Source organism: Microbacterium sp. BH-3-3-3, assembly GCF_007679045.1.
Classification (GTDB): Bacteria; Actinomycetota; Actinomycetes; order Actinomycetales; family Microbacteriaceae; genus Microbacterium; species Microbacterium algihabitans.
Window position 1 is genome coordinate 181,520 of sequence record NZ_VEFS01000001.1, and the last position, 57,096, is coordinate 238,615.

At 70.0% G+C, this 57,096-nt stretch carries 54 protein-coding genes; 9 read left to right on the top strand and 45 right to left on the bottom strand.

Translation table 11 applies throughout. From position 1 onward, the window contains the following. Positions 1-360: 360 nt before the first annotated feature. The 13 genes from FS769_RS00930 to argC all read right to left on the bottom strand — a co-directional run bounded on the left by FS769_RS00930 (position 361) and on the right by argC (position 14,050). Complete coding sequence (locus FS769_RS00930) at positions 361-1,263, bottom strand: ParA family protein (RefSeq protein ID WP_230704418.1); 903 nt, start codon at positions 1,261-1,263, stop codon at positions 361-363. 299 nt (positions 1,264-1,562) lie between these two features. Then, positions 1,563-2,354 (bottom strand): DUF4184 family protein, encoded by a 792-nt coding sequence (locus tag FS769_RS00935; RefSeq protein WP_144828173.1) that lies wholly within the window; start codon positions 2,352-2,354, stop codon positions 1,563-1,565. A 1-nt stretch (position 2,355) separates the two neighbouring features. Further along, a complete protein-coding gene (tyrS, locus tag FS769_RS00940; protein WP_144828176.1) occupies positions 2,356-3,669 on the bottom strand; it encodes a tyrosine--tRNA ligase in 1,314 nt (437 codons plus the stop codon). A gap of 53 nt (positions 3,670-3,722) precedes the next feature. Continuing rightward, entirely contained in the window at positions 3,723-4,673 is a 951-nt protein-coding gene (locus tag FS769_RS00945; RefSeq protein ID WP_144828179.1) for a DUF2510 domain-containing protein, read from the bottom strand. Positions 4,674-4,735: 62 nt separating this feature from the next. After that, positions 4,736-5,500: a hypothetical protein gene (locus tag FS769_RS00950; protein WP_144828182.1), complete on the bottom strand. Its 765-nt coding sequence runs from the start codon at positions 5,498-5,500 to the stop codon at positions 4,736-4,738. Next, on the bottom strand, positions 5,497-6,144 hold the full coding sequence (locus FS769_RS00955; protein WP_144828185.1) for a SatD family protein: 648 nt from the start codon (positions 6,142-6,144) through the stop codon (positions 5,497-5,499). Before FS769_RS00955 ends, FS769_RS00950 begins: the two co-directional genes overlap by 4 nt. Before the next feature lie 51 nt (positions 6,145-6,195). After that, complete coding sequence (gene argH, locus FS769_RS00960; protein ID WP_144828188.1) at positions 6,196-7,626, bottom strand: argininosuccinate lyase; 1,431 nt, start codon at positions 7,624-7,626, stop codon at positions 6,196-6,198. 9 nt (positions 7,627-7,635) lie between these two features. Continuing rightward, positions 7,636-8,808 (bottom strand): heparan-alpha-glucosaminide N-acetyltransferase domain-containing protein, encoded by a 1,173-nt coding sequence (locus tag FS769_RS00965; RefSeq protein ID WP_144828191.1) that lies wholly within the window; start codon positions 8,806-8,808, stop codon positions 7,636-7,638. Then, entirely contained in the window at positions 8,787-9,710 is a 924-nt protein-coding gene (gene argF, locus FS769_RS00970) for an ornithine carbamoyltransferase (RefSeq protein WP_144828194.1), read from the bottom strand. Before argF ends, FS769_RS00965 begins: the two co-directional genes overlap by 22 nt. Further along, positions 9,707-10,951: an acetylornithine transaminase gene (locus FS769_RS00975; protein WP_144828198.1), complete on the bottom strand. Its 1,245-nt coding sequence runs from the start codon at positions 10,949-10,951 to the stop codon at positions 9,707-9,709. The genes argF and FS769_RS00975 overlap by 4 nt, the downstream gene beginning before the upstream one ends. Beyond that, positions 10,948-11,850 carry an acetylglutamate kinase gene (argB, locus tag FS769_RS00980; protein WP_144828202.1) on the bottom strand — a complete coding sequence of 301 codons (903 nt, stop codon included), beginning with the start codon at positions 11,848-11,850 and terminating at the stop codon, positions 10,948-10,950. Before argB ends, FS769_RS00975 begins: the two co-directional genes overlap by 4 nt. Further along, positions 11,847-13,004, bottom strand: coding sequence for a bifunctional glutamate N-acetyltransferase/amino-acid acetyltransferase ArgJ (gene argJ, locus FS769_RS00985; RefSeq protein ID WP_144828205.1), 1,158 nt, complete (start codon positions 13,002-13,004; stop codon positions 11,847-11,849). Before argJ ends, argB begins: the two co-directional genes overlap by 4 nt. Continuing rightward, positions 13,001-14,050 (bottom strand): N-acetyl-gamma-glutamyl-phosphate reductase, encoded by a 1,050-nt coding sequence (gene argC, locus FS769_RS00990; protein WP_144828208.1) that lies wholly within the window; start codon positions 14,048-14,050, stop codon positions 13,001-13,003. Before argC ends, argJ begins: the two co-directional genes overlap by 4 nt. 584 nt (positions 14,051-14,634) lie before the next feature. Here argC and FS769_RS00995 point away from each other — a divergent pair. Genes FS769_RS00995 through FS769_RS01005 form a run of 3 tightly spaced genes read left to right on the top strand, consistent with a single transcriptional unit; the run spans position 14,635 to position 18,519 of the window. Continuing rightward, a complete protein-coding gene (locus tag FS769_RS00995) occupies positions 14,635-16,608 on the top strand; it encodes an LPXTG cell wall anchor domain-containing protein (protein ID WP_144828212.1) in 1,974 nt (657 codons plus the stop codon). 1 nt (position 16,609) lies between these two features. Then, complete coding sequence (locus tag FS769_RS01000) at positions 16,610-17,440, top strand: DUF5819 family protein (RefSeq protein WP_144828215.1); 831 nt, start codon at positions 16,610-16,612, stop codon at positions 17,438-17,440. Continuing rightward, positions 17,437-18,519 (top strand): HTTM domain-containing protein, encoded by a 1,083-nt coding sequence (locus FS769_RS01005; RefSeq protein ID WP_186325371.1) that lies wholly within the window; start codon positions 17,437-17,439, stop codon positions 18,517-18,519. Before FS769_RS01000 ends, FS769_RS01005 begins: the two co-directional genes overlap by 4 nt. A 29-nt stretch (positions 18,520-18,548) precedes the next feature. Here the strand turns inward: FS769_RS01005 and pheT are convergent, their stop codons facing one another. The 10 genes from pheT to infC all read right to left on the bottom strand — a co-directional run bounded on the left by pheT (position 18,549) and on the right by infC (position 27,928). Continuing rightward, positions 18,549-21,077, bottom strand: a complete 2,529-nt coding sequence (pheT, locus tag FS769_RS01010) for a phenylalanine--tRNA ligase subunit beta (RefSeq protein ID WP_144828222.1) — start codon at positions 21,075-21,077, stop codon at positions 18,549-18,551. Next, positions 21,077-22,117, bottom strand: a complete 1,041-nt coding sequence (gene pheS / locus FS769_RS01015) for a phenylalanine--tRNA ligase subunit alpha (RefSeq protein WP_144828224.1) — start codon at positions 22,115-22,117, stop codon at positions 21,077-21,079. The genes pheT and pheS overlap by 1 nt, the downstream gene beginning before the upstream one ends. A 70-nt stretch (positions 22,118-22,187) precedes the next feature. Then, complete coding sequence (locus tag FS769_RS01020) at positions 22,188-23,105, bottom strand: amino acid ABC transporter permease (RefSeq protein ID WP_144828228.1); 918 nt, start codon at positions 23,103-23,105, stop codon at positions 22,188-22,190. Next, complete coding sequence (locus FS769_RS01025; protein WP_144828231.1) at positions 23,102-23,752, bottom strand: amino acid ABC transporter permease; 651 nt, start codon at positions 23,750-23,752, stop codon at positions 23,102-23,104. The genes FS769_RS01020 and FS769_RS01025 overlap by 4 nt, the downstream gene beginning before the upstream one ends. A gap of 82 nt (positions 23,753-23,834) precedes the next feature. Further along, the gene (locus tag FS769_RS01030) at positions 23,835-24,758 is read right to left on the bottom strand and encodes a glutamate ABC transporter substrate-binding protein (protein WP_144828234.1); all 924 of its coding nucleotides are present in this window, start codon (positions 24,756-24,758) and stop codon (positions 23,835-23,837) included. A 133-nt stretch (positions 24,759-24,891) separates the two neighbouring features. Next, on the bottom strand, positions 24,892-25,653 hold the full coding sequence (locus FS769_RS01035; RefSeq protein ID WP_144828237.1) for an amino acid ABC transporter ATP-binding protein: 762 nt from the start codon (positions 25,651-25,653) through the stop codon (positions 24,892-24,894). A gap of 74 nt (positions 25,654-25,727) precedes the next feature. Continuing rightward, on the bottom strand, positions 25,728-26,525 hold the full coding sequence (locus FS769_RS01040; RefSeq protein WP_144828240.1) for an RNA methyltransferase: 798 nt from the start codon (positions 26,523-26,525) through the stop codon (positions 25,728-25,730). Positions 26,526-26,628: 103 nt separating this feature from the next. Further along, positions 26,629-27,012 (bottom strand): 50S ribosomal protein L20, encoded by a 384-nt coding sequence (gene rplT, locus FS769_RS01045; RefSeq protein WP_144828243.1) that lies wholly within the window; start codon positions 27,010-27,012, stop codon positions 26,629-26,631. Between the two features lie 29 nt (positions 27,013-27,041). Beyond that, a complete protein-coding gene (gene rpmI / locus FS769_RS01050; protein WP_013583375.1) occupies positions 27,042-27,236 on the bottom strand; it encodes a 50S ribosomal protein L35 in 195 nt (64 codons plus the stop codon). 47 nt (positions 27,237-27,283) lie between these two features. After that, positions 27,284-27,928 (bottom strand): translation initiation factor IF-3, encoded by a 645-nt coding sequence (gene infC, locus FS769_RS01055; protein WP_144782047.1) that lies wholly within the window; start codon positions 27,926-27,928, stop codon positions 27,284-27,286. A 248-nt stretch (positions 27,929-28,176) separates the two neighbouring features. Between infC and FS769_RS01060 the strand changes: the two genes are divergently transcribed. Next, on the top strand, positions 28,177-28,581 hold the full coding sequence (locus FS769_RS01060) for a DUF1844 domain-containing protein (protein WP_144831722.1): 405 nt from the start codon (positions 28,177-28,179) through the stop codon (positions 28,579-28,581). A gap of 196 nt (positions 28,582-28,777) precedes the next feature. Here the strand turns inward: FS769_RS01060 and FS769_RS01065 are convergent, their stop codons facing one another. From FS769_RS01065 to FS769_RS01090, 6 genes are read right to left on the bottom strand one after another with little or no spacing between them, the layout of a single operon-like run. Further along, a complete protein-coding gene (locus FS769_RS01065; protein ID WP_144828246.1) occupies positions 28,778-29,578 on the bottom strand; it encodes an SseB family protein in 801 nt (266 codons plus the stop codon). Then, positions 29,562-30,308, bottom strand: a complete 747-nt coding sequence (gene priA, locus FS769_RS01070; protein WP_144828249.1) for a bifunctional 1-(5-phosphoribosyl)-5-((5-phosphoribosylamino)methylideneamino)imidazole-4-carboxamide isomerase/phosphoribosylanthranilate isomerase PriA — start codon at positions 30,306-30,308, stop codon at positions 29,562-29,564. Before priA ends, FS769_RS01065 begins: the two co-directional genes overlap by 17 nt. Before the next feature lie 46 nt (positions 30,309-30,354). Next, positions 30,355-31,005, bottom strand: a complete 651-nt coding sequence (hisH, locus tag FS769_RS01075; RefSeq protein WP_144828252.1) for an imidazole glycerol phosphate synthase subunit HisH — start codon at positions 31,003-31,005, stop codon at positions 30,355-30,357. After that, positions 31,002-31,616, bottom strand: coding sequence for an imidazoleglycerol-phosphate dehydratase HisB (gene hisB, locus FS769_RS01080; RefSeq protein WP_144828255.1), 615 nt, complete (start codon positions 31,614-31,616; stop codon positions 31,002-31,004). Before hisB ends, hisH begins: the two co-directional genes overlap by 4 nt. Further along, positions 31,613-32,707, bottom strand: a complete 1,095-nt coding sequence (locus tag FS769_RS01085; RefSeq protein WP_144828258.1) for a histidinol-phosphate transaminase — start codon at positions 32,705-32,707, stop codon at positions 31,613-31,615. Before FS769_RS01085 ends, hisB begins: the two co-directional genes overlap by 4 nt. Positions 32,708-32,765: 58 nt before the next feature. Further along, entirely contained in the window at positions 32,766-33,116 is a 351-nt protein-coding gene (locus FS769_RS01090) for a LysM peptidoglycan-binding domain-containing protein (RefSeq protein WP_144828260.1), read from the bottom strand. 256 nt (positions 33,117-33,372) lie between these two features. Between FS769_RS01090 and lexA the strand changes: the two genes are divergently transcribed. Both lexA and FS769_RS01100 read left to right on the top strand, forming a co-directional pair. After that, positions 33,373-34,062: a transcriptional repressor LexA gene (gene lexA, locus FS769_RS01095; protein WP_144828263.1), complete on the top strand. Its 690-nt coding sequence runs from the start codon at positions 33,373-33,375 to the stop codon at positions 34,060-34,062. Positions 34,063-34,210: 148 nt separating this feature from the next. Beyond that, positions 34,211-36,097 carry a prolyl oligopeptidase family serine peptidase gene (locus FS769_RS01100; RefSeq protein ID WP_144828266.1) on the top strand — a complete coding sequence of 629 codons (1,887 nt, stop codon included), beginning with the start codon at positions 34,211-34,213 and terminating at the stop codon, positions 36,095-36,097. A gap of 35 nt (positions 36,098-36,132) precedes the next feature. Here the strand turns inward: FS769_RS01100 and zapE are convergent, their stop codons facing one another. Together zapE and hflX are read right to left on the bottom strand one after the other, a co-directional pair. After that, positions 36,133-37,125 carry a cell division protein ZapE gene (gene zapE / locus FS769_RS01105; RefSeq protein WP_260979663.1) on the bottom strand — a complete coding sequence of 331 codons (993 nt, stop codon included), beginning with the start codon at positions 37,123-37,125 and terminating at the stop codon, positions 36,133-36,135. A gap of 119 nt (positions 37,126-37,244) precedes the next feature. Beyond that, positions 37,245-38,762, bottom strand: coding sequence for a GTPase HflX (gene hflX / locus FS769_RS01110; protein ID WP_144828270.1), 1,518 nt, complete (start codon positions 38,760-38,762; stop codon positions 37,245-37,247). An 86-nt stretch (positions 38,763-38,848) separates the two neighbouring features. Here hflX and FS769_RS01115 point away from each other — a divergent pair, with 86 nt between their 5' ends. Then, a complete protein-coding gene (locus tag FS769_RS01115; RefSeq protein WP_144828273.1) occupies positions 38,849-39,493 on the top strand; it encodes a class I SAM-dependent methyltransferase in 645 nt (214 codons plus the stop codon). A 46-nt stretch (positions 39,494-39,539) separates the two neighbouring features. Here the strand turns inward: FS769_RS01115 and dapF are convergent, their stop codons facing one another. Next, positions 39,540-40,394 carry a diaminopimelate epimerase gene (gene dapF, locus FS769_RS01120; protein ID WP_144828276.1) on the bottom strand — a complete coding sequence of 285 codons (855 nt, stop codon included), beginning with the start codon at positions 40,392-40,394 and terminating at the stop codon, positions 39,540-39,542. Positions 40,395-40,459: 65 nt separating this feature from the next. Between dapF and FS769_RS01125 the strand changes: the two genes are divergently transcribed. Further along, positions 40,460-41,122, top strand: a complete 663-nt coding sequence (locus FS769_RS01125) for a pentapeptide repeat-containing protein (RefSeq protein WP_144828279.1) — start codon at positions 40,460-40,462, stop codon at positions 41,120-41,122. A 12-nt stretch (positions 41,123-41,134) separates the two neighbouring features. On the opposite strand, the gene FS769_RS01130 is transcribed toward FS769_RS01125, so the two are convergent. From FS769_RS01130 to miaB, 3 genes are read right to left on the bottom strand one after another with little or no spacing between them, the layout of a single operon-like run. Continuing rightward, entirely contained in the window at positions 41,135-41,584 is a 450-nt protein-coding gene (locus tag FS769_RS01130) for a GNAT family acetyltransferase (RefSeq protein ID WP_144828282.1), read from the bottom strand. Then, complete coding sequence (gene miaA, locus FS769_RS01135; protein WP_144828285.1) at positions 41,581-42,510, bottom strand: tRNA (adenosine(37)-N6)-dimethylallyltransferase MiaA; 930 nt, start codon at positions 42,508-42,510, stop codon at positions 41,581-41,583. The genes FS769_RS01130 and miaA overlap by 4 nt, the downstream gene beginning before the upstream one ends. Then, positions 42,507-44,054, bottom strand: a complete 1,548-nt coding sequence (gene miaB / locus FS769_RS01140; RefSeq protein ID WP_144828288.1) for a tRNA (N6-isopentenyl adenosine(37)-C2)-methylthiotransferase MiaB — start codon at positions 44,052-44,054, stop codon at positions 42,507-42,509. Before miaB ends, miaA begins: the two co-directional genes overlap by 4 nt. A 264-nt stretch (positions 44,055-44,318) precedes the next feature. Here miaB and FS769_RS01145 point away from each other — a divergent pair, with 264 nt between their 5' ends. After that, a complete protein-coding gene (locus FS769_RS01145) occupies positions 44,319-46,841 on the top strand; it encodes a LuxR C-terminal-related transcriptional regulator (protein ID WP_186325373.1) in 2,523 nt (840 codons plus the stop codon). 174 nt (positions 46,842-47,015) lie between these two features. On the opposite strand, the gene FS769_RS01150 is transcribed toward FS769_RS01145, so the two are convergent. The 10 genes from FS769_RS01150 to dapA form a co-directional block, all read right to left on the bottom strand. Beyond that, entirely contained in the window at positions 47,016-47,603 is a 588-nt protein-coding gene (locus tag FS769_RS01150) for a regulatory protein RecX (RefSeq protein WP_260979664.1), read from the bottom strand. Between the two features lie 197 nt (positions 47,604-47,800). Continuing rightward, entirely contained in the window at positions 47,801-48,850 is a 1,050-nt protein-coding gene (recA, locus tag FS769_RS01155; RefSeq protein ID WP_144828297.1) for a recombinase RecA, read from the bottom strand. A gap of 269 nt (positions 48,851-49,119) precedes the next feature. Continuing rightward, positions 49,120-49,344 (bottom strand): DUF3046 domain-containing protein, encoded by a 225-nt coding sequence (locus FS769_RS01160; protein ID WP_144828300.1) that lies wholly within the window; start codon positions 49,342-49,344, stop codon positions 49,120-49,122. A 13-nt stretch (positions 49,345-49,357) separates the two neighbouring features. Beyond that, entirely contained in the window at positions 49,358-49,666 is a 309-nt protein-coding gene (locus tag FS769_RS01165) for a helix-turn-helix domain-containing protein (RefSeq protein WP_055957830.1), read from the bottom strand. Positions 49,667-49,836: 170 nt separating this feature from the next. Then, complete coding sequence (locus FS769_RS01170; RefSeq protein ID WP_144828303.1) at positions 49,837-50,364, bottom strand: CinA family protein; 528 nt, start codon at positions 50,362-50,364, stop codon at positions 49,837-49,839. Further along, positions 50,361-50,948, bottom strand: a complete 588-nt coding sequence (pgsA, locus tag FS769_RS01175; RefSeq protein ID WP_144828306.1) for a CDP-diacylglycerol--glycerol-3-phosphate 3-phosphatidyltransferase — start codon at positions 50,946-50,948, stop codon at positions 50,361-50,363. Before pgsA ends, FS769_RS01170 begins: the two co-directional genes overlap by 4 nt. Then, positions 50,948-53,686 carry a DNA translocase FtsK gene (locus FS769_RS01180; RefSeq protein ID WP_144828309.1) on the bottom strand — a complete coding sequence of 913 codons (2,739 nt, stop codon included), beginning with the start codon at positions 53,684-53,686 and terminating at the stop codon, positions 50,948-50,950. Before FS769_RS01180 ends, pgsA begins: the two co-directional genes overlap by 1 nt. A gap of 50 nt (positions 53,687-53,736) precedes the next feature. Beyond that, on the bottom strand, positions 53,737-54,228 hold the full coding sequence (locus FS769_RS01185) for a GNAT family N-acetyltransferase (RefSeq protein ID WP_144828312.1): 492 nt from the start codon (positions 54,226-54,228) through the stop codon (positions 53,737-53,739). A gap of 95 nt (positions 54,229-54,323) precedes the next feature. Beyond that, the gene (locus FS769_RS01190; protein ID WP_144828315.1) at positions 54,324-56,000 is read right to left on the bottom strand and encodes a ribonuclease J; all 1,677 of its coding nucleotides are present in this window, start codon (positions 55,998-56,000) and stop codon (positions 54,324-54,326) included. A gap of 76 nt (positions 56,001-56,076) precedes the next feature. After that, a complete protein-coding gene (gene dapA, locus FS769_RS01195; RefSeq protein ID WP_058232286.1) occupies positions 56,077-57,054 on the bottom strand; it encodes a 4-hydroxy-tetrahydrodipicolinate synthase in 978 nt (325 codons plus the stop codon). Positions 57,055-57,096 lie beyond the last annotated feature (42 nt).

The window sequence follows — 57,096 nt, forward strand, 5'->3', positions numbered from 1 at the left end:
GGGACCTCCGTTGCGAGGGGGCTGAGGCTGTCGAAGCCACCGGTCTGCGGGGTACCCGGCCCTTCGACAGGCTCAGGGACCTCCGTTGCGAGGGGGCTGAGCCCGTCCAAGCCACCGGGCGCGCGGGTCCCGGGCCCTTCGACAAGCTCAGGGACCTCCGTTGCGAGGGGGCTGAGGCTGTCGAAGCCACCGGTCTGCGGGGTACCCGGCCCTTCGACAGGCTCAGGGGCCTCCGTTGCGAGGGGGCTGAGCTCGTCGAAGCCACCGGGCGCGCGGATACCGGGCCTTTCGACACGCTCAGGGACCTCCGTTGCGAGGTGGCTGAGCCTGTCGAAGCCACCGGAGGGGGCGGCGGTGTCGTCAGGCGACGGCGCCACGGGCGACCAGCTCCCGCGCCAACCGCAGGTAGGCCTGGGCGGCGGCGTGCTCGGGCGCGAACTCCGTGATCGGCATGCCCGAGACCGAGGCATCCGGGAACTTCACCGTACGACCGATGACCGTCTCGAGAACGTCGTCGCCGAACGCCTCGACCACGCGCTCCAGCACCTCGCGCGAGTGCAGCGTGCGGGGGTCGTACATCGTCGCGAGCACGCCGTCGAGCTCGATCGCGGGGTTGAGGCGGTCGCGCACCTTGTCGATCGTCTCGACGAGCAGCGCGACACCGCGCAGGGCGAAGAACTCGCACTCGAGCGGGATCAGCACGCCGTGCGCCGCCGTGAGGGCGTTGACGGTGAGCAGACCGAGCGAGGGCTGGCAGTCGATGAGGATCACGTCGTAATCGGACGCGACCTTGCGCAGCACGCGCGCGAGGATCGTCTCGCGGGCGACCTCGTTGACCAGGTGCACCTCGGCCGCCGACAGGTCGATGTTCGCGGGGAGGATGTCGAGGCCTTCGACCCGGGTCTCGACGATCACCTCGCGCGGATCGCGCTTCGTGTCGAGCAGCAGGTCGTAGATCGTCTCCACGTCGTGCGTCTGAATGCCGAGGCCCGCCGACAGCGCGCCCTGCGGGTCGAAGTCGATGGCCAGCACTCGGCGGCCGTAACCCGCGAGCGAGGCCGCGAGGTTGATCGTGGTCGTCGTCTTGCCGACGCCGCCCTTCTGGTTGCAGAGGGCGATGATGCGGGCGGGGCCGTGACTGTCGAGCGGCTTCGGGGTGGGGAACCCCTGGTAGGGGCGACCGGTGGGTCCGAGGATGACCTCGTCTGCGCCCGTCTTCTTGCCCTTTGTGCTCGCCGACACCGAGTCTCCCGCCTTCGTCATAACGTTCCCGAGTCTAGCCGCCGCCCGTCGCCGCGCCCGTGTGACCCGCGGGCGCCGCCGAGGTCGCGCACCCCGGTGGCTTCGACAGGCTCAGCCACCTCCCGACCGAGGTCGCCGAGCCTCGCGACGAGGTCCCTGAGCCTGTCGAAGGGACCGGCCCCCGCCGCACACCGCTCTCCCGGTGGCTTCGACAGGCTCAGCCCCCTCCGCCACCCAGGTCCCTGAGCCTGTCGAAGGGACCGGACCCCGCGCCCGCCCGGTGGCTTCGACAGGCTCAGCCCCCTCCCGACAGCGCAGCGCTAGGCCGCGCGCACGACCGACCGCGCGCGTCGCGTCTGCACGAACAGCGCCAGAGCGAGCGTCAGCGCAGCCCACGCGGCGGCGACCTTCGTCAGCACGCCGTAGATGAGATGCGTGGTGGTGTACTCCTCGTCGAACCCGCCGTTCAGACCGAGTGCGACGACGGATGCCACGACCAACGCGACCGGGAGCGAGAGCCACCAGGCCCAGCGGGCGGCATCCGGAAGCACCCTCCGCAGGGGCTCGGGCGCGTGCCGCGACAGCCACACGAGCGCGAAGATCCCCAGCACGGCCAGCCCGAAGACCCCCGACCCGTACTGCAGCCACTTCGTCACCGAGAAGGGACCCCAGCGGTCGGCGAGGGCGGGGACGAGCTGTTCGCCCGTCCGCCCTTCGTGCGTGAACAGGTCCCACGCGATGTGCGAGGCGACTCCCAGCGCGAGCGAGAGCACGAGCCACACGATGCCGACGACTCCCCCGCCGACGCTCTCGCGCAGGGCCGCGCGGGCGCCGGCATCCCACTGCGCCGGCAACCGCTCCGCCACCGGTCGCGGCAGCAGCTCGCGCGTCGCCGGACGCAGCACGCACCGCCACACCAGCAGCAGCACGAAGGCGACGACGACCGTGAGCGGCAGCCAGGCGAAGTCGTGCGTCAGGCCGTAGTCGGGCCACATCCCTCGCACGAACAGCGGCAGGTCGGGGGTCATCGCCCCGATCGCGATCGCCGCCGGAACCAGCCGTGTGCGCAGGAACGGAAGCGCGACGACGGCGTGGCTTGGCGTGAACGGCATGTCAGCTGAGGAAGAGTCCCGCGAGCGTCTTCTTGCCGCGGCGCAGCACCGACACCCCGCCGGGGAGGGTCCCCTGCACGACCGTGTCGTCGCCCGCGACCTTCTCGCCGTCGAGCGAGACGCCGCCCTGCGCGATCGCGCGGCGCGCGTCGCTCAGGCTCGACGAGAGGCCGGTGGCGGTGAGCGCCTCGGCGACCGGTGTACCGGCGGCGACCGTCGCGTGCGGCAGCTCGCTCAGGGCGCTGCGGAGCACATCGGCGTCGAGCGCGGTCAGATCGCCCTGGCCGAACAGCGCCTCGGTCGCGGCGATCACGCTTTCCGTGATCTCCGCCCCGTGCACCGTCGTCAGCACCTCGCGGGCGAGACGCTTCTGCGCCGCGCGGCGGAAGGGCTCCGCGTCGACGAGCGCCGCGTACTCCTCGATCTCGGCGCGCGTGAGGAAGGTGAACACCTTCAGGCGCTCGATGACGTCGCGATCGTCGGTGTTGAGCCAGAACTGGTACATCGTCCACGGGCTGCACATCTCGGCATCCAGCCAGATGGCATTGCCCTCGCTCTTGCCGAACTTCGTGCCGTCGCTGTTGGTGATCAGCGGCGTGCCGATCGCGTGCACCGAAACGCCCTCGACCTTGCGCACCAGATCGGTGCCGCTGGTGAGGTTGCCCCACTGGTCGCTGCCGCCGGTCTGCAGCACGCAGCCGTACGAGCGGTGCAGCTCGAGGTAGTCCAGGCCCTGCAGGATCTGGTAGCTGAACTCGGTGTAGCTGATGCCGGCCTCGGAGTTGAGGCGCGCGCTGACCGCGTCCTTCTTCAGCATGGTGCCGACGCGGAAGTGCTTGCCGATCTCGCGCAGGAAGTCGATCGCGCTGAGCGGTGCCGTCCAGTCGAGGTTGTTGACGATGCGCGCGGCGTTCTCGCCCTTGAAGCTCAAGAAGCGCTCGACCTGCGCGCGCAGGATCGCGACCCACTCGGCGACCGTCTCGCGCGTGTTGAGCGTGCGCTCGGCCGTGGGCCGCGGGTCGCCGACCAGGCCGGTGGAGCCGCCGACGAGACCGAGCGGGCGGTGTCCGGCCAGCTGCAGGCGGCGCATCAGCAGCAACTGCACGAGGTTGCCGAGGTGCAGGCTCGGGGCGGTCGGGTCGAACCCGCAGTAATAGACGATCGGGTCCCCCGACAGCAGTTCGCGCAGTTCGGCCTGGTCGGTCGAGACGTGGACCAGGCCGCGCCACAGCAGCTCGTCCCAGACGTTGTCGAACGTCGGGTCGTTGGCGGGTGCGAGGGCGCTCAGCGGCGCCGCATCGGTGGAGGTGGACACCGGTTCAGGGTACCAGCGGGGCGGGACGGCTCCGGATGCCGCGACCCGGGCGGTCAGGCGGGCCGGGCCCCGTCTGCGGTGGGTACGCCGGCGGGCGGGTCGGTCGGCAGCAGGAGCAGGCGGGTCTGGGTCCGGGCCATCGCGAGCACCACCGCGGTCAGGCCCGCGAACAGCATCGCGCCGATGACGAGGACCCACCCGATGGCGGTCCGCACGGTCTCGCCGCCGGCGACGGCGAGCACCACGATCCCCGCGACAAGCACGAAGACGGCGAGAGCGGCGATCGCGAACGCGACGATTCGCAGCGTCAGCAGCGCCTGCGCCGCGTGGAAGGTCGGTCGCACCCCGAACCGCGAGGTGACGTAGTCGGCCCATCGCGTGCCGGTCCACCACCTGCCGGCCTGGCGGCTGATCGGGTACCACCCGGCGCCGGGCCCGTCCGCCTCGCCGGGCAGCGGTCGCACGACCGCGGGCGCCTCGGGGGTGCCGGTCGGAGCGGGGATGCGCCGCACGAGGGTCGTCTGAATCGCCATCGCGAACCACAGTCCCGACAGCACGAGCCACAGCACGGGCATGATCGACACCCCGCCGAACGCGATGCCCGAAACCGTCTGCATCGCGGCGAGGGCGAGGAAGATCGTCCCCGCCACCCAGGGGAGCGTCGGCTGCTCGATGGTGGCCCAGTCGATCCCCGGCCGTCCGTCGCGCACACGCGAGCCCGTCCAGACGCGCCCGTCCCACCAGCGCAGCTCTCCCGCTCGGGTCGGGTACCACCCGGGCTGCGCAACGGCCTGCTCCTGCGGGGCCGCGGCGGTCTGCGCGGTCGCGGCCTGGGCCGCCACGGGATGGGCGTCCGCAGGCTGGGCCGCCGTCGATGGCGGCGCCGCGGGCTGAGCACCCGACGCCGGGACCGGCGCCTCGTGCGCGGTCCACTGCGCTCCGTCCCACCAGCGGACCCGCCCTGGCGTGCCCGCGTCGTACCAGCCCGGTCGTGCGTTGCTCATCTCGACTCCCCCGTGTCTCTGTCGACCGTACTCGGCGCCCGCCGGGCCCCGTGCGGGGCTCGTCAGCCGGCGCGCACGCCCCACCACACGAGGAACGCCGCAGCCAGCGCCGTGACCCAGCTGACGAGGCTCCCGATGAGGAAGTACTCGGCGCGGTCGCCGTCGTCTCGATCGCGCGAGATCTCGGGGAAGCGCACGATGCCCTTCGCCGCGAGCACCGCGGCCAGCAGCGTGTAGGCGCCGGTGAGGGTGAGCACGAACACGAGGATGCGCTCGAGGGGGCCGATCAGGCGACCGCCCTTGAGCCCCGGCGCGGGGGCGACGGGGGCCGCCGCGTCGACTCCGACGGGGGCGGTTCCGGATGCCACGGGCCGGGTGTTCAGTTCGACCCGGCCGCCCATCTCGGAGCGCAGGGCGATCCGCACCACGGCGTTGCCCGACTCGAGCAGGAACACCAGGCACCCGATCACCAGCACGACGACGTCGATCGACACGGCGTTGCCGGGGCTGTACGTCGCCCACGCCGCTCCCAACAGACCCGGTCGCGCGCGCCCGGGGGCGATCACGACGCACGCCGCGGCGGCGAGCGCGAGCAACGCGACGGGCCAGAGTCCCGCGCGCGCCGGTCCGTCTTCGGGCACGACCCAGGTCCAGATCGAGGCGACCGCCACCGCGAGCAGACCGGCGATGACCGCGTCGAGCGCCGCCGAGACGAGCACGAGCGCCACGGCCGCCGCGGCGAAGGCGATCCATCGTCGCGAGCGGACCATCTGCCGCAGCAGATCGACCGCGCCGACCGCGACCAGCAGCAGGCCCGCGGCGATCACGCCGACCTCCGCGCGGTCAGCGCGAGGAAGCCCTCGACCAGCGCGGTCGACCCGGCGGCGGCGAGCGCCTGCGACACGGCCGACTGGCTGACGTCTTCGGCGGAGGCGAGCTCGCGCTGCGATCTGCCGAGGCACCGGCCGTAGGTGAGCCGGCGGGTGCGCTCGCTCATGGTCGAGACCTGCTGGTCGCGGCTCAGGGCGTAGGCCGCGGCCAGCGCGATGGTCTCGGACATGGTCGCATCCTCCCCTTCGGCCCCCACGATCCACGTGCGCGCGTGCGGCGCGGCGCGTTGCTGCAGGCGTTCGACGTGTTCGATCGCCTCGCGCGCCGCCCACCAGGCAGGACCCTCGGGAACCATGCGCTCTGCGAGGGCGATGGGACGCACCTCTCCGACGCCGATGCCGAAGCGGCAGTCGATCTCATCGGGGAGGGCGAGGCGCACGAGCAGCAGCGAGGCGAGCGCGTCGGACAGGGTCGGGTACTCCCCCTGCAGCTCGTCGCCGACGACTGCCGTCAGGGGGCTCGACGCCACCGGCAGATCGTGCTGGACTCTGTCGACCGTCTCGGCGATCGTGCGCTGCGCCCCCGCGCGGTCGCGCAGGCGGCGCGAGGCGACGATGTCGGCGATGACGGTGACGGTCATAAGATAAGTCTCTCACTTATTCTTCGCAAACGATAAGCAAAAGACTGATATTCAGTCGATGATCGGTCGCGCGGCCGCCTGGGCCCGCGACACGAGCTCTTCGCGCTGCTCGCCCACGCGCGCGGGGGCGGTGCCGCCGACCCCGGTCCGGCTCGAGACGGAGCCCTCGATGGTGAGAACCTCGCGCACCTGCGGCGTGAGCTGCGGCGACACCGAGGCGAGCAGGGCGTCGTCGGCGTCTTCGAGGCCGATGCCGTGCTGCTCGCACGCCCGCACGAGTGCGCCCGAGATCTCGTGCGCGTCGCGGAAGGCCACGCCCTGGCGCACGAGCCACTCGGCCACGTCGGTCGCGAGCGAGAAGCCCTGGGGCGCGAGCTCGGCCATGCGGTCGGTGTGGAAGACGAGGGTCGCGATCATGCCCGAGAACGCCGGCAGCACGAGCTCGAGCGTGCGGACCGAATCGAACACCGGCTCTTTGTCCTCTTGCAGATCGCGGTTGTACGCGAGGGGCAGGCCCTTCAGCGTCGCCAGCAGACCCGACAGGTTGCCGATCAGGCGGCCGGCCTTGCCGCGCGCGAGCTCGGCGATGTCGGGGTTCTTCTTCTGCGGCATGATGCTCGACCCGGTCGAGTACGAGTCGTCGAGGGTGACGAAGCCGAACTCGCGCGTGTTCCAGAGGATGACGTCTTCGGCCAGGCGCGACAGGTCGACGCCGATCATCGCGGTGATGAACGCGAACTCGGCCACGACGTCGCGCGAGGCGGTGCCGTCGAGCGAGTTCTCGGCCGGACGGGCGAGACCCAGGCGGTCGGCCACGAGCTGCGGGTCGAGCCCGAGCGTCGCTCCGGCGAGCGCCCCGCCGCCGTACGGCGACACCGACGCGCGCACCGACCAGTCGCGCAGGCGCTCGATGCCGCGCACGAAGGCCCAACCGTAGGCCTGCAGGTGGTGCGCGAGCAGCACGGGCTGCGCGTGCTGCAGGTGCGTGCGCCCCGGCATGATGGCGCTCTCGTGCGCTTCGGCCTGAGCGACCAGGGCGTCGATCAGACGCAGCAGTTCGCGGGTGAGGGTGCGCGAGTGATCGAGCAGGTACAACCGCACGAGGGTGGCGATCTGGTCGTTGCGGCTGCGACCGGCACGGAGCTTGCCGCCCACCGCCGCACCCACGGTCTCGATGAGCACGCGCTCGAGGGCGCCGTGCACGTCTTCGTCGCCGGGGGCGGCCACCAGCGAGCCGTCCATCACGCGAGCGGCGAGGGAGTCGAGACCGTCGTGCATCGCCGCGGCCTCATCGGCCGTGAGGTAACCGGCGGCTTCGAGGGCGGCGGCGTGGGCGTGCGAACCCTGGATGTCGTAGAGCGCGAGGTCCCAGTCGAAGTGGGTGGAGCGGCTCAGCGCCGCCAGCTCGGGAGACGGCCCGCCCGAGAAACGGGCGCCCCACAGGGCACCCTCGTTCGTCGACTGACCGGTCTCGCTGCTCATCCCCCCAGCCTACCGAGGGCCACCGACACCGCCGGAGACGTCGGCCCCCTCGGACGCCGCGGACGACGGTCGGCCCGGGGTCGTGGCATCCGCCCCCACCACGACGCGCACGAGGGCGTCGATGAACATCTCGAGCGGCCCGCGGCCCACCAGCAGCGCCCACGCGGTGCACCCGATGATGAGACCGATCGTCAGGGGGAAGAACAGACCCGACTCGCGCACCCCGACGATCTCGGACGTGTCGCCGAACAGCTCGAGCGACACCAATGCCCACACCAGCAGCTGCACGACGTAGGCGGTCAGCGGCATCGAGCCCACGGCGCGCAGCGGCACGGCCACCCACCGCAGCGGGGTGCGGCACAGCAGCAGGCAGATCCCGATCGTGGCGAGGGCGAACCCGCCTGAGCCGATGACCTCCCACAGCCCCGACGAGTGATCTCCCGCCGTCAGCACGGTCCGCGCGTAGCGATCGGTCACGACCGGCGCGGTCAGCAGCGCCCCGCCATAGCCGACGATGATGAGCGAGCCGCCCGCGAGCACGAGCGAGGCCTGCTCCGACAGCTGACGCAGGTCGAGCCGGCCCACACCCATCCCCGCGAGCACGAACGCGATCCACACCGGGAACGGATAGTGCCAGCCCACGGCAGCCGACAGGTCGTCTCCCGCCGGCCCCGACCAGATCGGCGCCGCATCCAGCACCGGCTGGATCCACGGCATGACCAGGGCGATGCCCGCCGCGACGAGGAACAGCGATCGCGCGCGCAGCCCGAGGAAGGGCAGCGCCAGCACGAACAGCAACGCGTACGCGGGGAGGATGACGTAGACCGGCACGCCGGTGAACACCAGCATCATGCCGATGACCCACAGCACCGCTCCGCGCAGCGCCAAGCGGGCGGCGGCGCGCGGGCGTCGCTCGGGAGTCAGCGGACGCCGACCGCCGGTCACGAGCGAGACCGACACGCCCGCGAGCACCGCGAACAGGATCGACGAGCGTCCGTTGACGAGGGTGATCCACGTCGAGGGGTCGGAGGTGAGCACCCGGTCGGTGTCGAGCAGGTGCGCGGCCAGCATGCCCAGCACGGCGAGCGCGCGCGCCAGGTCCACGCCGACCAGCCGCCCCGGCCCGTCGAAGCGCGTCCAGGAGCGGCGGAGGTGCGCGGTCAGCCCTGGCGCAGAAGCCACACCAGCAACGCCTTCTGGGCGTGGAGACGGTTCTCGGCCTCGTCCCACACCACGCTCTGCGGACCGTCGATCACTTCGGCGTCGACCTCGTACCCGCGGTCGGCGGGAAGGCAGTGGATGAAGATCGCGTCGTCGTCGGCGCGAGTCATGAGCTCGGTCGTGACCTTGAACCCGCCCAGGTCGCGGATGCGCGCGATCTTCTCCTCTTCTTTGCCCATCGACACCCAGGTGTCGGTGACGACGACGTCGGCTCCGGATGCCGCTGCCTCGGGGTCGCTGACGAGGGTGATCGATCCGCCGGTCTCGGCGGCGATCCGCTCGGCGTCGGCGATCACGTCGGCGCGCGGGGCGTAATCGTCGGGGGCGGCGACGCGCACGTGCATGCCCGCGGTGACCCCGGCGAGCACGTACGAGTGCGCCATGTTGCTGCGGCCGTCGCCGAAGAACGACAGGGTCAGACCCTTCAGTTCACCCTTGTGCTCGCGGATCGTGAGCAGGTCGGCCAGCAGCTGGCACGGGTGGAAGTCGTCGCTCAGGGCGTTGATGACGGGCACGCGCGTCCCGCGCGCCATCTCTTCGAGACCCGCCTGGGCGTAGGTGCGCCACACGATCGCGGCGACCTGGCGCTCGAGCACGCGCGCGGTGTCGGAGGGGGTCTCCTTGCCGCCGAGCTGGCTGTTGGCGGTCGAGATGATCAGCGGCGAGCCGCCGAGGTCTGCGATGCCGACCGCGAACGAGACGCGCGTGCGCGTCGACGACTTGTCGAAGATCACGGCGACCGTCTGGGGACCCTCGAGCGGCTTCTGCGCCCAGCGGTCCTTCTTGAGCTCGATCGCGAGGTCGAGGATCTCGGCCTGTTCGGCCGGGCTCAGGTCGTCGTCGCGAAGAAGGTGACGGGTCACGCGGATGCTCCAATGATCAGTGCGTCGGACACGGTGGCGAGAGAGGCGCCGAACAGCTCGAGGAACTCGGCCACCTCGGCATCCCCGATCGTCAGCGGCGGCGCGATGCGGATGGTGTCGTCGTTGGCGGCGTTGACGATCAGGCCGTGCTGCTGCGCCGCGGCCACGACGGCCTTGGCGACGGGGCTCGACAGTGCGATGCCGAGCAGCAGCCCGCGCCCGCGTACGCCCGCCACGAGGGGCGAGCCGAGGGCGGCGATCCCCTCGCGCAGCTGCGTCTCGCGCCGCGCGGCGTTCTCGACGAGGCCGGCCGACTCGATCTCCTGCAGCACCGCGCCGCCGACGGCCGTGCCCAGGGCGTTTCCGCCGAAGGTCGAGCCGTGGGTGCCGGGGAAGAAGAGGTCGCTCGCCGCGCCGAAGGTGATGAGCGCACCGATGGGGAAGCCGCCGCCGATGCCCTTGGCCACCGTGATGGCATCCGGAACGATCCCGGCGTGCTGGAAACCGAACCACGCGCCGGTGCGACCCGCGCCGGTCTGGATCTCGTCGATGATCAGCAGCGCCCCGTGGCGGGCCGTGAGCTCGCGGGCCGCCTGGAGGTACCCCTCGGGCAGCTCGACGACGCCCGCCTCGCCCTGGATGGGCTCCACGAGGAAGGCGGCGACGCGCTCGTCCATCGCGGCTTCGAGGGCCTCGATCGTGGCATCGATGTGCTCGACGCCCGGGACCATCGGCAGGAAGTCGGCCTGCAGCGCCGGCTTGCCGGTGAGGGCCAGGGCCCCCATCGTGCGACCGTGGAAGCCGCCCTTGAGGGTCAGGATGCGGGTGCGGTCGGTGCCGCGACCGTGCAGGCGCGCGAGCTTGAGCGCGGCCTCGTTGGCCTCGGCGCCCGAGTTGCCGAAGTAGACACGGCCCGACTCGCCCGTTCCGGCGAGACGCTTCAGGCGCGCCGCCATCGCCAGCTGCGGGGGCGTGGCGAAGTAGTTCGACACGTGCGAGAGGGTCGACGCCTGCGCGGTGATCGCCTCGACGAACACCGGGTGGGCGTGCCCGAGCGCGTTGACCGCGATCCCGGCGAGGAAGTCGAGGTACTTCGTGCCGTCGCCGTCCCAGATGTAGGCGCCCTCACCGCGGACGAACAGAGCCATGCGGTCGCCGAAGCTACGGACGAGGTCGCGTCCGGCATCTTCCTGCCAGGGGGCGCGGGTCGCCGCGGGTTCCTGAGTCGTGTCCGCGTTCACGCGACCACCTCCGTTCCGATTCCTTTGTTGGTGAAGAGTTCGACGAGCACCGAGTGCGGCACGCGACCGTCGATGATGGCCGCGGTCGGCACTCCCCCGTCGACGGCGTCGAGGCACGCCTGCATCTTCGGGATCATGCCCGACTCCAGCGTCGGCAGCATCGTGCGCAGCTCGCTCGAGGTCAGGTGCGACACGAGCGAGTCCCGGTTCGGCCAGTCGGCGTACAGGCCCGGCACGTCGGTCAGGACGACGAGCTTCTTGGCGTTGAGCGCCGTCGCGAGGGCCGCCGCCGCGGCATCCGCGTTGACGTTCAACGACGTCCCGGGGTTGTCGAGGTCGGGCGCGATGCTCGACACGATCGGCACGCGCCCCGCGGCCAGGTGATCGAGCACCGGCTGCGGGTCGACCGTGACGACGTCGCCGACGCGGCCCAGGTCGTGCTCGACGCCGTCGACGACGACACCGCGACGCCGACCGCCGAACAGGCCCGCGTCTTCGCCGCTGAGCCCGGTCGCCAGCGGACCGTGCGCGTTGACCTTGGCCACGAGCTGCGGGTTGATCTGCCCGGTGAGCACCATGCGCACGACGCCGATCGCCTCGGTCGAGGTCACCCGGTAGCCCCCGCGGAACTCACTCGGGATGTCGAGGCGGTTCAGCATCGACGAGATCTGGGGTCCGCCGCCGTGCACGACCACGGGCTTCACGCCCACGTACCGCAAGTAGGCGATGTCGGCGGCGAAGGCGTCCTGCAGCTCGTCGCTGACCATCGCGTTGCCGCCGTACTTCACCACCACGACCTGGTCGCGGTACTTGCGCACCCACGGCAGCGACTCGACGAGCGTGACCGCCCGCTCGCTGGCTTCGGCGGGATCGGTGTCTTGCAGATCGACGTGAGTCATGAGGAGTAGGCGCTGTTCTCGTGGACGTACTCGTGCGTGAGGTCGTTGGTGCGGATCGTTGCGGTGGCGTCGCCGACCTTGAGGTCGATGACGAGGTCGGTGGCCCGCGGGGTGAGGTCGACGTCCTCGCGCGGACGGTCCGGACCACCGGCCGTACACACGCGCACGCCGTTCATCCAGACGTCGACGTCGTAGGGGTCGAAGGCGGCCTGCGTCGTGCCGATGGCGGCGAGCACGCGCCCCCAGTTGGCGTCGTTGCCGAAGATCGCGGCCTTGAAGAGGTTGTTGCGCGCGACCGAGCGACCCACCTCGACGGCATCGTCTTCGGTCGCGGCGTTGGCGACGCGGATCGTGATGTCGTGACTGGCGCCCTCGGCGTCGCCCTGCAGCTGCGCGGCGAGGTCGTCGCACACCGCGGCGAGCGCGTCGCCGAACTCCTCGGCATCCACGCGGATGCCGCTGGCGCCGCTGGCCATCAGGGTCACCTGGTCGTTGGTCGACATGCAGCCGTCGGAGTCGAGCCGGTCGAAGCTCACGCGCGTGGCGCGACGCAGAGCGGCATCCGCTCCAGCCGCATCGAGCACCACGTCGGTGGTGAGCACCACGAGCATCGTCGCCAGACCCGGAGCCAGCATGCCGGCGCCCTTCGCCATGCCGCCGATCGACCAGCCGTCGCCGACGTGCACCGCACGCTTCGGACGCGAGTCGGTCGTCATGATGGCCAGGGACGCGTCTTCGCCGCCATCGGACGACAGCGCGGCGACGCCCTGCTGCACCCCGTCGAGCACCTTCGCGCGGAAGACCTCGTCACCGGTGCCGATGAGACCCGTCGAACACACGACGACGTCTCCGGCGCCGACACCGAGGAGCTCGGCGGCGCGTTCGGCCGTCTGGTGGGTGGTCTGGAAGCCGAACGAGCCCGTGAAGCAGTTGGCTCCGCCCGAGTTGAGCACGACCGCCTCGATCACGCCGTCTTTCACCACCTGCTCCGACCACAGGATCGGGTTGGCCTTCGCGCGGTTCGAGGTGAACACGGCGGCGCCGACCTTGAGCGGTCCGCGGTTGACGACCAGGGCGACGTCGCGGGCACCGGTCGACTTCAAGCCGACGGCGACGCCGGCCGCCTCGAATCCAGCGGGGGCGGTCACACTCACGGGGCGACTCCGTTCAAGGGAAGGGCGGTGGTCTCGGCGAGGCCCAGCGCGATGTTCATGGACTGCAGAGCGGCGCCGGCGGTGCCCTTGACGAGATTGTCGACGGCAGCGACGACGGTGACCCGGTTCGCCGCGCGGTCGATCGCGAGACCCATCGAGGCGACGTTCGCGCCGAGCACGTCGGCCGTCCGCGGGAAGACGCCCTCGGGTAGCAGCTCGACGAAGGGCTCGTCGGCGTACGCCTTCTCCCACGCGCCGCGGATCTCGGCATCCGTCATTCCCTCCACGAGGGGGGCCGACGACGTCGCCAGAATCCCGCGCGCCATCGGAACCAGCACCGGAGTGAAGGAGATCCGGATGCCGTCGGCCGAGGCCCCCGCAGCGATCAGCGCCTGGCGGATCTCGGGAATGTGCCGGTGTGTACCGCCAACGGCATATGGGTTGGCCGAACCCAGGATCTCGCTCGCGAGGAGGTTGGTCTTGGCGGATTTTCCGGCGCCGCTGGGACCGACCGCGAGCACCGAAACGATGTCGCGTCCGTCGATGACTCCGGCGGCGATGCCGGGGGCGAGCGACAGCGACACCGTCGAGGCGTTGCAGCCGGGAGCTGCGATGCGCTTCGCGGCGCGGAGATTCTCGCGCTGCTTGCCACCGGCGATCGGCAGTTCGGGCACTCCGTACGCCCACGGCTCGGGGTGGTCCCCGCCGTAGAACGCCGCCCAATCGACGGAGGAGACGAGACGGTGATCGGCTCCCGCATCGATCACGAGACGCGTATCGGCCAGAGCGTCGGTGTACTGCGCGGACTGACCGTGCGGCAGCGCGAGGAAGACGATGTCATGACCGGCCAACACCTCGGGTGTCGTGGGCTGAAGGTCGAGTCCGGCGAGCGAGCGCAGGTGCGGTTGGTGGGCGAGGAGGGGCTGACCGGCGTTCGCGTGAGCGGTGACGGTGCGGACCTCGACGTCGGGATGGTCGGCGAGGAGGCGGAGGATTTCGCCACCTGCATAGCCGGAAGCGCCGGAAACGGCGACCGAGAGGGTCATGTATCCACCTTACGAGTCGGACGGGTGCTGGAATCAGCAAGAACCGGGGCGGCGACGCCCGTATGCCCGACCGATGGCGGGTTACGAGGTCGCCGAGAATCGGCGCGCGACCCGACGTCGACGCTCGCCACCGGTGCTCACGGAGAGCTCCTCGGTGCGTGCGGTGATCGACGACATGTGGCGAGGGTATCCGCCGCGGCGAGCGCGGGGCAAATCGAGACTTCTAGATCGCCCGCGTGATAGCAGCCGTGAATCTGCCTCGCAATGGTGTCGTGTCCCCCGTTTGGGGGACACGCGAACCGTACTATGTGAGACCTGCCCTCATCGCCGGGCACTTCCGACTGCCCCCCTTACCGGCGATGAGGGCAGATCTCTGCGCACCCGGAGGTGCACGCGTGCGATCCTACGTCGATCGACGAACAGTGCAGCGGGTGAGTGTGCCGCCTCGAACGGGTGAAGTCAACTACTTACAGCTACTTCATTCGATTCCCTATCTTCATTCCCGTGGTGCTTAGGGGGGCCTAGGACACCAGGGGATTCTTGTGCTTCGCACGAACTTTCATAACGGTCACGTCCCGCGCACGATGCGGGTTCGTCGAACGATCATTCAGACGACGGCGGTCATCACGTTCAGCGCCTTGGCGGCGTTCGGGGCGCCGTTGAGCGCGTCCGCCGTGGGTGAGGCGGTCACCGCCGAGTCGACGACGACCACGACCACAACCGAGCCGACGACCGACGGGCATACCGACGGGTCCACGGACGGACACACGGACGGGACGACGGACGGACACACGGACGGGACGACGGACGGGTCGACCGACGGGCACACGGACGGCACCACCGACGGGCACACCGACGGATCGACGGACGGATGGACCGACGGCAGCACCGACGGGTCGACCGACGGGCACACGGACGGCACGACCGACGGACACACGGACGGCACGACCGACGGACACACCGACGGAACGACCGACACCAAGGACGCTGCGGACTCGTGGGACTCGAAGGACTCCTGGGATGCCACGGACTCCAAGGACATGACCGACTCGAAGGACTCGTGGGATGCCACGGACTCGAAGGACATGACCGACTCGCATGACGCGACGGACACCAAGGACTCCTGGGACGCCACCGACTCCAAAGACATGACCGACTCGAAGGACTCGTGGGATGCCACGGACTCGAAGGACATGACCGACTCGCATGACGCGACGGACACCAAGGACTCCTGGGACGCGACCGACTCCAAGGACATGACCGACTCGAAGGACTCGTGGGATGCCACGGACTCGAAGGACATGACCGACTCGAAGGACTCGCACGACGCGACCGACTCCAAGGACGCGCACGACGCGACCGACTCCAAGGACATGACCGACTCGAAGGACTCGTGGGATGCCACGGACTCGAAGGACATGACCGACTCCAAGGACTCCTGGGACGCCACCGACTCCAAGGACATGACCGACTCGAAGGACGCGCACGACGCGACCGACTCCAAGGACATGACCGACTCGAAGGACGCGCACGACGCGACCGACTCCAAGGACATGACCGACTCCAAGGACTCCTGGGACGCCACCGACTCCAAGGACATGACCGACTCGAAGGACTCGCACGACGCGACCGACTCGAAGGACATGACCGACTCCAAGGACTCGTGGGATGCCACGGACTCGTGGGACGCGAAGGACTCGACCGACTCTTGGGACGCTACGGACTCCAAGGACATGAAGGATTCCAAGGACTCGGCTGACTCCAAGGACTCCCACGACGCGACCGACGCGAAGGACATGACCGACGCCAAGGACTCGCACGACGCGACCGACGTCAAGGACTCGACCGACGTCAAGGACTCGCACGACGCCACCGACGCCAAGGACTCGACCGACTCCAAGGACTCGCACGACGCCACCGACGCCAAGGACTCGACCGACTCCAAGGACTCGCACGACGCCACCGACTCCAAGGACATGACCGACTCCAAGGACTCCGCTGACTCCAAGGACTCGACCGACTCGGAGGACTCCACCGACTCGAAGGACTCCACCGACTCGCACGACGCCACGGACTCCCGTGACGCCACCGACTCGCACGACGCCACCGACTCGACCGACTCCTCGGACCGCTCGGGCACCCCGGCGGGCTACGCCGCTCCCCGCACAGGTTCGCAGCTGGCCGTGACCGGCTCCGACACCGGCAGCAGCGCCACGACGTTCTCGCTCCTGGCCGGTGCGATGCTCCTGGTCGGATTCGGTCTGATGGCGGCTCGTCGCCGCAGCACGCGTCCTGCCGTGGCCTCGGCATCCGCGGCATCCGTCGCCCGAACCGCACCGCCCGTCTCGCCCGCACCGTCGATCGTCGACCGCCCCTCCACGGCGACCTCGACCACCACGATGAGTGCGACCGCGGCGGGCCCGCGCACCGCGGAGGGATCACCCGCCCCGCGGGGTGAGGCCCGACGCAGCTCGCGATCGGCCTCGCCGCATCGCCGGGACGGTTCGCCGGGAGCAGCCGGCACCGATGGTCCTGTCGACGGCTCGCTGAGCGGCTGACATGACCACGAAGAAGACAGGGGCCGGTCGCACCACGCGGCCGGCCCCCGCCCCCCGCTCTGCTCCGGCGGAGCGGGGGCCTCTCGCGCCCGCGATCGCGACGGTGGCTGCCGTCGCGGTCGTGGGGGCGTACGTGTTCGTGAGTGCGACGTTCACCGCTCCCCCATCGCCCGCGCGGGCGATGGTGAGCGACGGTTTCGCGCCGTACTTCTCGCAGCGGTGGGACGTGTTCGCGCCGAACATCCTCCGCGTCAACAGTGCTCTGCAGGTGCAGGCGCAGTGGCGCGATGACAACGGCGACCTGCAGGCGAGCGACTGGATCGACGTCACCGACATGGAGCTCGCCGCGGTGCGCGGCATCCCGACCCCGTCGCGCATCTCGAAGAACAGCATCAACGCGCTGAGCACCTACCTCGAGCGCTACGACGAACTCACCCCCGCCCAGCAGCAACGGGTGCAGGACTCGTTCATCGAACGCGCCTCCGACGGCGGTTTCACCGCGACCCCGGATGCCGAGCTGCGCGCCGAACTCGACGGTCTCGGCGACAGCGGCGAAGGGTCGTCCGTTCCGTTCGTACGGTACGACTACATGTTGAACCGTTTCTCCACCGCGTTCACCGAGGCGTACTTCGGGCGCGACGTGGAGAGGGTGCGGTGGCGAGCGCAGTTCGACCGCCCGAACGAGTTCCTCCACCGTTTCGACGACGAGCGTCAGTTCGACCTGAACGAGCTCACTTTCGGATGGCGTGCGGCCGAGCAGGCCGACGACCCATCGGTGCGCGGCATCTTCGCCGACGTGCAGACGCGCTACACCGGCGAGGAGCGGCGATGACCATCCAATTCACCCGACGTCAGGGGTGGCGACAGCGCCTCTCCCCCGTGCAGCTGTGGACCGGCTTCCAGGACTGGCTGACGTCGGCGAAGCACGCGACGATTGGCTTCTCGCTGCTGCGGATCATCTTCGCGGTGGCGATGCTGCTCGTGCTGCTGCCGAGCTTCGCCGACCGGCACTACCTGTGGGGGGCGGGATCGTGGTGGGTGGAACCTGAGGCGCGTCGCCGCGGGTGGTGGGAGCCCTTCCGACTCATCTTCGCCAAGGACGATCCGGTACTTTTCGACCTGGCGTACTTCGCGCTCATTGCCCTGGCGCTGCTGTTCCTCGTGGGCTTCAAGACCCGTTGGGTGACGCCCGTGCTGCTCTTGTTCTGGGTCGGCCTCTCGGCCAACACGACGCTGCTGACCAACGGCGGCGACACCCTCATGCGGATCGTGCTGGTGTTCGCGCTGTTCGCCGACCTCAGCCGGCACTTCTCCGTCGACGCCTGGCTACGACGCAGGCGCGGCGAGCGGGCCGGACGATTCGACGCGCTCCGACGTCGCGTGCCCGAGTGGCTTTCGCCGCTGCTGCACAACACCGCGCTGATCCTGTGCTGCTACCAGATCCTGCTCGTGTACCTCGTGTCGTCGATCCTCAAGCTGCAGGGTGAGGAATGGATCTCCGGGACCGCCCTCTACTACGCCCTCTCGCTCACCGAGTTCCAGGTGCTTCCCGCCCTGAGCGAAGCGGTGTGGCAGGTGACCCCGTTCATCATGGTCGGCACGTGGTTCGCTCTCGTCGTGCAGCTCACGTTCCCGGTGGCGCTGCTGTGGAAGCCGTCGCGCTACGTCGCGGTCGCGGGCCTCTCGCTCACGCACTTCGGTATCGGCCTGCTGCTCGGACTCTGGCCGTTCTCGCTCGCGATGATCGCACTCGACCTGCTGCTCGTGCGCGACGCGTCGTGGTTGCGGGTGCGCGCCGTGGTCGGCATGCTCGTCACGCGCGGGCGTCGGGCCATCGCCGCGGCCCGCGAGAGCGTCCGCGAAGGGGGCGATGAGCTGACCCCCGAAACGCCGGAGCGCCGCGCGGCATGAGCCGGCGGCGCCCCTGGTCGTGATGGTGCTCAGTCGCGGATGGCCGCGCCGAACCGGTCGGCGGCCACCGCGACACCGGCGAGCTTGGCCTCGGTGGCCTCGGCTGCGGTGAGGGTGCGGTCGTCGGCGCGGAACCGCAGCGCGAACGTGAGGCTCTTCGTCCCCTCGGCGAGTCCCTGGCCGCGATAGTCGTCGACCAGGCGAGCGCCCTCGATCAGCGGAGTCCCACCCTCGAGCAGCGCCGCGCGCACGTCACCGGCGGCGACGTCGATCGGAACCGTGAGCGAGACATCCTGCGTGGCGGCGGGGAAACCCGAGAGGGATGCCGCGACGACGCGCGACTGCGCGAGCTCGAGCATCGCGTCGAGGTCGAGCTCGGCCACGAGCACTCGCCCGGGCAGGTCGGCCGCAGCCGACACCGCGGGCAGCAGCTCGCCGACGTAGCCGATGTCGTGTCCCGAGGCGAGCACCCGCGCCGTGCGGCCCGGGTGCAGAGCGGCGCGCTGAGCCTGCACGAGCTCGATGTCGAGCCCGGCGGCGGCGGTCAGCACGCGCACGGCGTCCACGGCATCCGCGAGGTCCGCGACGACCGCGGGCTGACCCGGCTGCTTCGCGACCGTGTGACCGGTCAGCAGAACGGCCACGTGCCGACGCTGCGGCGGGATCGACGCGTCGAGGGCGGCCAGGGTCGCGGCATCCGGACGCACCGCCAACGGCGGCACCGACGGCGTGCCGTACTGCACGCCCGGCTTGGGCAGGAAGACGGTCCCGGTCTCGAAGAGCGCGAGGTCGACGATGCCGCGCGACACGTTGCGATGCGCCACCTGCAGCAGGGCCGGCACGAGCGAGCGGCGCAGGAACGGGGCGAGGCCGTCGAGCGGGTTCGCGAGCTTGACGCTGGGCAGGGAGTCGCCCGAGGGCGAGCCGTGCAGAGCGTTCTGCTCCTCGGTGGTGAAGGGGAACGACGGCGTCTCGACGAATCCGGCCGAGGCGAGCGCGTTGGCGACGCGGCGGCGTCCCTGCTGCGCGGAGGTGAGGCCGCGGCCCGACGGCGGAGTCGGCAGCACCGAGGGGATGCGGTCGTACCCCTCGATACGCGCGACCTCCTCGGCCAGCGTCCACTTGTCGGTGAGGTCGGGGCGCCACGACGGCGCGGTGACCGCCCACCCACCCTCGCGCTCCTCGACGGTGCCGCCGATCAGGCGCAGGGCGCGCACGATCTCGTCGTCGGTGTACGCGACGCCGATGAGGCCCGGAACGAATCCGGCCGGCAGCGTGATCGGGTCACGACGGTAGGTCGACGGGAGGGATCCGCCCAGCTCGGTGTCGAGGGTTCCGCCGGCGAGCTCGACCATCAACGACGCGACGCGCTCGGCCGCGACGTGGGCCACGAGCGGGTCGACACCGCGCTCGAAGCGGCGCGAGGCCTCGGACGGCAACTTGTGCCGGCGGGCGGTGCGCGCGATCGAGACCTGGTCGAACGTCGCCGCCTCGATGAGCACGTTGCGCGTGGCGTCGCTCATCTCGGTGGGGCCGCCGCCCATGACACCCGCGAGGCCGATCGGGCCCGACTCGTCGGTGATGAGCAGGTCTTCGGCGTGGAGCGTGCGCACCTGGCCGTCGAGCGTCTCGAGCTTCTCGCCCTGCGCCGCGCGGCGCACGGTGATGCCGCCCTGCAGTCGGTCGAGGTCGTACCCGTGGATCGGCTGGCCCAACTCGAGCATCACGTAGTTGGTGATGTCGATGAGCACCCCGAGCGAACGGATGCCGGCGAGCGACAGCCGCGTGATCATCCACGGAGGCGTCGGTCGCGAGGGGTCGACGTCGCGCACGATCCGCGCCACGAACTGGCTTGCACCCTGGCGTCCGCGGATGGGAGCGCCGTCGTCGACGGCGATAGGGAAGCCCTCCGGCGTGCGGGCGACGGCCGCGTCGTGGCCGGCACCCGGATCGCGGAAGGCCGCGCCCGTGGCGTGCGAGTACTCGCGGGCGACGCCGCGCAGCGAGAGGGCGTAGCCGCGGTCGGGGGTGACGTTGATCTCGACGGCGATGTCGTCGAGGCCCAGCAGCGCGATCGCGTCGGTTCCGACGGGAGCGTCGATGCCCAGCTCGACCAGGCGCAGGATGCCGCTGTGCTCGCTCCCGAGGCCCAGCTCCTTCGCCGAGGCGATCATGCCGTCGGACACGTGACCGTAGGTCTTGCGCGCGGCGATGGGGAACGGTCCGGGCAGAACCGAGCCGGGCAGGGTCACCACGACCTTGTCGCCCTCGAAGAAGTTGCCCGCACCGCAGACGATGCCGCGGATGTCCCTTTCACCGGTCCCTGAGCCTGTCGAAGGGCCGACGTCGACCTGGCACCAACGGATGGTCTTGCCATTGGACTGCGGCTCGGGGGTGAACTCGATCACCTGCCCGACGACGATGGGGCCGGACAGCTCGAAGCGGTGCACGTCCTCTTCTTCGAAGCCGACGGAGACGAGGGCCGCCAGGACGTCTTCGGGCGTGGCCTCGGCCGCGACGTCGACGTACTCGCGCAACCAGGAGAGCGGGACGCGCATCAGACCACCATTCCGAACTGCTCGCTGAAGCGGACATCGCCCTCGGCCATGTCGCGCATGTCTTGCACGTCGCTGCGGAACATGAGCGTGCGCTCGATGCCCATGCCGAAGGCGAAGCCCGAGTACTCCTCGGGGTCGATGCCCGCGGCCCGCAGCACGTTGGGGTTCACCATGCCGCAGCCACCCCACTCGATCCATCGGGCGCCGCCCTTGAAGGTCGGATGCCAGAGGTCGAGCTCGGCGCTCGGCTCGGTGAACGGGAAGAAGTTGGCGCGGAAGCGCGTCTTCGCCTCGGGCCCGAACAGCACGCGCGCGGCGTGGTCGAGGGTGCCCTTGAGATGGGCCATGGTGATGCCCTTGTCGACGACGAGTCCTTCGAACTGCGTGAACACCGGCAGGTGCGTGGCGTCGAACTCGTCGGTGCGGTACACCCGGCCCGGGCACAGCACGTAGATCGGCAGGTCGCGCTCGAGCATCGACCGCACCTGCACGGGGCTCGTGTGCGTGCGGAGCACGAGGTGGCGCGCGACGGGATCGACGAAGAAGGTGTCCTGCATCTGCCGTGCGGGGTGGTCGACGTCGAAGTTGAGCGCGTCGAAGTTGAACCACTCGTGCTCGAGCTCCGGCCCCTCCGCGATCTCCCAGCCCATGCCGACGAAGATGTCGGACACCTGCTCTTGCAGGAGGGTGATCGGATGCCGTGCCCCGACGCGAGCGCGCTGCGGGAGCGCCGTCACGTCGATGCGCTCGGCCTCGAGCTGGGCCGCGGTCTCGGCGGCCGCCAGCTCCGCCTCGCGAGCGGCGAGAGCCTGGTTCACCTGCCCACGGGCCTGCCCGACGAGCTTGCCGAAAGAGGCCTTGTGCTCGGGGGCGACGTTGCGCATCTGGGCGTTCAGCTGGGCGAGGGAGGACTGCTCCCCCGTGTGCGCGGAACGGGCGGACTTCAGCTCGGCGGTGGTCGCGGCGGCGGCGATGGCGGCAAGGGCCTCATCGACCGCGGAGGCGACGGCCTCGGGGGTGATCTCGGGTGCGTCGGACACGAGATGAGAGTCTACCGACGGGCGGGGACACTCCCCCGCCCGTCGGTGATTCCGACGCTCGGCTCGGCGGTCAGGACGCCGAGCCGGGACCGTTCCTGCCGAGACCGCGCTGGGCCACGATGAGCTCGGTGTCGGTGCCGGTCTGCCCCGCCGGCTCCGCGGGGGCGACGTTGCCCGCCTTCGGCGAACGGCGCAGGCCGACCTCGACGCGGTGAGCGGCGAACGACAGGGCGAGGCACATCGCGACGTAGATCACGCTGGCGATCATCGCGGCGGGGATCAGCGGAGAGCCGTACTCGCCGTTCGAGCCGAGGAGTCGGGCGAAGTACAACAGCTCGGGGTAGGTGATGATGAAGCCGAGCGCGGTGTCCTTCAGGGTGACCACCAACTGCGCGATGATCACGGGGAGCATGGCACGGATCGCCTGCGGCAGCAGGATCAGGCGCATGACGCCCGCCTTGCGCAGACCCACCGCGTAACCGGCCTCACTCTGACCGCGGGGCAGCGACTCGACGCCGGCGCGGATGACCTCCGACAGCACGGAGCCGTTGTAGAGGATCAGCGCGATGACGACGGCCCAGTACGACGACATCTTGATGCCGATGACCGGCAGACCGTAGTACAGCAGCAGCATGAAGACGAGCACGGGGACGGCGCGGAGGATCTCGACCACCCAGCCGACGGGCAGCCGCACCCAGCGGTGGTCGGACATGCGCCCGATGGCCAACACGAAACCGAGGATCAGCGCCCCGACCGCGGCGACGGCGAACGCCGCCAGCGTCGCGAGCGTCGCCTGGCCGAAGCGCTCCCAGATGGCCGAGTAGGTGAAGACGTTCCACTTCGCGGCGGAGAACTGCCCGGTGTCGATGAACCGCCAGATCACGAAGCCGATCACGGCGGCGACGAGCAGCAGGGTGGCGGCGCCGATGATGCGGTTGCGCAGCTGCGCCCGCGGGCCCGGCACGTCGTACAGGACGGAGGAGCTCATCGGACGACCTTCCACTTCTTCTCGGCGGCGTTCTGGAGAGCGGCAAGCAGGAGCACGAGGATGACGAACACGACCATCACCAGCAGGATCGTGACGAGCTGGTTCTCGCCGTTCTCGCTCATGGTGGCGCGGATGTTGCCGAGGTTGACCACCGAGAAGCCTGCGGCGACGGTGGTGTTCTTGAGCAGGGCGATGAAGACGCTCATCATCGGGGGGATGACCGAGCGGGTGGCCTGGGGCAGGACGATCAACGACATGACCTGCCCGAATCCGAGGCCGAGGGCACGGGCCGCTTCGGCCTGACCGACCGGGACGGTGTTGATGCCGGAGCGGATGGTCTCGGCCACGTAGGTGGCCGTGTAGACGCCGAGCCCGCACACGGCCAGCAGCAGGAAGCTGCCGCGGGGCACGTCGACGAGCAACGGCACGCAGAACGCGAAGAAGAAGAGCACGAGCGTCAGCGGGGTGTTGCGGATCCAGTTGACGTAGACCGCGCCGACAGCACGCGCGATGGGGACGGGAGACACCCGCATCGCCGCGACGACGAAGCCGAGCACGAGGGCGATGAGTCCGCCGCCCACGAAGAGCACGACGGTCCCCCACAGCGCCTGTCCCCACAGGTCGGGGTAGTCGAAGATCTGATTCACCGGAAGCGGTCCGTTCTGTCGCGGGTCTGTCGCGTGGAGCTCGGGAGTGCGGGCGGCGCGCATGCGCCGCCCGCACGGGTGCTCAGCTGACGGGGTCGACCGCCGGCTGCTCGCCCTTGACGCCCGAGGCGCCGAGGTTCTTCTCGAAGATGGCCTCCCAGGTGGATCCTCCGTCGGTGAACATCGTGTTCACGAACTCCTGGAAAGCGGTGTCGCCCTTGGCGATGCCGACGCCGTAGCGCTCCTCGCTGAAGGGCTCGCCCGCGATCTTGAGGTTGTCGGGGTCCTGAGCGGCGTAGCCGAGGAGGATCGCCTCGTCGGTGGTCACCGCGTCGACCTCGCCGTTCTTGAGCTTCTCGACGCACTGCGAGTAGGTGTCGAACTCGACGACCTTCGCGGGAGTCTGCTCGCGGATGCGCTGGATCGGCGTCGAACCCGTCACCGAGCACACGGTGGTCTCGGCCGTGAGCGAGTCCTTGCCGGTGATCGTGTCGTCATCGGCGGCGACCAGCAGGCCCTGACCGGTGAGGAAGTAGGGGCCGGCGAAGGAGATCTGCTCTTTGCGCTTGTCGGTGATCGAGTAGGTGCCGACGTAGTAGTCGATGTCACCGTTGATGAGGGCCTGCTCGCGGTTGGCCGAGGCGATGGCCTTGTACTCCACCTTCGACTCGTCCGCCGGGTCGAAACCGAGCGATGCGGCGATCCAACGCGCGACGTCGACGTCGAAGCCCTTGCGCTCGCCCGTCACCGGGTCGAGGTAGCCGAGGCCGGGCTGGTCTTCCTTCACACCGACGACGACCTTGCCGGCCGACTCGATCTTGGTGAAGGTGGGGCTGTTCTCGATCGTGACGTCGGTGGCGACCGCGCCGTACACCGGTGCGTCGCTGCCGCCGTCGGAGGCACCGTCACCGGGTGCTGCGCCCGGGGTGCCGCTGTTGCAGGCCGTCAGAGCCAGAAGGCCGGCGGCGATGATGCTCGCGCCGGCGAGAAAACGTGTCTTACGCATGTGATGTCTCCTTGGTTACGTGTGCTGTGCGGATGAAAGGTCTGGGGTGACGGCGCGCGAAAGGAACCGGGGGAACGGTCGATCGGCTTTCGGCGGAAGAACCTCCTCGTTCGACGCCGTCATGAGGAACGCGTCAGTGCGTGATGAGCTTCGAGAGGAAGTCCTTCGCGCGATCCGACTCGGGTTGGGTGAAGAATTTCTCGGGGGTCGCCTGCTCGACGATCTGCCCGTCGGCCATGAACACCACGCGGTTCGCGGCCTTGCGGGCGAAGCCCATCTCGTGGGTGACGACGATCATCGTCATGCCCTCGCTGGCGAGGCCGACCATCACGTCGAGCACCTCGTTGATCATCTCGGGGTCGAGCGCGGAGGTCGGCTCGTCGAAGAGCATGACCTTGGGCTTCATCGCGAGCGCCCGGGCGATCGCCACGCGCTGCTGCTGACCACCCGAGAGCTGGGCGGGCAGCTTGTCGGCCTGATGCCCGACGCCCACGCGCTCCAGGAGCGCCCGGGCCTCCTTCTCGGCATCCGCCTTCTTCATCTTGCGAACCTTGATGGGGCCGAGCGTGACGTTCTCGAGGATCGTCAGGTGCGCGAAGAGGTTGAACGACTGGAACACCATGCCGACATCGGCACGCAGTTCGGCCAGGCCCTTCCCCTCTTTGGGAAGCTCCTTGCCGTCGATGGTGATCGAGCCGCTCGTGATGGTCTCGAGACGGTTGATGGTGCGGCACAAGGTCGACTTGCCCGAACCGGAAGGACCGATGACCACGACGACTTCGCCGCGGTCGACGGTGAGGTCGATGTCTTTCAGGGCCTGGAACTGCCCGTAGTGCTTCTGCACGTCGGAGACGACGACCAGGGGCTCGGAGCTCGCCGGGGGTACGGATGCCATGTGTTCACCCTATGAGGGGGAAGGGTGGCCGACCACATTCCCGCGCACGCCTTAACCGTTCTGTAACAGCCGCCTCAACCCGCGCGCTGCGCGAAAGCGGTCTCGTACAGGCACACGCTGGCCGCCGTGGCGAGGTTCAGCGACTCCGCCCGACCGTAGATCGGCAGGCGCAGCGAGAGGTCGGCGTGAGCCAGCGCCGTCTCGTCGAGGCCGCGCGCCTCGTTGCCGAACAACCACGCCGTCGGCTCCGCGAGGAGCTCGCGAGACGCCAGGAAATCCGCGCCGTCGACGTCGGCCGCGACCACGCGGAGTCCGGCCTCGTGCACGCGCTCCACGACGTCGGCCAACTCGAGATCGACGGCGATCGGCACGTGGAAGAGCGAGCCGGTCGTCGAGCGCACGACCTTCGGATTGTAGGGGTCGACCGTGCGGCCGGTGAGGATCACGGCATCCGCCCCCGCCGCATCGGCGGCCCGGATGATCGTGCCGAGGTTGCCCGGATCGCGGACCTCCTCGCAGATCGCGATCAGACGCGGGCGGCCCGCCAGCAGGTCTTTCAGCGCCGTCGGCGCCTGACGCGCCACCGCGACGATGCCCTGCGGGGTGACGGTGTCGGCCATCGCGTCGAGGACCGCCTCGGTCGTGTACTGCAGGTCGACGTCGGCGCGCTCGGCCAGCTCGCGAACATCGGCGTGCTTCTCGAGCGCCGTGGGCGTCGCGTACAGCTCGAGCACCGTGTCGGGCGCCCATTCGAGCGCCTCACGGGCGGCCTGCGGACCCTCGAGCAGGAAGAGACCGGTCTCTTGACGGGCGGCGCGCTTGCTGAGCTTGGCCACGGCGCGCACCCGCGGCGAACGGGGGTTCTCGAGCACGGACTCAGTGTATGACGCCGACGGCATGCGAACCGGGAGGCCGCGCAGGAACAGCGAAACGGGCGCCCTCCGAAGAGGACGCCCGTTTCGTGGAAGGCGTGTCTTACGCGGTCTTCGCGGCGTTGACGTCGCTGGGCAGCGCAGCCTTCGCCGTGGCGACGAGCGAGGCGAACACGGCCGGCTCGTTGACCGCGAGCTCGGCGAGCATGCGACGGTCGACCTGCACACCCGCGAGGCCGAGGCCCTGGATGAAGCGGTTGTACGTCATGCCGTTGGCGCGCGATGCGGCGTTGATGCGCTGGATCCACAGACGACGGAAGTCGCCCTTGCGCTTGCGACGGTCACGGTACGCGTAGACCAGGGAGTGGGTGACCTGCTCCTTGGCCTTGCGGTACAGGCGCGAACGCTGACCGCGGTAACCGGACGCGCGCTCGAGGATGACGCGACGCTTCTTGTGGGCGTTTACTGCCCGCTTGACTCTAGCCATTTCTGTTCTTTCCTAACGTGCGTCGGCGCTCAGAGGCCGAGGAGCTTCTTGGCGACCTTGGAGTCACCCTTGGCCAGGACCTGCTCCTGGTTCAGGCGACGGGTGCGCTTGGAGGCCTTGCCCTCGAGGTTGTGGCGCATGCCGGCCTGCTGCTTCATGAGCTTGCCGCTACCGGTGAGCTTGAAGCGCTTCTTGGCGCCCGAGTGGGTCTTCTGCTTCGGCATCTGTCTTCCTTCGTTGGGGTTCCCGGCGGAGCGGGAGTCGGGGAGCTTTACTCGGCGGACGCCGGGGCAGCTTCGTCTGTGGGTGCCGAATCGCCTCGAGCGGCACTTCGCGCGGCTTCACGGTTCGCCGTGCGCTGCGCGTTCTGCTCGGTCTTGACCTCGGACTTGTTCTTGTGAGGAGCCACCACCATCACCATGTTGCGGCCGTCGATCGTGGGGTTCGACTCGACGGTGCCGAACTCGGCGACGTCTTCGGCGAACTTGCGGAGCAGACGGACACCCTGCTCGGGACGCGACTGCTCGCGACCGCGGAACAGGATCATGGCCTTCACCTTGTCGCCCGCCTGGAGGAAGCCCTCGGCGCGCTTGAGCTTGGTGATGTAGTCGTGAGCCTCGATCTTCAGACGGAACCGCACCTCTTTGAGCACGGTGTTCGCCTGGTTACGACGCGTTTCCTTGGCCTTCTGAGCGGCCTCGTACTTGAACTTGCCGTAATCCATGATCTTGACCACGGGCGGCTTCGAGCTCGGCGCAACCTCGACCAAGTCGAGGTCCGCTTCCTGGGCCAGGCGCAGCGCAGCTTCGATTCGGACGATGCCGACCTGCTCGCCGTTGGGTCCGACGAGACGGACCTCCGGGACTCGGATGCGCTCGTTGGTGCGGGGATCGCTGATGCGGAACTCCTCTTTCATACGGGTGGTGGCCGCCGCGATCCGTCGGAATCGCGGGCGAAGAGGAGAGACACGCCACCCGGCACGGTGCTTTCGGCACCGGCTTCTGCACCCAGGCAACCCCGTGGAACACGGAGCGGAGTGCGGGAACCCGGTAGCCTGGAGCGGCAAGCGCGGGTGGGATGTGATCCTCTTTCGTACGGAGTGAAACACTCCGAAGCCCGCCATAGTCTAGCAGAGAGAACCCCGTGACCACGATTCCCCCCGACATGCCCACCGAAGACCACTCCGCGCACCGCCACGGAGCAGGAGACGAGCGTCTGGCCCGCTGGGAGGAACAGGAGCGCGCGGCGTCCTCCGCCACCCGCGACATCGCCGACGTCCCTGCCGTCGAGGTCATCACCACGGCCGCCGTCCACCTCATGAGCGCTGCCGCCGTCAAGACCGGCCTGGCCGACGACCCGGGCCAGCAGCTCGACCTCGACGAAGCCCGCAAGCTCATCAACGCCCTGGCCGGACTCATCACCGCCGGCGCCCCCGAGATCAGCGACATGCACGCGCGCTCGCTGCGCGACGGCCTACGCTCCCTGCAACTCGCGTTCCGCGAGGCGTCGACGATCCAGGACCCCATTGGCAAGGGGCCGGGCGAGAAGTGGACGGGTCCCGTCACGTAATTCCGTCGTTCTGGGGGTACCGGGCTCCGTGATGCCCCCTTCCCAAGGCAAGAGCGGGGCCCCTTCCCCGATTGCCCTGGGGAGGGGGCATCACTGCGCCCTGCCCTCCGCAGGCCGCCCTCTTCCGTGCCACCCGCGGGGGTATGACGGCGGTGGGAGGTCCCTGAGCCTGTCGAAGGGACCGGGACCCGAGCGATCAGGCCTCGCTGCTGCGGTGGAGCTTGACCGTCAGGGAATCCACGAGGACGGCGATGCGATCATCGGCCGCCCACCGGCGCGCGAGGCGTGCGAGCACGGCATCCAATTCCTCCTGCTCGAGCCCCGACATCAGCTGAAGGTGCACGACGAGTTCCGGTCCGCGCAGGCGCCCCGAGGGATCGCCCGACTCCACCGCGAGGTCGAGCACAGCCAGTTCGCCCGAGATGCTCTCGTGCAGACCCGTGAAGATGGTCGGCGACGTGTGCGCCGGCTCCCACGACTCTCCTTGGGCGATGGCCCACACCGCCGGTCGACGCAGAATGAACTCCGTCTCGGACGCCGGATCGATCACGATGAGCTCGGTGTCTTCGGATGCCGCGGCGAGAGCCGTGCGCCGACCGTCCGCCGGCACGGGGCGGGCCTTGGCGTCCCAGGTCTGCAGCGCCGTCACCGAGGTGAACACGGGGAGCACCTTGCGACCGTCGGGAGCGGCGACCGTGACGATCGAGAGCTCCTGCGTCTTGTCGACCTCGAGGCCGTGCGCGCCGACACCGTGATCGCCCTTCTCGGCGACCAGCGGGATCAGCAGACGCGCCGTGCGGTAGGCGTCGACGATGGCGCGTGCATCGCCCTCGCCCGCGCGGAACGCGAGAAGAGCGGCCAGCAGCGCCGGGTCGGCGGATCCGTCGTCACCTGAGTGCGGGTTCGACTCGAATCGGCGGCCCTCCCACGGGACGCCGGCGGAATCCGCGTAGGCGCCGTGAGCGTGGTCGTGCGGATCGTCAGTGTCCGGCGACATCCAGCGCCTCAGCGAGGGTGAACTGCCCCGCGTAGAGAGCCTTGCCGACGATCGCGCCCTCGACGCCGAGCGGCACCAGCTCCCGCAGCGCGGCGATGTCGTCGAGGCTCGAGACGCCACCCGAGGCGACGATCGGCTTGGGCGTGCGCTGGGTCATCTCGCGCAGCAGTTCGATGTTCGGGCCGCGCAGCGTGCCGTCCTTGGTCACGTCGGTGACGACATAGCGGCTGCATCCGGCGTCTTCGAGGCGCTGGAGCACGGTCCACAGGTCGCCGCCGTCACGGGTCCACCCGCGTGCGGCCAGCGTGGTGCCGCGCACGTCGAGGCCGACCGCGATCGCCTCGCCGTAGCGGTTGATGACGTCGGCCGCCCACTCGGGGTTCTCGAGAGCTGCCGTACCGAGGTTGATGCGGCTCGCACCGCTCTCGAGAGCGGCTTCGAGCGAACGGTCGTCGCGGATGCCGCCGGAGAGCTCGACCTGCACACCCTTGACCTGCTTGATGACCTTGCGCATGACGCTCGCGTTGCTGCCGCGACCGAAGGCTGCGTCGAGATCGACCAGGTGGATCCACTGGGCACCCTGGCGAGCGAAGTCGGCGGCGGCGTCGACGGGGTCGCCGTAGCTGGTCTCGGTACCGGCCTCACCCTGGGTCAGACGGACGGCCTTGCCGTCGGCGACGTCGACCGCGGGAAGCAGCACAAGTTCGGGCGTGGACGCGAAATCGTTCATGGCTCCTCGCACCCTTCGGCGCATCTCGCCGAGCCGGGGCACGAGGTCACACAGTAGTCGCGCGCAGGCCGCCGATCCAATTGGACAGCAAGCGGATGCCGGCTTCTCCCGACTTCTCGGGGTGGAACTGCGTCGCGGCCAGCGGCCCGTTCTCGACGGCGGCGATGAACGGCGCACCGTAGGTGCACCACGTGACCGAGGGCTGAGGGAAGGGCGGGGTGACCTCCAGCGACCACTCCTGCGCGGCGTAGGAGTGCACGAAATAGAAGCGCTCGTTCTCGATGCCCTCGAACAGGCGCGAGCCCTCTCCGGCGGTGACGGTGTTCCAACCCATGTGCGGCAGGACCGGTGCGGCGAGCTCGCCGACGGTGCCGGGCCACTCCCCCAGACCCGGGGTGTCGGTGCCGCGCTCGATCCCGCGCTCGAACATCACCTGCATACCGACGCAGATGCCGAGCACAGGCCGACCTCCCGCGAGGCGTCGGTCGATGATCTCGCCGCCGCGGCTGGCGTTGAGCGCGCCCATGACGGCGCTGAACGCACCGACTCCCGGCACGAGCAGTCCATCGGCGTCGAGAAGGAGCGAACGGTCGGAGGTCAGGCGGGCGTCCGCCCCAGCCTCGACCAGCGCCTTGACCGCCGAGTGGACGTTGCCCGACCCGTAATCGAGGACCGCGACGACGGGCTTCGAGGTCACAACGCTCCCTTGGTGCTGGGGATGCCGTCGACCAGGGGGTCGAGGGCCTTCGCCTGACGGAAGGCGCGGGCGAGCGCCTTGTACTCGGCCTCGGCGATGTGGTGGGGGTCGCGTCCGCCCAGGACGCGCACGTGCACCGTCAGACCGGCGTGGATCGAGATCGCCTCGAACGAGTGCCGCACGAGCGATCCGGTGAAGTGACCGCCGATGAGGTGGTGCTCGAACCCGACGGGCTCCCCGGTGTGCACGAGGTAGGGACGCCCGCTGATGTCGACGACGGCCTGCGCGAGCGCCTCGTCGAGGGGGACGAGGGCGTCGCCGTACCGCGCGATGCCCGACTTGTCGCCGAGCGCCTGACGGATGGCCTGACCGAGCACGATCGAGGTGTCTTCGACGGTGTGGTGGGCGTCGATGTGGGTGTCGCCGGTCGAGCGGACGCGCAGGTCGGTGAGCGAGTGCTTCGCGAACGCCGTGAGCATGTGGTCGAAGAACGGCACGCTCGTGGAGATGTCGCTGGTGCCGCGGCCGTCGAGGTCGAGCTCGAGTTCGACGCGGGACTCGCTCGTCTCGCGGGTGATCGAGGCGGTGCGGGGCGAGGCGGGACCGGTCATGACCGCGATCCTACCGAGGCCAGTGCGTCGAGGAACGCCGTGGTCTCGTCGGCCGTGCCCGCCGTCACGCGCAGGTGGTGAGCGATCCCGACGTCGCGGATCAGCACTCCCCGGTCGTACAGGGCCTTCCACGTGGCCGCAGGGTCGTCGACCCCGCCGAACAGCACGAAGTTCGTCCACGACTCGTGGGCGGTGTAGCCGAGGGCGGCCACGGTCGCCGAGATCCGGTCGCGCTGGGCGACGATCTCGTCGACCATCGACAGCATCGTGTCGGCGTGCGCGAGGGCGGCGGTCGCCGCCGCCTGCGTGAGCGCACTGAGGTGGTAGGGCAGCCGTACGAGGCGCAGGGCGTCGACGAGCGCGGGATCGGCGGCGAGGTAGCCCACGCGCGCTCCGGCGAAGGCGAAGGCCTTGCTCATCGTGCGCGAGACGACCAGGCGCGGGCGACCGGGCAGCAGCGAGACCGCGGAGGGCTCGTCGCGGGGGGCGAACTCCTCGTACGCCTCGTCGACGATGACGATGCCGTCGGTGGCGTCGTAGACGGCCTGAACGACGTCGAGGCGAAGAGGCGTTCCGGTGGGGTTGTTCGGGGCGCACAGGAACACGATGTCGGGGCGGCGCTCGCGCACCTGCGCGGCGGCCGATTCCGCGGTGAGCGAGAAGTCGTGCTCGCGCTCGCCCGCGATCCAGGAGGCGCCGGTGGCCCGCGTCAGGATCGGGTACATCGAGTAGGTCGGGGCGAAGCCCATCGCGGTGCGGCCGGGGCCGCCGAACGCCTGGAGGATGTGCTGCAGGACCTCGTTCGAGCCGTTGGCCGCCCAGATCTGCTCGGGAGACAGCCCGTGACCCAGGTAGCCGGCGAAGGCCTCCCGCAGACCGGTGAACTCTCGGTCGGGGTAGCGGTTGACGTCGCGCAGGGCCCGGGCGACGGCGTCGAGAATGTCGTCGGCGACCTCTTGAGGAACCGGGTGGGTGTTCTCGTTGACGTTCAGCGCGACGGGAAGGGCCGCCTGCGGGGCACCGTACGGGGTCATACCCCGGAGATCGTCGCGGAGAGGCAGGTCGTCAAGGCGCACAGTCACCTCACCCATGGTAGGCGGCGACGACGGCCGTGGATCACGACCACAGCTCGCGGCGAGAGCTCGCGAGTCAGCCGACGGGGGCGTAGGCGGCCGGGATGGCGATGCGCTGTCCTGCCGTGACGTTTCCGCCCGAGAGGGCGTTGAGGCGCGTGATCTCGGCGACGACGTCGCGCGGGTCGGCTGCCGGCGCCAGGTCTTCGGCGATCGACCACAGCGTGTCGCCGCTCATGACGGTCATTTCGGCGAACGAACCGGCGGGGGCGCCGGCCTCGCCGGACGCGAGGGCGGACCCGCCACCGACGACCGCGATGCCGAGCGCGATGGCGAGGGGAAGGGCGACGAGGAAGGCGACGACGCGGCGCCCGCGGGCGGTGATGCGCAGGCGGGTGGTCGGTGCGGTGAGGGCGATGCTGCTCATGATGTGCTCCTTGGTGGAGAGATTCGCACCCCGCCCTCGGCCGGGAGGACGGTGGTGCGAATCTGTATTCCGAATCTATCTTCGATACTTTCGATGTGTCAACACCCCGTGTCTCGGAGACCGATCGAACGCGACACGCGCGAGGCTCCGTGTCATTCGGGTCGTCCACCGGATACGGTTTCGACACGGAGACCTCACCACCAACCTCCGACATTCGAATTTCCGCCGTGATTTCCGCGGCGCGAGGGGAGCACAGATGACCGACGCGACGACCGCCGCCGGCCGCGAGCGGCCGCAGACCCGGCGACGCAAGAGCCTCAGCGACAAGCAGCTCGCGATCCTCGAGGTCATCCAGCGCTCGATCGCCCGGCACGGCTATCCGCCGAGCATGCGCGAGATCGGCGACGCCGTCGGACTCAAGTCGCTGTCGAGCGTCACCCACCAGCTGAACCAGCTCGAACTCAGCGGCTACCTGCGACGCGACCCCGGCAAGACGCGCGCGATGGAGGTGCTGATCGACCTCCCCGGTGCCGCGGCCGAGAACCCCGCCGACACCGCGCCCGCGCTCGGCGACGCTGCCCTCGTGCCCCTCGTCGGCCGGATCGCCGCCGGTGTGCCGATCACCGCCGATCAGCAGGTCGAGGAGATCTTCCCCCTCCCCCGTCAGCTCGTCGGCAAGGGCGAGCTGTTCATGCTGAAGGTCTCGGGCGACTCCATGATCGACGCGGCCATCTGCGACGGCGACTGGGTCGTCGTCCGGTCGCAGGCGAACGCCGAGAACGGCGAGATCGTCGCCGCGATGCTCGACGGAGAGGCCACGGTGAAGACCTTCCGCCGCCGCGACGGCCACATGTGGCTCCTCCCCCGCAACAGCGCGTTCGAGCCGATCCTGGGCGACGATGCCGTCGTCCTCGGTCGCGTGGTCGCGGTTCTCCGCGCCGTCTGAGCAGGGCATCGGGGGTCGGACGCCCGCCCGCACAGCGGCATCAGGCCCTCGACGTCGTCACACGTTGCCCGGCGCGCCGGATCCGGAGATCCGCCCCGCCGTCGTGACGGCATCCGCGGATGTCGGAGGCCCTGCCTAGGGTGGAGGCATGGCTGACACCCTCCCCTACGGTTCCTGGCCCTCCCCGATCACGCCGGAGTCCGTCGCGCAGGCGTCACCGCGCGTCGACGGGGCTCGGCTCGTGGGCGACGAGGTGTGGTGGGGCGAATCCGTGCCGCACGAGGCCGGCCGCGTCGCCGTCAAGCGTCGCCGGGTCGACGGCGCGGTCGAGACGGTGCTCCCCGCGCCCGCCAACGCCCGCTCCGCCGTGCACGAGTACGGCGGAGGCGCCTGGACCGCGTCCGACGACGGCGAGCTCTATTACGTCGAGAAGACCGATCAGCGCGTGTACGCCCTCCGTCAGGGCGACGCCGCCCGGCCCCTCACCCCCGCCGACGAGGCGGTGCGCCACGGCGGCCTGCGGTGGGAGCACGGCGTGCTCCTCGCCGTGCGAGAGACCCACGGCTCGTCCCGCGTTCCGCAGCGCGCGATCGTGCGCATCCCGCTCGACGGGTCGAGCGACGTCCTCGCCGAGGGCAGCGACTTCCTCGCCCAGCCGGCGCTCTCGCCGAGCGGCCGCCACCTCGCGTGGGTGGCGTGGAACCACCCCGACATGCCCTGGGACGCCACCTCGATCGAGGTCAAGAACCTCGCGACCGGAGAGGTGCGGCAGGTCGCGGGCGGCCCGCGCCGCGCACCGCTCCAACCCGTGTGGATCGCCGACGACGAACTGCTCTACGCCGACGATCCCGACGGTCGCTGGAACCTCTTCCGCCGTCCGCTCGAGGGTGACGCGCAAGCCCTGGCCCCCGCCGACGCCGATACGGGCGGCGGGCTCTGGGTCCTCGGTACCCGATGGTTCGGCGCAGCCTCCGACGGTCGCGTCGTCGCGGTGCGCACCGACGGCGCAGACGAGATCGTCGAGATCGCGCCCAGCGGCGTGCGCCCGGTCGACGTCCCGGTCGTGGCGGGGGCGGCGATCGACGACGTCCGCGGTGCCCGCGTGCTCGTGTCGGGTTCCGACGCCGGTGGGCGGTCGGGGCTCTGGCTCGTCGATCTCGACACCGGGGCGGTCGACCTCGTCACCGGCGGCGCCGGGTCGTGGGGCGACGAATGGATGCCGACGGCTCGGGCCCTCGAGACCGAGGGGCCGCACGGCACCGTGCACGCCTTCGCCTACGCGCCCACCCACCCCGACGTCGTCGCGCCCGCCGGAGAGCGACCTCCCTACGTCGTCCTCGTGCACGGCGGACCCACCTCGCACGTCGGGCCGGCCCCCTCGGCCAAGACGGCGTTCTTCACGAGCCGGGGCATCGGCGTGCTCGACGTCAACTACGGCGGCTCCACCGGGTACGGACGCGACTACCGCGACCGTCTCAAGGGCCAGTGGGGCGTCGTCGATGTGGACGACGTGGCAGCGGCGGCATCCGCTCTGGCAGACGCAGGGCTCGCCGATGCCGAGAGGATCGCCATCGCGGGCGGCTCAGCGGGCGGCTGGACGGTGCTGGCGGCCGTGACGCGCACCGACGTCTTCTCTGCCGGTATTTCGCGGTACGGCGTGGGCGACGCCCGCGCCCTGGCCGAAGACACCCACGATTTCGAAGCGCGGTACCTCGACGGGCTCATCGGCCCGCTCCCCGAGGCCGAAGCGGTCTACATCGAGCGGTCCCCTCTCGGGCGTCCCGAGCACTTCCGGGTTCCTCTGCTGATCCTGCAGGGCTCGGAAGACCGCGTCGTCCCGCCATCGCAGGCCGAGGCCATCCGCGACGCGCTGGCGGCGCACCACGTGCCGCACGCGTACGTCCTCTACGAGGGCGAGGGCCACGGCTTCCGTCGTTCCGAGACCGTGATCGACTCGCTCGAGCGCGAGCTCGGCTTCCTCGGCGCGGTGTTCGGGTTCGAAACGCCGGGCATCCCGGCCCTCCAGCTCGACTGACCACGCCGGCATCCCGGCTCTCGAGCTCGACCGATTCAGAGGGAGCGCAGCAGTCGCAGACGGCTCGCCATGCGGAACGCATCGGGTCGCCCCGCGCAGCGCCGCACGAACTCGTCGACCGGCACCACCGCCTGCACGTCGAGGCGCACGTCGGCGTCCACGAGGACGTCGATGAGGGCGACGAAGCGCTGCTGTGCGGCGGGGCCGACCTCGTCCAGCGGCGGAACGCCGATGATCGTCCAGTGCGGGTACCGCCGGCTCCAGTGCCGGTACTCCGACGCGGCGAGGGGCGTCTCGCAGAGCTGATCGAAGGTCGCGACGAGCGCCCCCTCCCCCGCGGACGCGACGGTGAAGACACGGTCGCGGACGACGAGCTGCCGGGACGACCCCGACATCACCGAAGACGCTCCCGTCGACCACGTGCCCGCGCGGAACCCCTGACGCATCGCGGGTGCGAGGGTTCGATAATCGATCGGCCCCTCGAGCGGGATCACGTCGAGATGGGTCGTCAACAGCGCGATCCCGGGCTCGAAGAGGTGGTGCCACACGGGGTCGGGAAGCAACTCGGACGGCGCGTAGTTGGACGTCGCCACCAGCGTTCCACCCCGGTCGACGAGGCGCTCGACCAGGCGCGTGAGGAGGATCGCGTCGCCGGGATCGTGGACGTGCAGCTCGTCGAAGAACACCAGACGGTCGGAGCCGACGACGTCGTCGATCGCGCGAGCCATGGCATCCGGCTCCGGGCGATGCGCGTGAATGCGCCGGTGCAGATCATCGAAGAAGCCCGAGAAGTGCACACGGGCGGCCCGACCGGGCGGAACGGCCGCGTAGACCGCATCGGCGAGCCAGGACTTGCCGCGCCCGGCAGGGCCGTGGAGGTACACACCCTTCGTCGGTCTCCCCTCGAGCGCGCGCGTCGCGGCGAGCGCCATCCGTCGCGCGACCGCCAGCTGCGCCGCATCCACCGCGAATCCCTCGCGCCGGGCGGCCTCCTCGACGGCGGCGAGGATCGGGACGAACGGTGGCACCGTCGAAGACTGGCACGCTGCGCTCCCCCGCCGAGGGGAGAAGCTCCACTGTCGAAACACGTCCCTCGACGACGGAAGGCCCCCACGCCGCAGCGAGAGGGCCTTCCGGATGCCGGTGGTCAGGCCTCGAAGGCCGACAGCTCGGCCGCGAGGCGAGCCCCCACGTGCGCGTGGATGAACGTTCCGCTCTCGCGGTGCTCCTGCGCGACGATGAGCCCGCTCTCGTGCACGGCCGAGACGAGGTCGCCGCGGTCGTACGGAACGACCGCCTGCACCTCGACGGCCGGCAGGGGCAGCGCGTCTTCGATCGCGGCCCGCAGCTCGTCGATGCCCTCACCGGTGCGCGACGACACGAACTTCGCGTTCGGTGCGAGGCCGCGCAGCACGAGACGGTCGTCTTCGCTCACCAGGTCGGCCTTGTTGAAGACGACGATCTCCTGACCGAAGTTCGCGTCGACGTCGCCCATCACGTCGCGGACCGTCATCAGCTGCGCAGCAGGGTCGGGATGCGAGGCGTCGACCACGTGCAGGATGACGTCGGCGTCGCCGACCTCCTCGAGCGTCGATCGGAACGCCTCCACCAGCTGGTGCGGCAGGTTGCGCACGAAGCCGACGGTGTCGGTCAACGTGTACACGCGACCGTCGCTCGTCTCGGAACGTCGCACCGTGGCATCCAGGGTCGCGAACAAGGCGTTCTCGACGAGCACTCCCGCGCTCGTGAGGCGATTGAGCAGGCTCGACTTCCCGGCGTTCGTGTACCCGGCGATGGCAACCGAAGGGATGGTGTGACGCTTGCGCTCGGCGCGCTTCGCCTCGCGGGCGGGGGCGAAGTCGCGAAGCTGCTTGCGCAGCAGCGCCATCTTCGTGCGGATGCGACGACGGTCGAGCTCGATCTTCGTCTCACCGGGACCACGCGATCCCATGCCGGCGCCGCCGGCGCCGACCTGTCCACCGGCCTGACGCGACATCGAGTCACCCCATCCGCGCAGGCGCGGGAGGAGGTATTCGAGTTGCGCGAGTTCGACCTGCGCCTTGCCCTCGCGGCTCTTCGCGTGCTGGCTGAAGATGTCGAGGATGACGGTGGTGCGGTCGATCACCTTGACCTTGACGACGTCTTCGAGAGCACGGCGCTGGCTGGGGGCGAGTTCGGTGTCGGCGATGACGGTGTCGGCCCCGACCGCGGCGACGATGTCGCGCAGCTCCGCGGCCTTGCCCCGACCGACATAGGTCGCGGGATCGGGGTGGGGGCGCCGCTGCAGCACGCCGTCGAGGACGACGGCTCCGGCGGTCTCGGCGAGAGCCGACAGCTCGCGCAGCGAGTTCTCGGCATCCGCCTGCTCGCCCTGCGGGTGCACGCCGACGAGCACGACGTTCTCGAGGCGCAGCTGGCGGTACTCGACCTCGGTGACGTCTTCGAGCTCGGTCGAGAGCCCGGCGACGCGACGCAGGGCGGCGCGTTCCTCACGATCCCACTGGTCGCCGTCGGCGTCGCCGCCGTACGCGGTCGTGGCGTCCTGCAGAGCCTGTGCCGCACCGAAGACCCGGACCCCGCGGTGCGCTTCGGCGCGCGAGAGCACGCGGTCCACCGGGTCAACCGGCGACGCGTCCGTGCTCGGGGGTGTGGTCTGTTCGGTCATGGGTTCCTTTCGTCGCGGGTGTTCCCGCGTGTTCTGGCACTTTATCCGGCCCAGCACCCAGGGGGCCGGTCCGATATCCTGACGTGATGGGGAGCGAGCACTACTTCAGCGCGTCGCCGTCGAGTCCCGAGCAGCTCCGCCGCATCCGCGTGACGCTTGCCGGTCGCGAACTCGAGGTGGTCACGGCGGGCGGCGTCTTCAGTCCCGACCATGTGGATGCCGGTACGTCCGTGCTCCTCGCGAACACCCCTCCCGCTCCCGCCGGCGGGAACTTCCTCGACCTGGGGTGCGGGTGGGGCCCGATCTCGCTGTCGCTGGCGCTCGCGTCACCGCACGCGACCGTGTGGGCGGTCGACGTCAACGAGCGTGCTCTCGATCTCGTGAGGCGCAATGCCGAGTCCCTCGGCATCACCAACATCAACGCGGTACGCCCCGAGGATGTTCCCGACGACGTGTCGTTCCGCACCATCCGGTCGAACCCGCCCATCCGCGTCGGCAAGAACGAACTGCACGGCATGCTCGAGCACTGGATCCCGCGCCTCTCCGAGCGCAGCGACGGGTGGTTCGTCGTGCAGCGCAATCTCGGGTCCGACTCTCTGCAGCGGTGGCTCGCCGCGACGTTCCCGACCGGCTACAGCGTGCAACGCGCCGCGACCGCCAAGGGGTTCCGCGTGCTGCGGGTGCGCAAGCACGGCTCGCCGCCGAGCGAGCTCATCGACATCGTCCCCTGACGACCCCTCGGACCGAACCGATTGGCCGGGTGGCCGGCATCCGGGTTCAGGCGAGGGCGACTTCGCCGGTGAAGACGAGGGATGCCGGGCCGGAGAGCAGGACGCGTCCGTTCGCGACGCGCACGCCGAGCGTGCCGCCCGGGGTGTCGACGACCCACGAATCCGGTGCGGCGGATCCCGCCCAGTGGCGGACGGCCAGGGCGGCCGCGGCCACGCCCGTGCCGCAGCTGAGGGTCTCTCCCACACCGCGTTCGAACACGCGCAGGCGGATCGCTCCGACACCGTCGCGCACGAGCGGGTCGGCGGGTACCACGAACTCGACGTTGGCGCCGTGCGAGGGCGAGGGATCGAGCAGCGGCTGGTAGGTCAGGTCGAGGTCCTCGAGCTCCGCGTCCGACGAGAGCGCGACCACGACGTGCGGGTTGCCCACGTCGACACCGACGCCGGGCCGTGCGACCGGGAGTCCCTTCGCGCGCACCAGCGTCTCGCCCGGCTCGATCGCGAATTCACCCAGGTCGACCTCGTAACCGCGGTCGCTGCGCGTGAGGGTCTTGATCCCCGCACGCGTGCCGATACGCAGTCCCCCGTCGAGCGAGGCGAGTCCGGTGTCGCTCAGGTACCGCGCGAAGACACGCGTGCCATTGCCGCACATCTCCGCCTTCGAGCCGTCGGCGTTGCGGTAGTCCATGAACCATTCGGCCCCGGATGCCGCGGCATCCGCCCCCTCGTCGATGGCACGCGAGCGCACCACGCGCAGCAGGCCGTCGGCGCCGATGCCGAAGTGGCGGTCGCACAGCGCGGAGATCTGCGCGTCGGAGAGGTCGAGCTCGCCGTCGGGATCGGCGACCACCACGAAGTCGTTGCCGGTGCCGTGGCCCTTGGTGAACGGGAGAGTCGCCATGCCTCCAGTCTACGGACGAGCGGCGGCTAGGCTTTCCCGGCCCTCCCCTCGTCCCAGGAGCTCTCATGCCGAAGATCCCCGCCCTCGTCGCCCCGTCGTTCGACCGGCCGCCGCTGGACGATCTCGACCAGGGCGACCCGTCGCAGCTGACGCCCCGAGCCTCCCTCGAAGGGCTGTCTTTCCGCGATCTGCGCCTCGACGAACTCGACCTCGAGAGCGCCGACCTCGCGCTGTGCCGCGTCGTCGGCGTTCGCGCCCCCGAGGTCTCACTGCGGTACGCGAACGTGACGGAATCGGCCTGGAGCGGCTGGGACGTCCCCATCCTGCGCGCGGCGCGGGCGAGCTGGCGCGATCTCGAGATCGAGGGCACCCGCTCGGGGTCGGTCGAGGCCTACGAATCGACGTGGAACGGCGTGCACTTCGTCAACTGCCGCCTCGGATTCGTGAACCTGCGCGGCGCCCACCTGCAGGACATCGCGTTCACCGACTGCACGATCGACGAGCTCGACCTCGGGCAGTCGAAGGTCACCCGCTTCGCCGCCCCCGGCACGCGGATCTCGCAGCTCATCGTCGAACAGTCGACCTTGCAGCACGTCGATCTGCGCGGCGCCGATCTCGAGGGTCTCACGGGGCTCTCCGCCCTGCGCGGGGCCACGATCTCGTCACTGCAGCTGCAGCAGCTCGCTCCCCTGCTGGCGGCCGATCGCGGGATCAGCGTCCGCGACTGACGGCAGCGCCCCTCAGGCCGACGACGAGGGGCCACCCGGCCCGTCGACGATGAGCCGCCGGCCCGTCGCCCAGGTGTCGAAGGGCTCGTAGCCGAGCTCGTCGTAGAAGCCGCGGGCGGCGGTGTTGTCGGGACGCACCATCAGCTGCACCTTGGGGCAGCCCATCGCCTCGAGCAGCCGTTCGGCCTCGGTCACGAGGCGACGCCCGATCCCCTGCCCGCGATGCGAGGTCGCCGCAGCGAGGTAGTACAGCCAGCCGCGGTGGCCGTCGTAGCCCGCCATGACGCTGCCGACCACCCGATCACCGTCGACCGCGACGAGGAACAGCTCCGGCTGCACGGTGAGCTTGCGACGGATATCGGCGCGCGGGTCGTTCCACGGGCGCGTAAGGCCCGCCTCCTCCCACAGGGCGACGACGGCGTCTTCGTCGGCGAGCCTGAAAGCACGGATGTCCACCGTCATGTGCGTTCCTCCGTTCCCGATGCCAGTGTGCCGGCATCCACCGTCCGCGCGTCGACCCACTCGGCCTCGGCGTAGCGCCGGAACCACGACACCTGGCGACGCGCGTAGCGGCGGGTGAGGGCCTGGGTCTCGGCGACGGCCTCGTCGCGGGTGACCTCGCCGCGGATCTGCTTCAGCGCCTGCGCGTACCCGATCGCGCGACCGGCGGTGACGCCGTGCTCGATTCCCGCGGGGATGAGCGCCTCGACCTCGGCGATGACACCCGCGGCCCACATCGCCTCCACGCGATCGTCGAGAAGACCGACCAGCTCCGCCCGATCGATCGCGGTGGCGATGATCCGGGTCTGTGGATGCCAGAACTCCGGCGCCTGGGGAAGAGCCCCTCCATGCGTCCGGCCGCCCTGCGCCAGCACCTCGAGCGCGCGCACGACGCGACGCCCGTTGCGCGGATCGATGCGCTCAGCGGCATCCGGATCCTCTTCCCGCAGGCGCGCGTAGAGCGCACCCGGGCCGCGCTCCTCCAGTTCGCGTTCCAGCGCGGTGCGCAGCGCCTCGTCGCGCGGGGGGAAACGGAAGTCCCACAGCACGCTCGAGACGTACAGCCCCGACCCGCCGACGAGGATCGCGTCGGCGCCCCGGCCGTGGATCTCGCGGATCGCCGTGCGCGCGGCATCCTGATACCAGGCCACCGCGGCCTCGTCGGTCACCTCGAGGGCGTCGAAGAGATGATGACGGATGCCGCGACGCTCTCCCTCGGGGAGCTTGGCCGTTCCGATGTCCATGCCGCGGTACAGCTGCATCGCGTCGGCGTTCACGATCTCGGCCGCGCGCCCACAAGCGGAGAGGGCTTCTGCGAGGTCGAGCGACAGCCCCGTCTTGCCGGTGCCGGTGGCGCCGACGACGGCCCAGAGGGCCGGGCCGGTCACACGCCGACGCGCAGGGTGGGGAGCCCCAGAGAGACCGCACGCGGAGCACCGGCCTCGCCCGCCGGGGCGGGGACGCCGCACGACTCCGCTTGCGAGCGGTCCCACGCATCACCCGCGCGAGTGCGGCGGATGCGCAGCGGAGCGCCGTCGGGTGCGTCGGCGAGCAGGTGGAACGGAGCCGCATGGGTCACGGTGACCGAGACCACATCGCCGGGGCGCGGCACCGCCGACCCCTTCGGCAGCTCGAAGTGCACGAGGCGGTTGTCTTCGGCGCGGCCGGTGAGGCGGTGCGTCTCGGCATCCTTCTTGCCCTCGCCCGCGGACACGAGCACCTCGAGGGTGCGACCGAGCTGCTTCCGGTTCTCTTCCGCCGCGATCCGGTCCTGCAGAGCGGTCAGTCGCTCGTAGCGCTCCTGCACGACGGCCTTGGGCACCTGGTCGGCCATCGTCGCCGCGGGAGTCCCCTCGCGGATCGAGTACTGGAACGTGAAAGCGCTCGAGAAACGCGAGGCCTCGACGACCCGCAGGGTCTCTTGGAAGTCCTCCTCGGTCTCGCCGGGGAAACCGACGATGATGTCGGTCGTGATCGCGGCGTTCGGGATGCGCTCGCGCACCCGATCGAGGATGCCGAGGAACTTCTCGCTGCGGTAGGAGCGGCGCATCGCCTTGAGGATGCGGTCGGAGCCCGACTGCAGGGGCATGTGCAGCTGCGGCATGACGGCCGGGGTCTCGGCCATCGCGGCGATCACGTCGTCGGTGAAAGCGGCGGGGTGGGGGCTCGTGAAGCGGATGCGCTCGAGTCCCTCGACCTCGCCCGCGGCGCGCAGCAGCTTGCCGAACGCGAGACGGTCGCCGAACTCGACGCCGTACGAGTTCACGTTCTGGCCGAGGAGGGTGACCTCGATCGCCCCGTCGTCGACGAGCAGGCGGATCTCGTTCAGGATGTCGCCGGGGCGGCGGTCTTTCTCCTTGCCGCGCAGGCTGGGCACGATGCAGAACGTGCACGTGTTGTTGCATCCCACCGAGATCGAGACCCATCCGCTGTGAATCGAGTCGCGCTTGGTCGGGAGGGTGGAGGGGAAGATCTCGAGCGACTCGAGGATCTCGAGCTCGGCTTCGCCGTTGTGACGCGCGCGCTCGAGCATGCCGGGCAGCGAGCCCATGTTGTGGGTGCCGAACACCACATCGACCCACGGGGCCTTCTGCTGGACGGCGTCCTTGTCCATCTGTGCCAGGCACCCGCCGACGGCGATCTGCATGCCGGCGCGCGAGTCCTTGCGCGACTTCAGATGGCCGAGCGTTCCGTAGAGCTTGCCGGCGGCGTTGTCGCGCACGGCGCACGTGTTGATGACGACGACATCGGCTTCGGCGCCGGCATCGGCCCGGACGTATCCGGCGCTCTCGAGCGAGCCCGACAGTCGCTCGGAATCGTGCACGTTCATCTGGCACCCGAAGGTGCGCACTTCGTAGGTACGGGGCCCAGCCGCACCCTGTGCGGCGGCGGACGGCGCGATCAGAGTCGGGGTCGAAACGGGGGTGGTCATGATGGAGGCAAGTCTAAACGCCGCCTCCACCGGGCCGTTCGAGCCGCGGTCATAGGAATCACCTAAGTAGCCCTCTCAGTAGTTTTCGGCGGAAACCGGCAGTGCGATGCGCGATCTGCACTTCCTTCTGTCGGGGGTGTCGGTAGTTTGGTGGACACGCAACGCCCGTCCGCCTGCGGGCTATCTCTGGGGGGAGTACGTATGCGGGGGGAACAGACGACGAGGTGGTCGCGCGGTCTCATCGGAGCAGACCGTGACGCTCACATGATCGCGACGCGGCTGCGGTCAGGCGGATCGACGATGGTGGCGGGCCCGCGCGGGAGCGGGCGCAGCTACCTTCTGCGGGCGGTCGCCGCCGAGCTCGAGCGCCACGGCGTGCAGGTGGTCGTGCTGCGACCATCGGCGACGCTCACCGATGTGCCCTTCGGCGTCCTCGATGCGACCGGTCACCCCGAGCTCGACGCACTGCGCACCGGCCGCCCGGCGGAGCCCGTCCGCGACGTGGTCATCCTCGACGACGTGGATGCGCTCGACACGGCCACGGCGGTCGCCCTGGCCCGCGCGGTCGCGTCGAACCGCCTCACCGCCTTGATCGGCCTGCGCACCTCGCGCGCGCGCTCGGTCGACCATCCCGACGACGCCGACGTGGTCCGTCGCGCCATGCTAGACCTGTGGCTCGACGGGTTCGCGCGTCGTGTCGATCTCCACGAGCTGAACGACGACGATGCCCTCGCGCTGATCGACCTCTTCCCCGACGCCCACCTGCTCGACAGCGCCACACGGGCAGGCCTGGTCTGGCGCGCCGACGGCTCACGCACGCTGATGCGTCATCTGGTCCTCGAGGCCACCGACGCTGCGCGCAGCGGCAAAGACCCGCTGACGGCGCTGCGCAACGTGGCCCGGCAGAGCCGCCTCGCCCTGGCCCTCGAGCGCCACGTGGCGGACATGCCCCGCACAGACCTCGAGAGCCTCGCCGGCATCCGCCGCCTGCGCCACCTTGAACTGTCGGTCGCCACGCGCCTGTTCGACGCGGAGAGCGTGGCAGCCCTGCTCGAGGGGGGACAGATGCACGCCGACTCGTCCGCGCACCGCCGCCTGACGGTGAACGACCTGCTGGCCGTCGAAGCGCAGCGGCAACTGGGCAGCGCGCGCGTCGACTCCCTCGTCGAAGCGGCGGGCGCGCGCATGCTCGCCGAGGCGGACGTGTGGTGGAGCCCGGCCATCGCCGTCTCGATCGCCGAGCGGTGGCACCGCCAGGGCAGCGACTCGTCGGCCGAGGGTTCCACTCCCCCGGCGATCCGCGCCCGCATCGCGCGCGATGCCGCTCGAGACGCCAACGACCGGGGCGACACCGCGCACGCCGCCGCGTACGCGCAGGCGGGTCTGAACGCGGTGGACGACCCCCTCCTGCGGCTGGAGGCCGCACTCGCGACGCGGGTCGTGGCGAAGTCGTGGCCGGATGCCGAGCATGCCGACGCCGACGCCCAGCGCCGCCTCGCGCGCTCGAGGGTCGAGAGCGAGAATTCCGACGACCCGGATGACGCCGTTCGGGGATCCTCGTGTGCCGACGCGCGGGTCGAGCGACTGCTGACCGACTCGACGCAGCTCGGCGCCGACATGGACTGGACGGGGGCGGCCGACGCCGCCACGGCCGCGATGGGCGAGACGGATGCCTCCCCGGTGCAGCACCTTCGCGCCGTCGTCGCCGCGGGGACGTCGGAGGCCGTTCGCGGGCGGTGGGCAGTCGCCCAGCGCCACTATCGCGCCACCGAACGGATCCTCGACGCGCGACCGCAGCCGGAGGGCATCGACGCGAGGGATCGCCTCGCGGCGATCATGTTCATGCTGGCCGGTCATCAGCTCGCCGGTGCCGACGGAACCCTGCTGCAGCGCCGGTTGGAACGCGAACTGGCCACGACGGCCCGCGAGGGAGAGGTGGCCGATCTCACCATCGCCGGAATCGCGGCCGCCATCTCATACACCGCCGAGGGGTCACCAGCTCGGTCGCAGCGCGAGCTGATCACGGCGGCGACCCGGAGCCCTACGCCGGTGTCGCCGACGGACGGCACCATGGTCGCGCTCGGCGTCGCCGACGAGTTGGCCATGGCGGGGGCCGTCGACGAGGCCCGGGCGATCATCGACAGCCTGAGTCCGGGCCCGGCGCCCCTGCTGCGACGCAGCATCGCGTACGTCGAGACCACGATCCTCACCGCGGAGGGGCGTCTCGACGAGGCGCGTGAGGCCGCCCGAGCGACGGCGGAGTTCTCCCGCGGCGGCACGGCTGCGGCGTTCCGCATTCGCGACCTGTTCCGCCTCATCGCCTTCTCCGCCGCCACAGCCGAGGAGATTGACGAGCTCGTGCAACTCGCGGCCGTCACCGACCTCCCGCTCTCGAGCGAAGCGGTGCGCCGTGTGTCCGCCCGGACCCCGGAAGAGGGGCAGCTCCCCGTCGACGATCTGCGCCTGCACGCCCTGTGGTCGGGCGAGGGTTCCGGAGCCGCCGGCGCGAACGACGAGTCCTCCGACTCCGTGTCGCGCTCGGCGAGCCCCGAGCACTCGGAGGAGCTCACGCCCCGCGAGCGCGAGATCGCTCTGATGGCCCACGAGGGGCTGACCAATCGCGAGATCGCCACGCGGTTGTTCTTGTCGATCCGCACCGTCGAGTCGCACGTGTATCAGGCGAGGATGAAGGTGGGGGCTGCCACCCGTCGCGAGCTGGGGCGCCTGATCGCGGAGGGGCGGAGAAGCGACGATTCCCGACTCGGGTCTCGGCCGAGCGGGCGGTGACGACCGTCCGCCGCACCGGCCGGAGCGGGCCGGTGGGCGGCTAATCCCGCCCGCTGCGGCTGACTCTCGGGACTCGGCCGAGCGGGCAGTGACGCCGGCCCGTTGCACCGAACGCTCGCGGACGCGTCGGACGCACCCCACGCTCGCCGACCACTGGTCGACGGTGCGGCGCTTCTACTCGTCGGGGGTGAAGCGCACACCCGGCATCGGACGCGGACCGGGTCGAGAACGCCCCGCCCCGATCCCGACCTCACGCAGCGCGGTCCGTGCCGCCGTGAGAGCCACAGATGACGGATAGCCGCGCCGAGCGAGCTGGCCGGCCAGGCGCCGGAGCGACGCCTCGTCGTCTTTGCCACCGACGGACCGCGCCTTCGACCGGGCGAACTCCAGCGCACGCTCGGCGTCGTCGTCGGGAAGAGCCTCGAGGGCCATGTCGGCCACGTCTCGCGGGATCCCTCGCTTGCGCAGGGTCTCGGCGACTGCGCGGCGCCCCTCGCCCCGACGTTCGACGGCCGACATCACCAGTTGATCGGCGAAGGCGGCGTCGTCGAGGTAGCCGAGGTCGACGAAGTGCTCGATGGCCTCTTCGATCACGATCTCGTCTGCCCCCTCGACACCGCGCAGCACGGTGCGCGCTTCGGCGAGAGAGAGGGAGCGGGATCGGAGCTTGCGCAGCAGCGCGGCCTCCGCCCTCTCGCGCATCTCGTCATCCGTCTCGACGGATTCGCCGGGTTCGTCAGAGGAGTCGGCGATGTCGGACACGTCAAGGAACGGGCGACCGACCGACACCCCTGACGGTTGATCCCGAACGTCGTCACGCTGCGATGAGCGCGCAACAACGGGGCCGGAACCCTGCGCCGACGCACTGCGGGAACCACCGAACAGGGGAATGACGGGAGCGAGGTCGTCGCCGGTCGCACTGGACGGGCGACGACCCCCGCTTCGCTGATCGTCGGTCATCAGGCCGGGCGGCGTGCAGCCAGCTCGTCTTCCGTCTCGGTGACGGCCGGAACCCCACCGATACCCATCTTGGTCTTGATCTTGTTCTCGATCTCGGCCGCGATGTCGGGATTCTTGATGAGGAAGTTACGCGCGTTCTCTTTACCCTGACCGAGCTGTTCGCCCTCGTAGGTGTACCACGCGCCCGACTTCTTGACGATGGCGTGCTCCACGCCGAAGTCGATGAGGCTTCCTTCGCGCGAGATGCCGACGCCGTAGAGGATGTCGAACTCGGCCTGCTTGAACGGCGGTGCCATCTTGTTCTTGACGACCTTGACGCGCGTACGGTTTCCGACAGCCTCGGTGCCGTCCTTCAGCGTTTCGATACGACGGATGTCGAGGCGCACCGAAGCGTAGAACTTCAGCGCCTTTCCACCGGCGGTGGTCTCGGGCGAACCGAAGAAGACACCGATCTTCTCGCGGAGCTGGTTGATGAAGATCGCCGTCGTCTTCGTGTTGCTCAGGCCACCGGTGAGCTTTCGGAGGGCCTGCGACATCAGGCGGGCCTGCAGACCGACGTGAGAGTCACCCATCTCGCCCTTGATCTCGGCCTCGGGAACGAGCGCCGCGACCGAGTCGATGACGACGAGGTCGATCGCACCGGAGCGGATCAGCATGTCGGCGATCTCGAGCGCCTGCTCGCCCGTGTCGGGCTGCGACACCAGGAGGGCGTCGATGTCGACGCCGAGCTTCTTGGCGTACTCGGGGTCGAGAGCGTGCTCGGCGTCGATGAAGGCGGCGATACCGCCCGCGCGTTGCGCATTGGCGATCGCGTGCAGCGTCAGAGTCGTCTTTCCGGACGACTCGGGGCCGTAGATCTCGATGATGCGGCCGCGGGGAAGCCCGCCGATGCCGAGGGCGACGTCGAGGGCGACGGAACCGGTGGGGATGGTCTCGATGGGCGCGCGCTCGTCGCTGCCCAGTCGCATGACCGAGCCCTTTCCGAACTGCCGATCGATCTGGGCAAGCGCCGACTCGAGGGCCTTTTCGCGCTCTGCGGGTGAGGGCATGACGTCTTCTTTCTCTCGCGTTCCGGTCGCCTATAGGCTGTCGCGCCCCCACCGACGGTGGGATCACACGACAAGGCGTTCAGAGTGTCGTTCGACGTTGACCACGTTAGGGAGGACCTCCGACATTGACTCCGGAGACCCCTCGAAATGGGGATGAACGCGACAGAAACCCTGTTGTGAAGAAGCCTACGACGGAATCGAACGAAGATTCGATGACACGCCGACCCGAGTCGATCGAGAACCGAACACCGGCGGGTTCGGCGTGTCACTCACGAACGGCGGGGTTCGAGCCTGCCGACGCCGTAACGCCGCTCGCGGGGGACGTCCGTCTCTTCGCAGAGGGCGAGCCACACGTCGCGCGGATCGACGCCGGCGGCGAGGGCGTCCGCACTCGTCCGTCCCCCCACAGCCGACAACACGAGGTCGGTCAGAAGCGACCCTCCGCGCGCCCCGAATTCGTCGGAGACGGCGCGATCGAACTCACTGCGACGCATGGGCGGCGCCGACTCAGCGCAGCGAGAGCTCGGGCTCGACCGACGCGACGAGTTCGTCGGGAACCACGTCGGGGAAGGTCTGCAGGCCTTCGAGAACCGAGAGACGGTCGCCGACCTGACGCATGATGGTGGAGATCGGAACATCGAGCGCTTCGGCGACGGAGGCGAGGATCTCGCTCGACGCCTCCTTCTGGCCGCGCTCGACCTCGCTGAGGTAGCCCAGAGCAACACTCGCCCGACTGGCGACCTGGCGGAGGGTGCGCCCCTTCTGCTGGCGGAGGTCACGCAGGACTTCGCCGATCTCTTGACGAACCAGGATCATTTGGGGGCCCTCCTCACTGCTGATTCCGTCGCTGTCCGACTGGACAACTGAAAAACACCGTGTGGTCACCCTAACGCCGCGCGCTGTGGACAGGATGGGAATCGCTCAACGAAACCGCGATGTGACATCATTTGTTCCCCGCATTCCGCGCGGTTTCCGTGATGCCCGTTTCAGAGGGCCGCCAACGCCCGGCGGACGGCCAGATGAGCCGTCTCGCGGCGGATGCGATCCCGATCTCCGGCGATGACGAGCGAGTCGACCCGGGTGCCGAGCGGCGTCGACACCGCGATGTGCACGGTGCCGACCGGCTGGCCGTCTTGCTCGTCGGGACCTGCCACCCCCGTGGTCGCGATGCCGACGTCGGCGGCGACGCCGTCACGGCCCAGCGCATCGCGCACGCCCCGAGCCATCTGCCGCGCCACGCGCGGATGTACCGCCCCGTGCGCGTCGAGCAGGGCCTGATCGACGCCGAGCACCCCGTGCTTCAGATCCGTGGCGTACGCGACCACTCCCCCGCGGACGACGCGGGAGGCACCGGGGACATCGACCAGCGACGAGACGACGAGCCCACCGGTCAGCGACTCGGCGACCGCGACGGTCCACCCGAGCTCGGCCAGCCGGTCGAGCAGCAGCGAGGCGCTCTCGAACGGCGTCCGCACGACGGTCTCGTCGAGATCGTCGGGAACCCCGTCGATCATCGCGTGCCGCGCCGCTGACGCGCGGCGCGCACCTCGGTCACGACGTAGTCGATTCCGGAAGCGATGGTCAGCAGGACGGCGATCGTCATGGTGATGACGCCGGCCCACCACACGACGCCCTGCCACACGGCGGAATCGGAGAAGGTCGCGAACGGGATCAGCGCGATCGACAGCGCGACGGCCTGGAACACCGTCTTGAGCTTGCCCATCCACGCTGCGGCGAGAACGTGATCGCTGACGACGATGAAGCGGTACACGGTGATGCCGATCTCGCGCACGAGCACGACGATCGTGATCCACCACGGCAGTTCGCCGAGGATCGAGAGCCCGACGAACGCGAGCCCCGTCAACGCCTTGTCGGCGATCGGGTCGAGCAGCTTGCCCAGGTCGCTGACGATGTTGTACTTGCGGGCGATGTAGCCGTCGATGCCGTCGGTCGCGATGGCGACGATGAACAGGATCGCCGCGGCCCACCGTAGACCGCCGTCGGCGCCCGCGTCGGCGAGGAGCAACCACAGGAAGATCGGCGCGCAGATGATGCGCGCGATCGTGATGGCGTTGGGAAGTTGCGGGTGAACGGCCATCAGTCGCGTCCTGTCAGCTGCCAGGCGTCTTCGTTGCCCTCGTCGTCGTCGGCGTTCACGACGGGGAGACCCTCGAATTGCGCCTCGATCGGATCTTCACCGTATCGGTCGTCGTCGCTCGCCGCAGGGGCGGCCGGGGGCGCATCGTCGCCGCGCAGACGCGCCATGACGGCGGGCAACTGCTCGTTGGTCACCAGCACGTCGCGCGCCTTGGAGCCTTCGGAGGGCCCGACGATCTCGCGGGACTCGAGGAGGTCCATGAGTCGGCCGGCCTTGGCGAACCCCACGCGGAGCTTGCGCTGCAGCATCGAGGTCGACCCGAACTGCGTCGACACGACCAGCTCGGCGGCGGCGAGCAGCAACTCGAGGTCGTCGCCGATGTCGGCGTCGATCTCTTTCTTCTCGGCCGTCGCCTGCACGTCGGCACGGTACTCGGGACGGGCTTGCTGGGTGACGTGAGCGACGACCTTCTCGATCTCCTGCTCGCTCACCCAGGCGCCCTGCACGCGTACGGCCTTCGAGGCGCCCATCGGCAGGAAGAGTCCGTCGCCCTGACCGATCAGGCGGTCGGCGCCGGGCTGGTCGAGGATGACGCGCGAGTCGGTGACGCTGGTCACGGCGAACGCGAGGCGCGAGGGCACGTTCGCCTTGATGAGACCGGTGACGACGTCGACCGAGGGGCGCTGCGTTGCCAGCACCAGGTGGATGCCGCTCGCGCGGGCCAGCTGGGTGATGCGGACGATCGAATCCTCGACGTCGCGCGGGGCGACCATCATGAGGTCGGCGAGCTCGTCGACGACCACCAGGAGGTAGGGGTACGGCTTGAGCACCCGCTCGCTGCCCGCCGGCAGCTTGATCTCGCCCGCCACGACCGCCTTGTTGAAGTCGTCGATGTGGCGGAAGCCGAACGAGGCGAGGTCGTCGTACCGCATGTCCATTTCTTTCACGACCCACTGCAGCGCCTCGGCGGCCTTCTTGGGGTTCGTGATGATGGGGGTGATCAGGTGCGGCACACCCGCGTAGGACGTCAGCTCGACGCGCTTGGGGTCGATGAGCACCATGCGCACGTCGGAGGGCTTCGCCCGCATGAGCAGGCTCGTGATCATCGAGTTCACGAAGCTCGACTTACCCGAACCCGTGGAACCGGCCACGAGGAGGTGGGGCATCTTCGCGAGGTTGGCCACGACGAATCCGCCGCCGACGTCTTTGCCCACGCCGATGGTCATCGGGTGCGTGGAGGTGGTCGCGGCGTCCGAGCGAAGGATGTCTCCGAGCGTGACGATCTCGCGGTCGGCGTTGGGGATCTCGACGCCGATCGCGCTCTTGCCCGGGATGGGCGCGAGGATGCGGACCTCGTTCGAGGCGACGGCGTAGGCGATGTTGTTGGTCAGCGCGGTGATGCGCTCCACCTTCACGCCCGGGCCGACCTCGATCTCGTACTGCGTCACGGTCGGGCCACGTGAGAACCCGGTGACGCGGGCGTCGACCTTGAACTGCTCCATGACGCTCTCGATGGCCTTGACCACCGCGTCGTTCGCCGCCGACCGCGCCTTCGGCGGGGTACCGGCGGCGAGGGCCGTGACAGCAGGCAGGCGGTAGTTCGCCGACGGCGGCGCCCCCGCGGAGTCGCCCCCGAGACCCGAGATGCCCGGAAGCTCCTCATCGTGCGTCTCGAGCGGGGAATCGTCGTGGAGTCCGCGACCCGACACCGCGCCGGCCAGGGCGCTGGCGTCGAAGACCTCGGTGAGGGCGTCGGGCGTCGGCGGAACGGGCGGCGGGGTGGGAGCGTGCGCGCGCGCAGGAGCGGGCTCGGGTGCGACGACCGCCGACTCGAAACCGCCCACCGGCGTGCCGGGCGACAGCAGCTCGGTGAGGTCGTCGGAACCGAGGGAACCGTCGACGTCTTCTTCACGGCCCGACTTATTGCGCCGCCACCACGGCAGCGACTTCTCGCCGGATTCTTCGTCTTCGTCGGCGGGGAGCACCTTGGTGGTCGCGGTGTCGTCGCGTTCGACGCGCTCGGCCCCGAACATCCACGCGTAGAGGTCGCCCAGGCGACGCCCGATGCGGTTCGGCGGGGTCTTGGTGAGGATGAGCACGCTCAGCACGGCCAGCAGCGACAGGGCGATGTAGGCGCCGACATCGGTGAGGACGAGCGCGAGGGGCTCTCCGACGATCCATCCGGCGATGCCGCCGGCGGGGCTCAGGACCGGCGGACCGCCGGCGCTCGGAGCGGGACGACCGCCTGCAACGTGCAAGAACCCGGAGAGCACGACGACGAACAGCCCGAAGCCGATCCCGACGCGCCCGTTGTCGTGCACCGAGGCGGGGTGACGGAAGAGCCAGCCCGCCAGCAGTAGCAGGAGCACGGGCAGGAAGAACGCCACCCGCCCGAAGAGCATGCCGAAGCTGTATGCGCTGATGAGGGTCGCGGCATCCGTTCCGATGAAGAACCACTCGACCACGGCGCCGAGGACGGCGAGGACCACCAGGAAGAAGGGGAAGCCGTCGCGGCGCTGGTCGCGCTCGAGGTTCTCGGGGCCGAACGCACGGAACATGCCGCCCACACCGTGGGCCACCGCCATCCACGCGCGCACCACCACGGCGGGCTTCTCGGGCTCGTCGACGTACCGCTTCGGCGCCGGGGCCGAGCGCTTCGGCGCGGGCGCCGCGGCCTTGGCGCGTGGCGACCCCTTCGCAGGGGCGCGACCGCCGGACGGTGAAGAGGTACGAGCCATTCCTCCACGGTAGGCCGGACCTCCGACATTCGCTCGTACCGACGCGGGGTTCAGCGCAGGCGCTTGGCCATGACGTCGCGACCGATCCCCCGGCGCACCACGGCGAATCCCTCCGATCTGTACAGCGAGACGGCGTAGTTGTCGCGCTCGACGCTGAGGCTGATGCGGGCGAAGCCCTGGCTGCGGGCATGGTCGTCGAGACGTTGGAGCAGCGCTCTGCCCGCCCCGTGCGCGCGCCAGAGCGGACGCACGCCGATGATGAGCTCCGGAACCCCCGTGCCGATCCACCCGAAGCCGGGCTCGTCGCGCGGGAACATGCGGTACCAGGCGGCCCCGACCGGCTCGCCGCTCGGCGACTCCGCGACGAAGCCCGCGTCACCCGGACGCATCCACCCCGCGACGTAGCGCCGGTGGTCGGAGCTGCTCAGCACCTCGTGCCGGGGCCGGACGGCGCCCGCGCGCCAGGTGGCGGCCTCGACCGTCATGTCGGCGAGGAAGGCGCCGTCGGAGGCGATCGCCGCGCGGATCGGGAGACCGGGCATGCCCGCATGATAGCGAGCGTCGACGCCGAGCGGGGGCCGGGAACGACGAAGCGCCGCGGGCGGACCCGCGGCGCTTCGTGAGGCGATGTCGGCGCTCAGGCCTCGATGACCATCGGAACGATCATGGGCCGGCGACGCAGCGACTGGTTGACCCAGCGGCCGATCACGCGGCGCACGACCTGCGAGAGCGCGTGGTTGTCGCGGACGCCCGACGTGGCGGCCTCGGCGAGGGCCGCGGCGATCTTCGGCTTGACGCTGTCGAAGACCTTGTCGTCCTCGGCGACGCCGCGCGCGTGGATGTCGGGGCCGGACACGATCTTGCCGGTCGCCGAATCGACGACGACGATGACCGAGATGAAGCCCTCTTCGCCGAGGATGCGGCGGTCTTTGAGATCGGCATCCGTGATCTCGCCCACCGACGAACCGTCGACGTACACGAAGCCGATGTCGACCTGCCCGACGACCTTGGCGACGCCGTCGCGCAGGTCGACGACGGTGCCGTTCTCGCCGAGGATCGTGTTCTCCTCCGGAATACCGGTCTCGCGCGCCAGCTTCGCGTTCGCCATGAGGTGGCGGTACTCGCCGTGCACCGGCAGCACGTTCTTGGGCTTGAGGATGTTGTAGCAGTACAGCAGCTCGCCGGCGGCGGCGTGCCCCGAGACGTGCACCTTGGCGTTGCCCTTGTGCACCACCGTGGCGCCCAGCTTGGTCAGCCCGTCGATCACGCGGTAGATCGCGTTCTCGTTTCCGGGGATCTGGCTGGATGCCAGGATGATCGTGTCGCCCTCGCCCGGTTCGATCGCGTGGTCGAGGTTGGCCATGCGGCTGAGCACGGCCATCGGCTCGCCCTGCGAACCGGTCGACATGTAGACGATCTTGTCGTCGGGCAGGTCGCGCGCCTTCTTGTAGTCGATGAGCACGCCGTCGGGCACGTTGAGGTAGCCGAGGTCGGCGGCGATGCCCATGTTGCGCACCATGCTGCGGCCGAGGAGCGCGACGCGGCGGCCGTTCGCGTGAGCGGCGTCGAGCACCTGCTGCACGCGGTGCACGTGGCTCGAGAAGCTCGCCACCACCACGCGGCGCGGTGCCTTGGCGATCACCTGGTCGAGCACCGGGCCGATGCCCCGCTCGGTGGGGGTGAAGCCGGGCACGTCGGCGTTGGTGGAGTCGACCAGGAACAGGTCGACGCCCTCTTCGCCGAGGCGCGCGAAGGCGCGGAGGTCGGTGATGCGGCCGTCGAGCGGAAGCTGGTCCATCTTGAAGTCGCCGGTGGCGAGCACGAGGCCCGCGGGCGTGCGGATCGCGACGGCGAGGGCGTCGGGGATGGAGTGGTTGACGGCGATGAACTCGAGGTCGAAGGGCCCGACCTTCTCGTGCTGTCCCTCTTTGACCGTCAGCGTGTAGGGACGGATGCGGTGCTCTTTGAGCTTCGCCTCGATGAGGGCGAGCGTGAGGCCCGAGCCGATGAGGGGGATGTCGCCCTTGAGCTTGAGCAGGTAGGGCACGGCGCCGATGTGATCTTCGTGGCCGTGGGTGAGCACGACGCCGACGATGTCGTCGAGGCGGTGCTTGATCGGCTCGAAGTCGGGCAGGATCAGGTCGACGCCGGGCTGGTGCTCCTCGGGGAACAGCACGCCGCAGTCGACGACGAGGAGCTTGCCCTCGTACTCGAACACGGTCATGTTGCGACCGACTTCGCCGAGGCCGCCGAGCGGGATGACGCGGAGGGTGCCGGCGGCGAGCGCGGGCGGGTCGAACGGGGTAGTGGGCATATGAGCCTCCTCGGATGCCGCCTCGCGGCATCCCTTCGTGTGGCGTCCCAGGCCGCGGTTCGGCGGACGCCGATGCTTATCTCGTGGTGCCGTGCACCTTCGGCAGGGCACCGCCGGCGGCCGCGTTGCGGTCGGGGCGGAAGTTGGAGAAGTCGGCGCCGGCCACGTTCTTCACGAGGGCCAGCTCGTCTTCGATGACAGCGGCTTCCCATTCCTCCGGCCCGACGAGGGGCAGGCGGACGCGGGGGCTGCCGATGCGGCCGAGGCCGTGCAGGATGTACTTCGCAGCGACGGTGCCGGGCACGTGGGTCATGACGGCGCGCACGAGCGGCTCGAGACCCTTGTGCGCGGCGGTGGCCGAGGCGAGGTCGCCGGCGTTCACGGCGTCGACGATGGTGCGGTAGGGCGCGGCGGCGATGTTGGCGGTCACCCCGATGAGGCCGGAGGCCCCGATCGACAGGTGCGGCAGCACGTTGGCGTCGTCGCCGGAGAAGTACATGAGGTCGGTCTGGTTGAGCACGCGGCTGACCTCGCTGAAGTCGCCCTTGGCGTCTTTGATCGCGAGGATGTTGGGGTGCTTGGCCAGGCGCAGGATCGTCTCGTACTTGATGGGCACACCGGTGCGGCCGGGGATGTCGTAGAGGATGACCGGCAGGTCGGTCGCGTCGGCGACCAGGCGGAAGTGCGTCAGGATGCCGGCCTGCGTGGGCTTGTTGTAGTACGGCGTGACGATCATGATGCCGTCGGCGCCGGCCTTCTCGCTGGCCTTGTAGAGCTCGATGGCGTGCGCGGTCTCGTTGGAGCCACCGCCGGTGATGATCTTCGCGCGACCGGCCGACACGCTCTTGCCGACCTCGACGAGACGCAGCTTCTCGGGGTCGGTGAGGGTGGAGGTCTCGCCCGTCGTGCCCGTGACGACGATGCCGTCGGCCCCGGCGGTGATGACGTCGTCGATGTGCTTCTCGGTGGCGGGCCAATCGACTTCGCCGTCGGCGGTCATCGGGGTGATGAGCGCGACGAGCACTTGACCGAAGGGATTGCCGGAGTGCGTCATGCTCCCAGGGTATCGGTTCGCGAAGGTCCGCCCTCGGCGTCG

Coding starts and splice junctions, on each gene's coding strand:
- rpmI (WP_013583375.1), bottom strand. CDS start 27,236: ATGCCGAAGCAGAAGACCCACTCGGGCGCCAAGAAGCGCTTCAAGCTC.
- FS769_RS01090 (WP_144828260.1), bottom strand. CDS start 33,116: ATGAGCAGCATCGCCCTCACCGCACCGACCACCCGCCTGCGCATCACC.
- FS769_RS01100 (WP_144828266.1), top strand. CDS start 34,211: ATGGCTGACACCCTCCCCTACGGTTCCTGGCCCTCCCCGATCACGCCG.
- FS769_RS01030 (WP_144828234.1), bottom strand. CDS start 24,758: ATGCGTAAGACACGTTTTCTCGCCGGCGCGAGCATCATCGCCGCCGGC.
- dapF (WP_144828276.1), bottom strand. CDS start 40,394: ATGGCGACTCTCCCGTTCACCAAGGGCCACGGCACCGGCAACGACTTC.
- FS769_RS01190 (WP_144828315.1), bottom strand. CDS start 56,000: ATGCCCACTACCCCGTTCGACCCGCCCGCGCTCGCCGCCGGCACCCTC.
- miaB (WP_144828288.1), bottom strand. CDS start 44,054: ATGACCACCCCCGTTTCGACCCCGACTCTGATCGCGCCGTCCGCCGCC.
- lexA (WP_144828263.1), top strand. CDS start 33,373: ATGACCGACGCGACGACCGCCGCCGGCCGCGAGCGGCCGCAGACCCGG.
- hflX (WP_144828270.1), bottom strand. CDS start 38,762: ATGACCGAACAGACCACACCCCCGAGCACGGACGCGTCGCCGGTTGAC.
- FS769_RS01125 (WP_144828279.1), top strand. CDS start 40,460: ATGCCGAAGATCCCCGCCCTCGTCGCCCCGTCGTTCGACCGGCCGCCG.
- argH (WP_144828188.1), bottom strand. CDS start 7,626: ATGAGCAGCGAGACCGGTCAGTCGACGAACGAGGGTGCCCTGTGGGGC.
- FS769_RS01185 (WP_144828312.1), bottom strand. CDS start 54,228: ATGCCCGGTCTCCCGATCCGCGCGGCGATCGCCTCCGACGGCGCCTTC.
- priA (WP_144828249.1), bottom strand. CDS start 30,308: ATGAACGATTTCGCGTCCACGCCCGAACTTGTGCTGCTTCCCGCGGTC.
- FS769_RS01115 (WP_144828273.1), top strand. CDS start 38,849: ATGGGGAGCGAGCACTACTTCAGCGCGTCGCCGTCGAGTCCCGAGCAG.
- FS769_RS01170 (WP_144828303.1), bottom strand. CDS start 50,364: ATGATCGACGGGGTTCCCGACGATCTCGACGAGACCGTCGTGCGGACG.
- pheT (WP_144828222.1), bottom strand. CDS start 21,077: ATGCGCGTCCCGCTCTCCTGGTTGCGCGAGTACGTCGACGTCGCGGCC.
- FS769_RS00995 (WP_144828212.1), top strand. CDS start 14,635: ATGCGGGTTCGTCGAACGATCATTCAGACGACGGCGGTCATCACGTTC.
- rplT (WP_144828243.1), bottom strand. CDS start 27,012: ATGGCTAGAGTCAAGCGGGCAGTAAACGCCCACAAGAAGCGTCGCGTC.
- FS769_RS01160 (WP_144828300.1), bottom strand. CDS start 49,344: ATGCGTCGCAGTGAGTTCGATCGCGCCGTCTCCGACGAATTCGGGGCG.
- FS769_RS01000 (WP_144828215.1), top strand. CDS start 16,610: ATGACCACGAAGAAGACAGGGGCCGGTCGCACCACGCGGCCGGCCCCC.
- FS769_RS01085 (WP_144828258.1), bottom strand. CDS start 32,707: ATGGGTGAGGTGACTGTGCGCCTTGACGACCTGCCTCTCCGCGACGAT.
- FS769_RS00955 (WP_144828185.1), bottom strand. CDS start 6,144: ATGACCGTCACCGTCATCGCCGACATCGTCGCCTCGCGCCGCCTGCGC.
- dapA (WP_058232286.1), bottom strand. CDS start 57,054: ATGACGCACTCCGGCAATCCCTTCGGTCAAGTGCTCGTCGCGCTCATC.
- FS769_RS01130 (WP_144828282.1), bottom strand. CDS start 41,584: ATGACGGTGGACATCCGTGCTTTCAGGCTCGCCGACGAAGACGCCGTC.
- argC (WP_144828208.1), bottom strand. CDS start 14,050: ATGACCCTCTCGGTCGCCGTTTCCGGCGCTTCCGGCTATGCAGGTGGC.
- infC (WP_144782047.1), bottom strand. CDS start 27,928: ATGAAAGAGGAGTTCCGCATCAGCGATCCCCGCACCAACGAGCGCATC.
- pgsA (WP_144828306.1), bottom strand. CDS start 50,948: ATGGCCGTTCACCCGCAACTTCCCAACGCCATCACGATCGCGCGCATC.
- FS769_RS00935 (WP_144828173.1), bottom strand. CDS start 2,354: ATGCCGTTCACGCCAAGCCACGCCGTCGTCGCGCTTCCGTTCCTGCGC.
- recA (WP_144828297.1), bottom strand. CDS start 48,850: ATGCCCTCACCCGCAGAGCGCGAAAAGGCCCTCGAGTCGGCGCTTGCC.
- FS769_RS00930 (WP_230704418.1), bottom strand. CDS start 1,263: ATGACGAAGGCGGGAGACTCGGTGTCGGCGAGCACAAAGGGCAAGAAG.
- FS769_RS01065 (WP_144828246.1), bottom strand. CDS start 29,578: ATGTCGCCGGACACTGACGATCCGCACGACCACGCTCACGGCGCCTAC.
- FS769_RS00945 (WP_144828179.1), bottom strand. CDS start 4,673: ATGAGCAACGCACGACCGGGCTGGTACGACGCGGGCACGCCAGGGCGG.
- hisB (WP_144828255.1), bottom strand. CDS start 31,616: ATGACCGGTCCCGCCTCGCCCCGCACCGCCTCGATCACCCGCGAGACG.
- argB (WP_144828202.1), bottom strand. CDS start 11,850: ATGACTCACGTCGATCTGCAAGACACCGATCCCGCCGAAGCCAGCGAG.
- FS769_RS01020 (WP_144828228.1), bottom strand. CDS start 23,105: ATGAGCTCCTCCGTCCTGTACGACGTGCCGGGCCCGCGGGCGCAGCTG.
- FS769_RS01060 (WP_144831722.1), top strand. CDS start 28,177: ATGCCCACCGAAGACCACTCCGCGCACCGCCACGGAGCAGGAGACGAG.
- FS769_RS01145 (WP_186325373.1), top strand. CDS start 44,319: ATGATCGCGACGCGGCTGCGGTCAGGCGGATCGACGATGGTGGCGGGC.
- FS769_RS01180 (WP_144828309.1), bottom strand. CDS start 53,686: ATGGCTCGTACCTCTTCACCGTCCGGCGGTCGCGCCCCTGCGAAGGGG.
- FS769_RS01165 (WP_055957830.1), bottom strand. CDS start 49,666: ATGATCCTGGTTCGTCAAGAGATCGGCGAAGTCCTGCGTGACCTCCGC.
- FS769_RS01035 (WP_144828237.1), bottom strand. CDS start 25,653: ATGGCATCCGTACCCCCGGCGAGCTCCGAGCCCCTGGTCGTCGTCTCC.
- FS769_RS01005 (WP_186325371.1), top strand. CDS start 17,437: ATGACCATCCAATTCACCCGACGTCAGGGGTGGCGACAGCGCCTCTCC.